Below are 57671 nucleotides of genomic sequence, written 5' to 3'. Positions count from 1 at the left end.
GACTTTCCCGCAGGTGCGGTTACTCGTCGTGCTCGACAGTCTCGGCCGGGTGCCGTGCTCACGGCTGGCCGAGGCGATGGGCGTGAACGCGTCTTCGGTCACCCGCCTGGCGGACAAGCTTGAGGCGCACGGCTACGTGACGCGGCAGGTGGATGCGCACCGCCGCACCGTGGTCACCCTCGAAACCACCGAGGCGGGCCGGTCCGTGGTGACCGGTGTGCTCGACCGCCGTCACCGTGCACTGGACGACTTGCTGGCCGAACTGCCGCATCCCGGCGGCATTCGGTGACGCGCGCCGTACGCGACCTGGTGGCCGCCGCGGAGGCCGCGCCCGCTCTCCCCGCGACCGGGCCGGGACGATTGTGAACACGCCGCCGGACGATTGGCTGACTCCCGAACCCGCCCCTCACCTGGACTGCGGCGGTGCCTCGGACGGAGGTGCGCCCGCTCTGCCGGATTCGCCGGATTCCCCACATGCCGCACAACTCCGCCGATCTCCGCGTATGCGCTTTCCGTGCTACTGCTCAAACGTTTCAGTACTCACCGAAAAGATCGCCCGGGGCCGAAGTGCCTGGACGAGTCGCCGTTTACGCCGACGACACGCTTCGAGAGGTGGCGAACGAACTTGCGCTGGGGCACACCACCTGCGAGCGCGTGGCCGACCGGCACGATCCCGGTCGCGTCCTCGGCACGGTCACCCTTGCCCAGTTGTTGTTGCACGCGCGGCGCCGGGATCTGCATGATGAACACCACCGCGAACGGCTCTTGCCGGGCCGCGCGGGGTGAGATCATGCGATGTTCCGCGGATGCCCCAGCCAGAAAGGGGAGCGCAGCAGAGCCTTGTCCACTTTGCCCACCGCGGTGAGCGGGAGACTGTCCGCAAAGTCCACAGTGGCCGGTACGAAGTGCTCGCCGCCCAGCGTTTCCCGGACGTGTGTGCGTAGATCGTCCACTGTGGCCGGACCGTTGGCGACGACTGCCGCATGTAGCAGCTCGCCTTCGCCGCCCGGGCCGGGTATCGCGAACACGGCTGCGTTGCGAACCCGTGGATGGCTGAGCAGCGCATTCTCCACAGTGGTCGAAGCGACCTTGGTTCCGTGCTCTCCGGTGACGATCACGTCGCCGGATCGACCGTGCAGGAAGAGGTAGCCGTCCTCGTCGAAGTGGCCGAGGTCGCCGGTCGGCAGCCAGCCGTCGGCGATCGGCGGCTTCCCGTGGTAACCCTCCATCATGGACAGTCCGCGCACGATCACCTCACCCTCGGCGGTGCGTGCCTCCATGCCCGGCACGATCCGGCCGACCGAGCCCAGCAGTTCCGGCCGTTCGAGCACTTCGTCGGCGGAGATGCCGGCGATCATCGGCGCCTCGGTGAGCCCGTATCCCTGGCCGACGACCGGGCCGAATACGGAGAGCGCTTCGTCGAGGCGGCGTGGCGAAAGCGGCGCTGCGCCGAGCGAAAGCTGCCGCACGCTGGACAGATCGGTGTGCGGTAAAGAAGGGCTGTCCAGGATCGCTGCCAATCGCGCAGGAGTAAGGGAAAGTGACGTGACCCGGAGGCGTTCGATATCCGCGAGCACTGCCGAGGCATCGAATTTTCGATGCAGCACAACGGTGTCTCCGCAGAGCAGCGCGCCGAGCACTGCGGCGTTGCCGGTCATGTGCGTGAGCGGCGCGGTGACCAGGACCGTTCGCGTGCCGTCCGGACGGAAGATGTGCGCCATCCCGTCGTAGATCCCGCGGTGGCGGATCAGTTTGGGCGTGCCGGTGGTGCCGCCACTGGGGAAGATTGTCGTGACCCCGCTGGGCAAGGTGTCCGGAGTGGACAGTGGCGAGGCGGCGAGCGTGGTCAGCTCCGCGTCGGTGAGCAGCGTGGCGCCGGTCGTTTCCACCGCGGCCGCGCGGGCCGGGCGGCCGGCCGAAGCGGCGATCAACAGCACTTCCGCGCCGCGCAGCTGTGCGGCAAGCTGGGTGAGCACGACCTCCGGTCGGTTGCCTGCGTCGATCGCCACCGTCCCCCGGGTGCCGGAAAGTCCGTGGTACAGGCGGGACAGCAGTTCTGCCGCCTGACGATGCGTCATGGTGGTGTCATCGTGGTGGAACAGCACGGTGTCGCCGCCGTGGTCCAGCGCGGCCATGATCCGGGACAGGAAGAGACTCACTGTCTCACCGTAGCCGGGCGTGGCCAAGATCCGCGTTCGCCGCTACGTTGTCGGCATGTCCACTGTTCCCGCCCTTGGCATGCCGTCGAAGAGCTTCCGCCGCGCGCTGGCCGACCTCGGCGCCGGACTGCGGGCGCGGGAACTGTGGGCGTTGCTGGCCTGGCAGGACATCAAGCAGCGCTACCGTCGTTCCTCGCTCGGTCCCTTGTGGATCACCGTGGGCATGGCGGTGACCGCGCTCGCCCTGGGCGTGGTGAACTCGGCGTTGTTCGGCACGTCGATTTCCACGCTGCTGCCCAGTATCACGACCGGTCTGATCCTGTGGAATTTCATGAACGGCTGCATCGTCGAGGGTTCGCAGACGTTCATCGACAACGAGGGCATGATCAAGCAGCTGCCCGCCCCGGTTTCGGTGTATGCGCTGCGCACGGTGTGGCGGCAGGCGCTGTACCTGGTGCACAACCTCGTGGTGTACTTGCTCATTCTGGTGGTCTTTTTCGGCAACCTTTCCCATCCCTACCGGCTGGTGGAGAAGGCGGGCGCGCCGCTGCATCCCGGGCTGAGCTGGGAGGTCGTGCTGGCCTTGCCGGGGTTGGCGTTGCTGCTGTTCAACGGTGCGTGGGTGGTGCTGCTGCTCGGCGTGGTGTCCACTCGTTTCCGGGACGTGCCGCCGGTGATCCAGAGCTTCATCACGATGCTTTTCTATGCCACCCCGATCATGTGGTCGATGGACCAGGTCCGGGTGATGAACCAGGGCAGCGAAGACGGATTCGGGTCGCTCGCGGTGCAGGTGCTGCAGCTCAACCCGGTCTACCATTTCGTGGAGATCGTTCGTGCCCCGCTGGTCGGGCAGCAGCAGTCCTGGACGCACTGGGCGGTGGCCGGGGCGGTCACGGTGGTGGGCTGGGCGCTTGCGCTGGCCGTGCTGCGCAACTACCGGGCGCGGGTGCCGTACTGGGTCTGAAGTCCATTGAGGACGGTCATTCCGGACATCGGCACGCCCTTCGGCCGGAAAGTTTCCGTCGGTCGCCGGGGCGCGTTACCGTAGAGGCTCGCCGGAGGGAGCCCCATGACCGAAATGACGCGCCGAAGGACGTTGCAGGCACTCGCCGGGGTGGTGCTGGCCGGCGCGGCCACCACGATCGCCGCCACCCCCGCGCCGGACGGGATGACCCTGCGGCAGCTGGCCGGGCAGCGGGTGATCTACTCCTATGCGGGGCTGACCCCGCCGGATGCGCTGCTGCGGCGGATCCGGGCCGGGGAGGCGGCCGGGGTGATCTTCTTCGGGGAGAACGTTTCCAGCACGCAGCAGATCGCCGGGGTCGTGCGAGAGCTGCGGGACGCGAACGCCCAGAGCCCGGTGCGGCGGCCGTTGCTGCTGATGACCGACCAGGAAGGCGGCAAGGTCCGGCGGTTGCCCGGCGAGCCCGCGTTGTCGGAGAAGCAGGTGGGCCAGGCGGCCGACCCGGAAGCCGCGGCCCGAGCCGCGGGCAAGGGCGCCGGGACCACGCTGTCCGGCGTCGGCATGAACCTGAACCTCGCGCCGGTGCTCGACGTATTCGGTCAGCCGGAGAATTTCATCGACCAGTACGGCCGGTCGTTCAGCGATGATCCGCACACCGCCGGCGTGCTGGGCCGGGACTTCGTCACAGCCCAGCAGGCGACCGGCGTCGCCGCCACCGCGAAGCACTTCCCCGGCCTCGGCGCCGCGCCGGCGGGGAGCAACACCGACCTCGGCCCGGTGACGCTGAACGTGCCGCTCTCGGAGCTGCGGGCCAAGGACGAAGCCCCGTACGGCCCGGCGATCGCGGCCGGGGTCAAACTCGTGATGCTGTCCTGGGCGGTCTACCCCGCGCTCGACGCCACGCGCCCGGCCGGCCTGTCCCCGGCCGTCGTGCAGGAATTGCGTCAGCACCAGAGGTTCCAGGGGGTGACCATCACCGACGCGCTGGAGGCGAAGGCCCTGCAGGCTTACGGGACGACCGGCGAACGCGCGACGCTCGCGGCGGAGGCGGGAATGGACCTGATCCTTGCCTCCGCCCGCGATGTGGCCCAAGGGGAGGAGGCGGTTTCCGCCCTGGCGGCCGGGCTGTCGGGTGGGTCGCTGCCGAGCGCGGGGTTCCGGGCGGCGGTGGGCCGGATCTCGGCTTTGCGGGACGGGCTGCGGTGAGGGGCGGGGTTTGCTTGGGGCGATTGGGGTTGGGGTGTTGGGCGGGGCGGGGTGAGGGGGTACGTCCTGCATGTGGGTGAGGTTGGGTGGTGGGGCCTGGATGTGGGTGAGGCTGGCTGGGTGGGGGCTGCATGTGGGTGAGTGGTGGGTGGTGGGGCCTGCAAGTGGGTGTGGCGGGGCATGCATGCGGGTGTGGCTGGGCAGGCGGGCCTGCAAGTGCGTGAGTGATTGTGGGTTGCTGCGCACCACACGAGCCTGTCGAGCGACCGTGCTGCGTACGTGAGCGACGCTGAGCGACCGCAACACGCTCGTGGGCGATGTCGGGCGATCGCGCTGCCTATCCGAGCGACGTGGAGCGACTGGGTTGGAGCAGCGGGCGATGTTGGTCGATCGTGTTGCGTACGCGGGCGATGTTGAACAGTGCGCCGCGAACGCGAATCGCCCGAGCGACCGCGTTGCAGCCGCCGGTGATGCTGGGACCTACGCCGCGTGAGCGACGCTGATCGACTGCGCTGCGTACGTAAGCGATGTTGGTCGATTGCGTTACACCTGACGGGCGGTACTGAGCGACCGCGTTACCCCGGGACCGATGCCGAGCACTGCGCCACGAGCGACACATGGTGTTCGCGGTGCCTACGCGAGCGATGCTGAGCGCTGCCCCACGTACGTGAGCCACCCGAGCGACCGCTGCGCCCGTGACCGATGTTGAGCGTTTGGTGACTACGCGAGCGATGCTGAGCGTTGCCCCACGTACGTGAGCCACCCGAGCGACCGCTGCCCCGCGATGTTGAGCAATCGTGCCGCGTACGTGAGCGGTGTTGAGCAGCCCCACGTACGTGAGCCATTCGAGTAACCGCCGCACACCCGTGAGCGCCGAGCAACGCCACCCACACGAGCCCCACCAACGCCCCCACCTGAATCGCACTGGACGCAAGGCTTCCGGTGGTGAATCACCCGACCCCGATCCGGGGTCACTCGGGTGGGTAGACATCCGTCCTGACGCGGGTGGAGCGGGCACGCTTGCCTGCGACCACCCACGACGGGAGGACGCATGCACGCCTGGTGGCCACTGGCGGCGGGGGCCGCGTTGTTCGCGTTACTGGCGGTGTTGTTCCTGCGCCGTTCGGCTCGGTCACGGCCGGGTGTTCCGCGCCCTCGGGCGGGGCGGCGGCGGGGCGGCGGCTGACCTCGCCGGTCGATGACTCGGCACGGCGGGCGAGGCATCGGCTGGATGTGACGCATCCGTTCGCGCGCTATCCGGTGGCGCGGCAGCGGCCGGTGCCGCATCCACCGGGGGAAGGTCCGGACACGGAGCCGATTCAGCGATTTTAGTGCTGAATCGGATCGGAAAACGGTGTTGGACGTGCTGGTCGAGGGTACCGAATACTGCCAGTATGACCGAGCTGAATCTGGACCTGCCGACCGATCCGGTCCGTTTGCTGCGGCAGTTCGGCGTCCGGGCGTTCGCGCTCGCCTTCGTCGCGGGGATCGCCGGGCTGAGCACGGTCGCGCTCGCGCTGGCGTTGGCCGGGTTCGCGCTGGTGCTCGCGCCGGTCAGGCCAGCAGGTGGGTCAGCAGTGCCCGGGCCGCCGGATTCGTGATCTCGGCGGTACGGCCGACCAGGTGAATCGTGCGGCTGAGCGCCGGTTCGACGATGCGCGCGAACGGTAGCCCGGACTGCTCGGCCACGGCTTCCGGCAGCACTGTGCTGCCCAGCCCGGCCGCCACCAGCGCGACGAGCAGCGGTACGTGACTGGCCTCGCAGACCTGCTCCCGCCGGATGCCCGCACCCGTGAACGCGCGGTCGACCAGATCCTCCAACGCGCTCCCGGCGAAGTCCACGAACGGTTCGCCGGCCAGCTCCGCGAGCCGGATCCGGCGCCGCGCGGCCAGCCGGTGCCCGGGGTGGGTCAGCAGCACCAGTCGCTGATCCCAGCGGGCGAACGCGACGAGGTTGTCCGGCAACGGATCGGCACTGACCACATAGGACAAATCGAGTTCGCCGGCGAGCACCGCCGCGGTCAGTATCGGGTTGGTGCCCTCGCGCACGTGGATGCGGATCGCCGGGTACCGGCCGCGGAACTGCCCCAGCAGCGCCGGAAGATCGACCGTGGTGAGGGTTTGGATGGTGCCGATCGAGACCTGTCCGCGCGCGAGGCCGGCCACCGCGGCGATCTCCCCGCGCGCTGCCTCCGCGTCGGCGATCATCCGCCGGGCGGGCGGGAGCAGCGCCTCCCCGGCCGGGGTCAACGTGACCCGCCGGGTGGTGCGGTCGAACAGCTCCGCGCCGAGATCGGCTTCCAGCTTCCGGATCGAGGCGCTCAACGCCGATTGCACCACATGCACCTCCCGCGCCGCCCGGGTGAAGTTCCGGTGCCGCACAACGGCGAGGAAGTGCTCGACCTGCCTCAGCTCCATACCCCCGAATCTACCCGTTTCCACCACATCCCACGAAAGTCCACACTAGACACCCGGTGCGATGGCGGCGCCGTGAAGGGTCCCTTCACAGACCCGAAACCGGTCCGGCGCACGCCACGAGGTGGTCGCACACACCTCCGCATCGCCCACTGCCGGGTCCCCGACCAACTTTGCCGACACCCTGGCCGCTGAGGCGGTGAAGGGACCCTTCACTACCTTCGGGGGAGGTATGCCGACCGGGGGCAGGTTCTCGGTGGGTCGCGAGTGGCGTCTGGTTCGTGATCACCACGGCGGAACTGGTGGTGTACAAGAAGATCGCCGCGGCGGGGACGGTGGGCCGGTGACCTCGCCGCGGCGGGCGCGGGGTTATCCGCTAGACCGGCTCCGCCGAAACGACCGCGGGTAGCCGGCGCAGTCGTTCGAGCAGGGTGTCGACCTCGTCGGCGGCCACCAGGACCGCGCAGGCCATGCTGCTTTCGGTGACGCCTTCGCGGACGTTGACGGACAGATCGTGCACGTGGCGCCCGGTTTCGGCGAGGGCGCGGACGAGGGCTGGGATTTCTTCGACGCCACCGGTGAAGTAGGTGGCTATCCGGCGGCGCAACAGGAGCGGGGAACGGGTCGGTGCGGCGGACATGGCGGCTTCCTCCGGAAAGGGAACTGGCGGGAACCGGGCCAGGTCTCCGGGGAAGCGGCGGCGGCGCGCCGAAATCGCGCGCCGGCCTCCTGGTTCAGCCGGCGCGCCCGGCTACGAACCGCCCGAGGCACGACATGGCGTCAGGCTAACACGGCTTCCGGCCCCGGCAAAGGCCGCCGAAAGCCGGGCACGACGCTCGCGGTGTCCGTGGTACGGGCGGCGCGAACATCGTGCCCGGGCTGCCGGCCCCGGAAATGTCCTTTTCGGACACTTCCGGTCACCCCCAGGTGACCGGCAGGCTCACCGGACCGTAGATGGACGCCTGATCGGGCAGGACGATCTCCGCCGCGGGTACGGCGAGGCGCAGGTCCGGGAAACGCGTGAACAGCCGGGCCAGCGCGATCCGCATCTCCACTCGCGCCAGCTGCTGGCCGAGGCACTGGTGCACCCCGTGCCCGAAACCGACGTGACCGATCGCTTTGCGGTCGAGATCGAGTACGTCCGGGTCGGGGTAGCGCCTCGGATCGCGGTTGGCCATCGGGACCGAGACGGTGATGCCGTCGCCCGTCTTGATCGCCTGCCCGGCGAACTCGAAGTCCTCCAGCGCGGTGCGCACCGGTCCGATGTGGATCACGCTGAGGTAGCGCATCAGCTCCTCGACCGCGCTCGCCGCGAGGCCGGGATCGGCCTTGAACTTGGCCAGCTGCGCCGGGTTCTCCAGCAGCGCGTAGGTGCCGAGGGCGAGCATGTTCCGGGTGGTCTCGAACCCGGCGACGAGCAGCATCATGCCGATGTTGGCCAGCTCCTCGTCGGTCAGCGAACCCTCCTGGGCGAGATCGGAGAGCAGATCGTCGGTGGGCTCGCCGCGCTTGTCCCTGACCTGCCCGGCGATGAACTCGACCACTCCGGCGCTCGCGGCGTACCGCTGCTCCATGCTGACTTCCGTGCCCGGGGCGAACATCGTCGCCGCGTAGCCCTGGAACTCGGCGCGCCGCTCGTAGGAAGTGCCAAGCAGCTCGCAGATCACCAGCGAGGGCACCGGCCGCGCGAACGCCTCGACCAGATCGACCGGCGCACCCGCCGCGGCCATCGCGTCGAGGTGCTCCTCGACGATCTCGGCCACCCGGTCCTCCAGCAGCCGCATGCGCCGCACGGTGAACGCCCCGGTCAGCAGCTTGCGGTACCGGTGGTGCTGCGGGTCGTCCATCCCGGTGAACACTCCGGGATCGGCCGGCTTGCGCGGCGGCATCGGCCCGAGGTCGAACGGCACCTTGGCCAGTTCGGTCCGCGCCGAGACGCGCTTGTCCGCGAGGATCGCCCGCGCCTCGTCGAACCCGGTGACCAGCCAGCCGGAGCTGCCGTCGGGATAGATGAGCGGTTCGACCGCCTGCCGCCCCCGCAACGCGGGAGCCGGATCGAACGGACAGGCGCCACGCTCCAGCGGAAGTCCTGGGTGAAGGCTCATTCCTGCTCCTTCTTCGCTACGTAAACCTGCGCGTCCTTCAGAAGGTACACATAATTCATAAAGTTGTGAACCGCGTAGGGGTGGTGGAGGGGGAGAAGTTGACGGGGTATCGCCGGTTTGGGGGAATGATTGAGGGCTGCGGGCCGCGAGCGGCGGGCAGTGGGGGAGTGCAGCAGGCGATGGATGGCGTGCGGCGGGAGATGGGCCGCGGGAGCCGGGCGGAGTGCGGAGTGCGGCGGGAGACGGGCGGCGGGAGATTAGGTGGCGGGTGGCAGGCGATGGCCCGGCCCGAGTGCGGCGGCCCAAGTGCGGCGGGCAGAGGGCAGTGGGTGGCGGGGAGTGCAGCGGGCGATGGGCCGCGGGTCGCTGGTGATAGGCGATGGGTGGCGGGCGGCGGGCAAGCGATGGATGGCAGGTGATGGGCCGCGGGCGATGTGCGGCGGGTAGTGGGTGGGGTTCGGTACGGGCGGGTGGAACATGTGGGGCAGGTGCGGGTCCCGAGGCAGGTGTGTCCGGGCAGGGTGCGTCGGCTCGACGTGGCGGCGGTGGGAGGGCGGCGTCGTGGGCTGTGAAGGGAAGTCTTCACGGACTCTGGGGCTGTGGGCCCCGGCAAAGTTGGTCGGGGGCCCGGCAGCGGGCGATGCGGAGGTGTGTGTGCGACCACCTCGTGGCGTGCGCCGGACGGTTTCGGGTCCGTGAAGGGGTCCTTCACGGACTCTGAGTCTGTGAAGGGACCCTTCACGGACCTCCACACCGACTTTGCCGACACCCTGGACTCTGGGGCTGTGAAGGTTCCCTTCACAGCCGCCCATCGCCTCGATCGAGGGGCAGTACGCCCCAGTTCTCGAACAGGCTCAACGACAACGGCTGCAGCACGTCACCCCGGTTGAGCTCCGGAAAGTCCGCGGTACGTTCGAGCAGCACCGACCACACCCCGAGCGTCACGTGCGCGTGCGCGGTGCTGGCGCCGCCGACCGCACCACCGACGATCACGACGTCGGCCTCCCATAGCGTTCTCCTCAGGGTGCCGATCCTGCCGGGTGATCAAGGTGCTCGTACCGTGGCCTGTTTCCGGCGCGGACGCGATCCTGTTGTGACAGAACTGTCACACAGTCATCGAAGTCCGCAGCACTTGGCGCACCATGGTGTGGCTTATGCGAAAACGATCTTTCTTTCTTGCGGTGCTCTGCGCGCCGGTGCTCGCGGTGGGCGCGGCCGTGCCGGCCCAGGCCATCATGGGCGGACACGATTCGACCGAGGCCTATCCGTTCATGGGCTCCTTCCAGCCCGAATACCCGGCGCCGCCGCGGGCGGACGGGCACGGGTGCGGGGTGGAAGTCCTTGCGCCGCAATGGGTGATGACCGCCAGTCACTGTGCGGGCAAGAATCCGACCAACGCGCGCAACGGGGTTCCGCGCGGCTGGAAGGTCCGGGTCGGCTCGGCCGACACCACCTCCGGTGGTGAGGTCGCCGAGATCGACCACTACTACCGCCTGGCCACCAACAACGACGACCACGGCTTCTGGGGCAAGGACATCGGACTGTTCCACCTGCGCACGCCGGTGCGCGCGAAGCCGGTACGGATCGCTTCGTCCACGCCCCGGGAGAACACGCCGACCCGGATCATCGGTTGGGGTATGACCTGCAACGAGGTCGAGCAGCAGTGCTATCCGAAGCGGTTGCAGGAGGCGGATACCGCGATCCGGCCGGCTTCGGCGTGCTCGGCCATCAGCGAGGGCGAACTGTGCATCGGCAGCCGGGACGGCAAGGTGGGCGCGGCGAACATGGACTCCGGCGGGCCGGCGCTGGTCCGGGAAGGGGCCGGCTGGGCGGTGGCCGGGGTGGTCAGCGGGCAGAACGGCGGCGGACCGCAGCCGACGCTGTACACCGACGTGACACGGCACGCGGACTGGATCAACGGCGTGATCAGCGGCAAGATCGTCCCGCCCGACGACGTGATCCCGGATGTCGAGGGAGTGGCGGACCTCATGAACTGCATAGGCTCGGTGGTCCGCACGCCCGCTTCCCGGCCGCAGGATCCGGCGCTGCTGCTGACCAACGGGCACTGCGTCGAGGGTGACCGTCCGGCCCCGGATGCCGCGCTTGTGGACCAGCCTGCGGACCGGTCGGTCCCGATCGGCGATCGGCAGGGTTACCCGAAGGCGATGGCCAAGGCGAACCGGCTGGTCTACGCGACGATGACCGGTACCGACGTCGCGCTCTACCGGCTGGACCGCACCTACGGGCAGCTTGCCGCCGCGGGCGCCAAAGTGTTTCAGCTGGGTACCACCCCGATCAAGGCGGGCGACCGGTTCACCATGAAAGACGGCCTTCGGCCGTACTCCTGCTCGGCCGAAGCCGTGGTGGGGCACCTGCGCGAAGGCGGGTATCAGCTGGACAATTCGATCCGGTACGTGACCAGCCCGAACTGCTCTGGCGGGCACGGCACCTCCGGCTCGGCGCTGGTCGGTCCGGATGGGACGACCGTGGTCAGCATTCACAACACGCACAACGACGATGGTGAGAAGTGTACGGACAACAACCCGTGTGAGGTCGATGCGGACGGGAAGGAGACCTCGGTCAAGGGCCGCACCTACGGCCAGCAGGTCGCCGGGCTCGCCGCCTGCCTCACCGAAGGGTCCACGCTGGACCTCACCCGGCCCGGTTGCGCACTGACCGGGGCAAAACCGAAGCACTGAACCAAACCAGTGATCGTCACCTGATCGGGTGGTCATCGTGGTGTGGCCACAGTGGACGGTCCTCGGTGGCAGGCCGGTCCGCGTCATCCTTGAGGCGGACCGGCTTTGGTCTAACACCGCCCGTGACATGGATCAGATCCGTGCGGTGCTCGGCGAGGAGAAGCTCTCCTACACCGGTTACTCCTACGGCACCGACCTCGGTGCGGTGTACACCACGATGTTCCCGCAGCGCAGCGACCGGATCTTGCTGGACAGCAACCTCGGCCCGGGCGGACTGGACTCCGACGGCGGCCGGTTGTTCGGCCTCGGCATGGAGGAGCGGTTCCCGGACTTCGCCAAGTTCGCCCCGGCGAACCCGAAGTACGGACTGGGCAGCACGCCGGAAGAGGTGACCTCGAACTACCACGCACTGGCCGCGCGCCTGGACGCGAGCCCGGAGGGCGGGATCGACGGGGCGATGTTCCGGAACGGGGTCTTCGGCCGGATCTACGCGGACGCGAACTTCCCCGCGCTGGCCGAGCTCTGGCACGCGCTGGACAAGGGGCAGAAACTGCCGGACGGCCCGCCGGATCCCCCGGGGACCGAGAATTCGCTGGCCAGCCACCTCTACGTGATCTGCGGTGACACCAGCTGGCCGAAGTCGACCGCCACCTGTCAGCGGGACGTCGCGGCCGACCACGAGCGATTCCCGTTGTACGGCGCGTCCACGGCCAACATCCGGCCGTGTGCCGACTGGCCGAAGCAGGCCCGGGAGTTCCACCAGGCGCTGCGTGCGCAAGGGGTGGAATCGCAGCTGGTGACCTACCCGGAGGAGGGGCACGGCGTGCGGGCATTCCCGGCGCTGACCGACTTCCTCACCCGGAGCCTGCAATGGTTCGACCGTCACCTGCGCGGTCTCTGAGCCACCTGAAAACGGAAGCGGTGCGGGGGAGAATCTCCCGCACCGCTTCCGTTTCATCGGACCTTTCAGATCCCGCCCGCGACGCCCTCGCGGCGAGGGCCGGTGCAGGTGCTCAGGCTGCCGTCCTCGGTACGCCAAGCCATCTGGTAGGTGCCCATGTGGTAGTCGTACTCGGGCAGCGGATTGGTGAGCACGCCCAGTTTCGCCAGCCCCACCGGGACTTCCGGGGCGACCCGGGATTCGACGGAGATGGTGTGGTCCTCCTCGTAGGGCAGGCAGCGGGGGGCGTCGTCGGCCGCGTACGGGTCCATGCCGAAGTCGAGGATGTTGGACAGCACCTGGGGCACCGTGCAGTGCACGTTGCCCGGCGAACCCAGCGACAGCCACGGTTTCCTGTCGCGCAGCACCATCGTGTTGGACAGCACGGAGCGCATCTGCCCGCCTTCGGCGATCCAGCCCTCCATCGGGGAGTACAGGGCGTTCAGCCAGTGGCTGCCGACCATCGGGATCCCGCCGACCACCTCGCCCGGGATACCGCCGCTCTGCAGGGTGTTCATCATCTGCACCCAGTTGCCCTGTTCGTCCACAATGGCCAGCTCACAGCTGCCCGCGGGCTGCTTCGCCGCGCCGGAGGCGGCCATCGCCGGCCCGCCCCTGGTCAGCTTCACGTGCTCGGTGAGATCGGCCTTGGCGCGGGCGTTGCGCAGAATGTCCGCGAAGCCCTTGATCAGCGCGGGCGAGGTGAGCGGGCCGGTGGTGTCGCCGAACAGCTCCGGGTCGTTGAGCAGCCCGGTCTCCTGCCCGGCCCGGCGCAGCGCGTGCGCCAGGTAGTACAGCGATTCCGGGTTCTCCGACCAGTGCCCGACCGAGGTGATGTCGAGTTCCTTGAGAATGCCCAGCACGATCTGGCAGAAGACGCCCTGCCGCTCCGGCGCGGACTGCTGCACCACGATGTCGCCGTTGTGCTCCCAGCGGTGCCCGGCCTTCCAGCGCGGCGGGTTGTCGGTCAGGTGCTCCAGGCGCACCGCCCAGCCGAGGTCGTTGCCGCGGGTCACGAAGTCCTGCGCCCACTTGCCGGTGATGAAGTAGTCGGGTCCCTCCGCGGAGAGGTTCCGCATGGTCTCGGCCAGTTCCTGCGAGGCCCAGCGGTCCCCGGCCTGCGGCAGGTGCCCGCCGGGGGCGAAGTGCTTGCGGCCGGATTCGGTGTAGAGGAAGAAATCCACCGTCTGCGCGATCACCAGGTGCTCGAACGAGGTGACCACGTGGCCCTCGGTGGCCCAGTGCACCGCCGATTCGCACAGCCGCGCCCAGGGCAGCGTGGCGAACCGTTCGTAGAGCGCCTTCATTCCCGGCATGAAGCCGGGCGTGACCGCGCGCGGGGTGCCGGGAACCGCCGAATACAGGCCCTTGCCCGACGGGATCGGCGCGAACGGGGGCAGCCCCGCCACAATCCGGCCCATGCTGTCGAGTTCGACGACCTCGCCGGTCTTCGCGTCGTGCACCAGCGCGGTGACGGTGCCGGTGTGGTTGGTCATGTCCTGCTGGACCACGGCCTGCACGAGATTGCCGGCGATGGCCGCGTCGATCGCGTTGCCGCCGGAGCCCAGGACGTCCAGCATGGTGTCGGTGACGATCTGGCTCTGGCTCGAGGCGACTGCCCGGTTGCCGGCCACCGCCCGCTTCGGTCCGACTCGGCCCGGGCCGGACGTCGCTGTCGTGGTCATGCTCCTCCTCGGTGCGTACCGCTGCGAATGCTGCCCAGCATTCCCCGCTGCCGGGACGGGGTCTGTGGCCGACTGTCGTGTAATCGTGGCGGCAGGAACGACGATCGTCGAATGCGATGAGGGGAATGGAGCACAATGGAGGAGTTACCGCGCGGCACGCGCCATCGCGTCACCGGTGGGGAAATGGTGCTGCACCAGGCCGGAAAGGGCGGCCCGGCGGTGGTGTTCCTGCCCGGCGGCGGCGCCGTCGGCCTGCACTACTGGAACCTGCACCGGCTGGTCGCCGGGTTCACCACCAGCGTGCTGCACGACCGGCTCGGCACCGGCTGGAGCGATCCGGCCGAGCTGCCGCGTTCGGGTACCCAGGTCACCGACGACCTGCGTGAACTGCTTGCCGCCGCGGGCGTGCCCGGCCCGTTCGTCCTGGTCGGACACTCGCTGGGCGGCCTGTACGCCCGGCTGTACGCCAAGCGTTTCCCCGGCGAGGTGACCGGTCTGGTGCTGCTCGATCCGACGCATGAAGCCCTGCTGGATCACCTGCCCGCGGAGGAGGCCCGGCAGCTGGCGGAGCCGAACCCGATCCTGGATTACCCGGCGGACCAGCTGGACGGGCTTCGCGCGACTTACCGGATGGTCTTCGGACGCGCGCTCGCCGATTGGCCGCCCGTGCTGCGTGACGGGCTGCTCGACCGGAGCCTGAGCCCGGACGGCTTCCGGGCGATGCTGCTGGAGGCGTCGAGTCTGGTGCCGCTGTGCGACGAAGTGCGCGCGGCCGGGCCGGATCCGGACCTGCCGGTGGTCCTGCTGACCGCGATGGGCGAGGACAGCTTCGCCCTGGAACTGACTCCGCCGGGCGCGGCCGAGCGCGACGAACGCAAGTACCGGATACACGAGGACGCGATCGCCGCGTTCCCACGTGGGAAGCACCGCCGCATCGACGACGCCGGACACGCGGGTCTCGCCTGGCTACGCCCGGACGCCGTCGCCGACGCAGTACACGAAGTCCTCGGCCGCTGACCACGTCTCCCCGTCCTGAAAACCTGCCCGTGCGGGCCATGGACATTCGTCGAACCGGATCGCGGGTCCGCGCGGCACGTGTTGATCGGGGGGGCGCGTGGCTACACATGTCGTGTCGGCCGGGCTCCGGACTTGACGCTTGGTGGCTGTCGCACCCCTGCCCGGCACCCACACTGAATGGGCACGTGAACGGGCAGGGAGGACAACGACATGAGCTCGGAAGTCAGCGCGGACGCAGTGGTCGTGGGTGCGGGGGTGATCGGTTCGGCCATCGCGCTCGAGCTGGCCAAGACGGACCGCCGGGTCGTCGTCGTGGACCGCGCGAGCGGGGCGGGTCAGGGGTCGACCAGCGCCTCCAGCGCCGTGGTCCGGTACAACTTCTCCACCTTGGCCGGGGTGTCCGCCGCCTGGGAAGCGCACTTCAGCTGGGTGGCCTGGGCCGAGCACCTCGGGCACCCGGTGGGCGATCTGGCCCGGTTCCAGCGCAGTGGTCTGGTCATGCTGGACGTGGCCGCTGCGCCGCGCTCGGGCTGGCTGCCGCTGTTCGACGAGGTCGGTGTGCCCTACGAGGAGTGGGACGCGGCCACGCTGGCGGCCCGGGTGCCGGGGATCGACCCCGGGAAGTACTGGCCGCCCAAGCGCATCGACGACGACGGCTTCTGGGAGGACTCCGACGCCACGCTCGGCGGGGTCTACACCCCGGACGCCGGGTACATCACCGATCCCCAGCTGGCCGCGCAGAACCTCGCCGCGGCGGCGGCCGCCGAGGGCGCCGAGTTCCGCTACCGCTCGACGGTGACCGCGATCGAGACCGGGGACGGCCGGGTCCGCTCGATCGTGCTGGCCGACGGCACCCGGATCTCCGCGCCGATCGTGGTCAACGCCGCCGGCCCGTGGTCGGGCAAGCTGAACGGGCTGGCCGGGGTCGGCTCGGACTTCACCGTCGGGCTGCGGCCGATGCGCCAGGAGGTCGCGCACGTGCTCGCGCCGGAGGGCTACCACCCGCCCGGTGGGGTCGGGCCGGCGATCGCGGACGTCGACCTCGGCACCTACTTCCGCGGCGAGGTCGGCGGCGGGCTGCTGGTCGGCGGCACCGAACCGGAATGCGATCCCTTCCAGTGGCTCGACGATCCCGACGAGGCGAACCTCAACCCGACCATGGCCGTGTTCGAGGCCCAGGTCACCCGCGCGGCGCGACGGCTGCCCGGACTGCGGGTGCCCAACCGTGCCAGCGGCGTGGTCGGCGTGTACGACGTAGCCGAGGACTGGACGCCGATCTACGACCGCACCGAGCTGGGCGGCTTCTACGTGGCGATCGGCACGAGCGGTAACCAGTTCAAGAACGCCCCGGTGGCCGGGCGGATGCTGGCCACCCTGATCGAGCAGGTCGAGGCCGGTGCCGACCACGACCGGGAACCTGTTCAGTACAAGGGCGTGCACACCGGGCTGGCGATCGACCTCGGCGCGTTCTCGCGCAAGCGCAGCCGCAACAGCGGCAGTTCCGGCACCGTGATGGGCTGAGCCTCTCGTACGAGTGAGCGCCCACGCGGGCTTTTCCGCGCCGCGCGGTCTACCTTGGACGGCGGGTGGTGACGGGCACCACTGGCCGACCGGAAGGGACCCGATGTCCGACGGCGACCTCCAGTCCATTGTGGACGAACTCGCCGAGCGGCTGCGGCGCTCGGTCGCGATCGACGATCCCTCGATCCGGCTGCTCGCGGCGAGCCGGCACTTCGGCGACGAGGACGCGCTGCGGGTCTCCTCGGTGCTCAATCGAGCGGTCGACGCGAGCACCGCGGACCGGATCTTCGCCCTCGGCATCGCCCGCTGGACCGCACCGGGCGTGGTGCCGGTGGACGGAGCCTGGACCCGGCTGTGCGCGCCGGTGCGCTGCAACGGGATGCTGCTGGGCTACCTGTGGCTGATCGACGAGAAGGGCGAGTTCACCGAGCGGGAGAAGGCCGCCGCGACGGAGGCGGCGGCCACCGCGGGCACCATGCTCTACCGGAGGCTGCTGCTGCACGAGCGGTCGAAGGCGCGCCAGGAGGGCATCCTGCGGGAGCTGGTGTCCCCGGATGGCGCGGTCCGCAACCAGGCGGCCGGGGACCTGCGGGCCGAGCAGATCTTCGGCGACGACTGCACGAGTTTCACCGTGCTGGCGGTGCAATGCCGGATCACCCGGACCACTTCGGCGCCGCAGCAGGTCGCCTTCGAGGCGGCGATCGAGGACGGGGTCCGCTGCGTCGGCGACGACGTCGCACTGATGGTGGCCAACCGGTCCCGGGCGTGGCTGCTGCTCGGCCAGCACCAGCCGCCGACGCGGGCGCTGGTGGATTCGGTAGCCGACCGGATCACCGGCCGCTTCCGCGGGCTCACCGACGATCAGGTGCAGCTGGTCTTCGGCCTCGGCGGCACGGTCGGCAGGCTCGACGCGGTGGTCACCTCCTATCAGCAGGCGCAGCTGGCCGCGCGGGCCGCGCTGCTGCTGCCCAGCATCGGCGAGCTGGCCCGCTGGGGTGAGCTTGGCCCGTACGAGCTGCTGCTGAAGCTCCCGCTGGACGAACTGCTCGACACCTCCCCGGTACCCGCGCTGGTGGCGCTGGAGCAGGAGGACAACCACCACGTCCTGCTCGACACGCTCGACGACTTCTTCAACCACGGCGGCAACATCCAGCGCACCGCGGACTCGCTGCGCATCCACCGGGCCACGCTGTATCAGCGGCTCAAGCGCATCGAGCAGATCACCGGCTGCAACTTCGACAACGGCGACGACCGGCTGATGCTGCACCTCGGCCTCAAGCTGCGGGCCATCACCACCGCCTATCGGGACCACTTCGGCGGTTGACGGGGAGAGCACGGAGGTCCACAGCGGACCGCGGATGACACATGTCGCGGCCCCGGTCCGGGGCACGCGACATCTTGCGATGGATCGATCGGTGGCTCGTGCGCACACTCGTACGATCCATCCTCTCGCGGAGGTGTCATGAACCAGTCCGCACCATCCCCCACGGTCGTCCCTGCCAGTACCCGCAGTTCCCGCCGGATCGTGCTGTTCGCCTCGGCAATCGGGAACTTCGTCGAATGGTTCGACTTCACTCTCTACGGTTACTCCGCGGCGGCGATCGCCGCCACCTTCTTCTCCTCCGGTGACCGCGTCGCCGGGCTGCTCGGCGTGTTCGCGGTGTACGGCGTCGCGTTCGTGGCCCGGCCGCTGGGGGCGTACGTGTTCGGGCGGATCGGCGATCGGCGCGGGCGGCGCACTTCGCTGGGCATCTCGATCATCGTGATGGGTGCCGCGACCGCGGCCATCGGGCTGATCCCCGGCTGGGCGCAGATCGGGGTCGCGGCGCCGATCCTGTTGCTGCTGTGCCGATTGCTGCAAGGCTTCTCCGCGGGCGGCGAGTACACCGGCGCGATGGCCTTCAGCGTCGAGCACGCCCCGGACGACAAGCGCGCCTGGTACTTCGCGCTGGTCGGCTCGTCCACCTGGCTGGGCACCATCGGCGCGACCGGCGCCGTGCTGCTGTTCCAGGCGTTGACCGGGGACGGGTTCATCACCGGCGGCGGCTGGCGGTGGCCGTTCCTGATCGGCGGCCTGATCGCGGTCGTCGGCCTGCTGCTGCGGCTGCGGGCGGACGAGACGCCGGTGTTCACCGCGATGCGCGAGGCCCAGCCGGCCGAGAAGGTCACCCGGCCGCTTCGTGAGCTGGTGCGCGGGCACTGGCGGACGCTGCTGATCCTGTTCGCCTTCTTCTCGGTGCTCGGGCTGTTCGTGCACAGCTTCCTCGGGTACATGCCGACCTATCTCGCGGTGGCGGGCGGGTTCTCGCCGTCCACGGTGCTGGTGGTGGTGACCGTGGCCAACATGCTGACCGTTCCGGCCGGCCTGATACTGGCGAGGATCGCCGACCGGCGCGGCCGCCGGCTGCTGATCCGGATCGGCGCGATCGCCGCGGTGGTGCTGGTCATTCCGGCGTACATGGTCGTCGGCACCGGGAACGTCGCCTTGGTGCTGCTCGCGTTGCTGGTGCTGCTGGTGGCGGTGAGCCTGCTGACCGTCGGCACGATCTCGGTGCTGGAGCTGTACCCGACGAACGTCCGGTTCAGCGGGATGGCGTTGCCCTACAACGTGGCTTACGCGATCTTCGGCGGGACCGCCCCGCTGGTCAGCCAGCTGCTGGTGGACGGGACCGGGAGCCTGCTCGCCCCTGCCGTGTACGCCAGTGTGGTCGCGTTGCTCGCCGTTCCGTTGCTGATGCGGATTCCGGAGACCCGCGGGCGCAGCCTGCTGCACTGAGCACCCCGCGACGTTCGTCGACCGGTCCACCGGCAGGGGGCGACGTTTGTCGGGCGCCCCCTGCCGGTGTGCTGCGGCACCATCGGAATCACCGTTCTACCAAAGGAAAAGGGCGATCCGATGCAGACTGGCCACGCCGGATTCGATCGATTCTTCAGCGGACCCGGTGCGTTCGTGACCGGCGGGACCATCCTCGCCGCCTGGTCACCGGACGGCGGCGCCCTGGCGTTCCTGGAAGGAGCCGCGGAGCAGCGGACCGGCCGCCTGGTCGACCTGGCGACCGGCGAGCAGCGGCCGCTGCTCGCCGACGTCGGGGCGCTGCGCGAGGCCATCCGTGAGGCGACGGGGCAAACGCCGCCGGGCCGCGGGTTGCCGTTCGAGCACCTCGCTTTCGTGGGCCCGCGCACAGTGGCCACGGCGGTCGGCGCGGTGCAGGTACTCATTGATGTGGCCAGCGGCGCGGTGACCAAAGCACCCGCGGAAAATCCGATCGACGTTTACCAGGGGTACGCCGACAGCGTGCGCCGTACCCCGCAGGAGTTCCGGCGCAGCCTGGTGCTGAGCGACCCGGTGAAGTCGCGGGAACTCCTGTCACCGGACGGCAACCGGTTCCTTTCCACCGAGGGCGGGAACCTCGTGCTGCGTTCGGCCGTGGACAACCGGCGGGTCCAGCTGACCACGGACGGGACGCCCGAGCACGAGTATCGCTTCGATCTGGTGGAGCCGTTCCTGGCCATGATCGGCATGGCGTTCCCGGTGTGCAACTGGTCGCCCGATGGCGCGTCGTCGGACTGGTCGTCGCCGAGTTCGCCGATCCAGTGCGCCCAGTAGTTGAGGTTCGCCGGCTCGGCCCGTGTGTCGGTGGTGCGCGCGACGAAGTCGTGCAGGTGAGTGCCGTCGCCGGTCGAGGCCAGGGCGACCGACGCGGAGCGAGCTTCAAACAGACTGGTCACGTCGTTGTCGGTGATCTTGCGTCGCCCCGCGTTTTTCCACTCGCTGCCCAGCCAACCAGCAATCTGACTGCGTTGGTCGAATCCGAGCAAGTAGACCGCTTGTCGGCGTCGTAATGGTTCGTCAGGGTGCACGCTCGCGGCGAGCGGGTGACCTTCGGGGTCAACCCCATGCGCTACCAGCGGTGATCCCGGTCGAGAGCACTAGATCCGCTTCGACGGCTGCCCGCAGGTGCCAACCGATGGACGGTGGTGCGCCGAGCCGGGGCAGCCGGGCGGAGAGCCGGACGAAGCGCCAGTGGCCGGAGCGATCTGGTCGGCTGGGGGAACAGCCGACCTGGGAGGCGGGATCCTCCGACCAGCCGCCTGGGCAACTCGACCGGCAGCCGGAGCAATCCGGCCGGTGGGTAGGGCAAACCGACCGGCAGCCGGGGCGACCTGGGCGGCGAGTGCGGTCGTCCGATCGTCGGGTGTTGAACCGGGACGAGCTGCTGCAGGCCGCGATCGCCGTCGCCGATGGTGAGGGGCTGGGGGGGCGGTGTCCATGCGTCGCGTCGCGGCCGAACTCGGTACCGGACCGATGTCGCTTTACCGGTACGTCACTAACAAGGACGAGCTGGTGGCGGAAATGGCGGACCAGATCTTCGGCGAATGCGCGCTACCGGTTCCCGGGCCCGCGGGCTGGCGGGCCAAGCTCGAACTGATCGCCCGCGCGCAGTGGGCGTTGTGCCGACGGCACCACTGGTTGCCTGGCGCGGTGTCGTTCACCCGGCCGTCGCTGACCCCCCGCATGATGGCGCACACCGAGTGGACCCTGCGCGCCCTCGACGGGCTCGGCCTTTCCCTGCCGACGAAAATGCACGAGGCCCTCGCCCTGCACTCGCTGGTCCTCTCGGTCGCACTGTCCGCGGCCGACGTGGAAGCGGAGCAGGAGACCGGGGTGACCCCAGGGCCCCGGCAAAGTTGGCCGGGGACCCGGCAGTGGGCGATGCGGAGGTGTGTGCGACCACCTCGTGGCGTGCGCCGGACCGGTTTCGGGTCTGTGAAGGGACCCTTCACAGACTCAGAGTCCGTGAAGGGTCCCTTCACAGACCCGAAACCGGTCCGGCGCACGCCACGAGGTGGTCGCACACACCTCCGCATCGCCCACTGCCGGGTCCCCGACCAACTTTGCCGACACCCTGGCCTTTGAGTCTGTGAAGGGTCCCTTCACAGCCTCTCTTGCAGTACTCAATAAAGCTTGCGCAGTACGAGTTTCAGCGAGAACTCGACGTGCTCGCGGGCGACGTCGGCCGCGTCGCCGGGGCGGCGGTGCACGACGGCCTCGATCAGCTGGCCGTGCTGCTGCGAGGACCGGCGCAGGTCGTCGGCCGTGTAGACCGACGCGACGCGGCTGTTGAAGTGGAAAAGCCGCTGCTCGCGCAGGGTGTGCAGGAGCCGCCCGTTGCCGGACGCGCTGCTGATCAGGTCGTGGAACTCGTCGTTGGCCTTGGCCCGCTCGCCGAGCACCGCGACATCCTCCACGGTCATCTGCGCGCGGCGGGCCTCGATCGCCGCGCGCTGCTCGTCGGTGGCGTTCAGCGCGGCGAGCCGCGCGGCGTGGGATTCCAGCGCGGCCCGGACGCCGTAGATCTCCACGACCTCCTCCGCGCTGTAGGACCGGACCACCCACCGGCGGCGGCGGGACTCGGCGAGCCCGTCGGCCGCCAGCCGCTGGATGCTCTCGCGCACGGGGGTGCGGGACACGCCGAGCCGCTCGGCGATCTCGTCCTCCACCAAGGGTGAGCCGGCCGGGATGATCCCGTCCACGATGTCGCCTCGCAGCCTGCGGTACACCTCCTCGGACAACCGGGCGCGGCTGCCGGGCTTCGGCATGTCTCCCATCGGCATCATCCGCTCAGTAGACCGGTCGCTCACCGTGACCGGCAAGCCCCGCGTCCCAGGCGGGCACGGGCGGGGCGAATTCGATCATGTGCGGGACCTCGACGTCGAGATAACACGGGCGCGGGTCGGCGGCGAACGACTCGATCCTCTTGGTCAGCTCCGGAAAGGACCGGACCGTGGCACCTTCGACGCCGTTGGCCCCGGCCACCGCCACCGCGTCGGTCGGTCCGGGGTCGACGCCGAAGTAGCGCCCGCCGGTGTAGAGGTGCTGGAGCATCTTGATCCAGCCCATGCTGTGGTTGGTCAGCTGCACGAACAGCACCGGCAGCCGGAACCGTGCGGCGGTTTCCAGTTCCCCGCACGACATGGCGAAGCTGCCGTCGGCGGTCAGCGACACGACCGGCGTGCCGGGACGGCTCTTCGCGACCCCGATCGCGGCCGGGATGGCGTAGCCCATCGGGCCGTGCCCGCGCGGGATCACCACCTGCCGCCCGGCGGACTCCTGGCTCCAGAACACCGCGGCGTTCGGGGTCGGGGTGCCGGGGTCGGCGACCAGGATCGTGTCCTGGCCGAGCCGTTCCCGGATCGCCTCGACGACGGCGCGCGGGTACAGCACGCCGGGCGCGTGCTCGGGCGAGTCGGTGTCGGGAGTCGCGTCGGCGCGCGCCGACGCGACCGCCTGCACGCGGTCCGCACGGATGCCGTCCGGGATCTCGCCGGCCGCCTCGATCAGCTGCGTCAGTACCGTCCGGGCGTCGCCGACCAGCGGCAGCGAACCGGGGAAGTTCCGGCCGGCACGGGACTTTTCGATGTCGATCTGCATGACCGCCGGCCCGTACTTCGCCGGCGCCGTCCAGCTGTTGGTGTCGGTGGCGTTGGCGCGGGTGCCGACCAGGAGCACGACGTCCGCATCGGCGACGTACGAGTTCACACCGGGCTGGCCGGAGTTGTTGCCGATGACGCCGAGCCGCCACGGGTCGTCGGTGGCGACCGTTCCCACGCCGTGGATGGTGGTCGCGACCCCGGCGCCGATCTTTTCCGCCAGCGCGTGCAGTTCTTCATACGCCGAGGACAAGTGCACGCCGCCGCCGACCACGATCGCCGGGCACCGGGCCTCACCGAGCATCTTCGCCGCGAGGGCGGCCGCGGCCGGGTCGGCGGTTTCGCGCTTCGCGGGCACGGTGATCGGGACCGGGCGGGGCGGCACTGTCGCGTGCTCGTCGAGAACGTTCTCCGGGACAATCATCGCGACCGGTGCGGGTCGTCCGGAAGTCGCGGTGCGGAGCGCGTTCTCGACGGCCGCGGGGACGTCGGCCGCGCGCTCGACCACGATCTGGGCCTTGGTGACGGCGGAGAACAGGGCGCGCTGGTCGATCTCGGTGAGCGCGCCGCTGCCGCGACTGCCGGCGTGGATGTCGGAGCTGATGACCAGGACCGGGATCCCCGAGGCGAAGGCGTCGCCGAGTCCGCCGACCACGTAGGTCGAACCGCCACCACTGGAGACCTCGACGACGCCGACCTTCCCAGTGACGCGCGCGCACGCGTCGGCCATGTACGCGGCATGGCGCTCGTCGCGGGCCAGGACGTGCTCGATGTCCTTGGTGCGGTGGAAGAACGCGTCGTAGAGAATGACGCCGGTGTCCCCGGGAACCCCGAACACGGTCGTGATCCCGCTGCGCACGAGCGCGTCGACAAGGTGATCGGCGCCTCGGGTGAGGGACTGGACGGGTGCCGGCTCGGCGGGAACCGGGTCGGTGAGGGTGGCGGACATCAGCTGGACCTTCCTGTGGGGAGGTTCGACACGCGTGCCGGGACAGACCCGGCCGCGGGAGGGGGAAGCAGGTGGTGACGCGCGAGCCCGGCCAGCAACGCTGCCGCGTCGGGCAGGATCGAGTCGTCGAACCAGGCGCGGGGAGAGTGGTTGCCGGCAGTGGCCGGGCGGTCGGCGGGGCCGGCGCCCAGGTAGCCGTAGGCGCCGGGGATCTCGCGCAGGACTTCGGAGAAGTCCTCGGAGCCCGTACGCGGATGGACCAGGTCCGCATAGCGGCCGGGGCCGAACAGCCCGGTGGCAGTGGCAGCGAAAACGGCGGCTGCGTCCGGATCGTTGACCGTCGGCGCCATCACCGGGCGGACGGCGGCTTCGGCGGTGAGCCCGTGTGCGGCGGCGACGGACGCGACGACCGAAGGGAGTTCTTCGGCGATCCGCGCGGTGGCGGCTTCGGAGAACGTGCGGATGCCAGCACGCAATGTCCCGCTGCCGGGGACGACGTTCGGCGCGGTTCCGGCGTGCAGCTCACCCACGGACAGAACCACCGGGTCGAAGGCGTCGAAGCGACGGGCGACGTAGGCGTAGAGCGCGGTGACCGTTTCCGCCAGCGCGGGCACGGGGTCGAGTGTCTCATGTGGACGGCCGCCGTGTCCGCCGCGGCCGATCAGGGTGGCGTCGAGGATGGAGTACGCCGCCATGATCGGGCCTGGACGGCAGTAGGCCATCCCGCGCGGGCGGTCCGCCAGCACGTGCAGCGTGTACGCGGCGGACGGCCGTTCGCCTGCGGCGTCGAGCAATCCCTCATCGAGCATGAGGCGGGCGCCGCCGTGGCCCTCCTCGCCGGGCTGGAACATGAACACGACCGAACCGGACAGCTCGGACTGCTGTGCGGCCAACGTGTGCGCGGCACCGACGAGCGCCGTGGCGTGCAGGTCGTGCCCGCAGGCGTGCATCGCCGCACCGGTCGCCGCGAACTCGACGTCGGTCTCCTCACGGATCGGCAGCGCGTCCATGTCGCCGCGCAGCAGCACAACCGGGCCGGGCCGCGCGCCGCGCAGCACGGCAGTCACCGAGGAGCACTTCTGCCCGAGCGTCAGTTCCAGCGGCAGGCCGGAAAGCGCGTCCAGAATCGACGCCTGGGTACGCGGCAGCTGCAGGCCGACTTCGGGGTCGGCATGCAGCTTCCGGCGCAGCGCCACCAGATCCGGCACCGTCACGGCCGTTCTCCCTTCTGCAGCAGCGGGAGCACGGACTCGACGACCTCGCCGAACACGTCCGGGTCGTGCTTTCCCTGCAGGGGGAAGGGGAACATGAACTCGGTGATGCCGATCTCGGCGTAGCGGCCGACGGTCTCGCGGAACCGCGCGACCGACACCCACGGCGTGTCCTGGGTGAACGCGAGCATGAACGAGCGGCGGATCAGCGCGGGATCACGGCCGATGCGCTCGCATTCGGCGTCGAGCTGCCGCGAGCGACGCGCCGTCACGGCGAGGCTTTCGTCCGGCGTGAGCGAGATGCCGCGTGCGAGCTGGCTGAACAGCGTGCCGTAGGTGCTCCACACGTCGGCATATCGTGCGGCGACGGCGATCGTGGCCGGCCGATGCGCGGCGATGAGCAACGGAATCCGCTCCCCCGCCGGGCCGGGCGCGGAGGTCATCTTCGACCGGTGGTACTCGCCGTTGACGTCGACCTCGCCGCCGTCGAGCACCGCGCGCAGCACGGCGCAGTACTGTCCGAGCCGCTCACCGCGCTCCGCGACGGGCCACGGGTCCAGACCCGCGGCGGCCAGGTCCTTGGGGTTGCCACCGGCGCCGATCCCGACGACCGCGCGGCCACCGGACAGATGATCAAGCGTCACGGCCTGTTTCGCGAGCACGGCGGGATTCCGCATCCCGGCCGCGCTCACCAGCGTCCCGACGGCCGGAGTCGTTGTGGCAGCGGCGATCCCACCCGCGAGCAGCCACGCGTCGAAGCGCGGCTTGGCCCCATCCGGACCGCTCCACAGGTGATCACCAGCCCACAGTGCGTCCCAGCCCGTGGCCTCGAACCCTTGCCAGCGCGTGGAAAGCTCGCTCCACGACGCTGCCTCGTGGGTCATCAGCCCGAACCGAAGCCCGCTCATTCAGCCACCCCCAGCCTCGCCGCGGCGAGGACGTCGTCGATCAGTTCCCGGCTCACGGTGCCTTCACCGGCCTGGGCCTCCGCTTCGAGGTACAACGCGCGATAGGTCGCCGCCTGGCGGGCTTCCGGCACACCGTCGAGCACGGCGTCGATCAGCGCCCGCTGGCTCGCGGCGGGCCAGCGCTCATCGTGGGCGTCGCGCGCCGCGCCGAAGCGGAAGAGGGGACCGTCTCCGGGTTCGCCGAGGCCACCGCCACCGGGGGTCTCGATACGCAGAACATCGTTTCGGGCCAACGTAACCGTGCCCACCCGGCCGAGATCGCGCTCGCCCGGCGTACCCGGATTGAGCGTGGCTTTCCCGGACTGTCCGGGCTCGCCGCCGTGCACACCCCACGGCTGGTTCACCAGCCGCTCCAGGCCGCGCACGGCGAAGGTCACGTCGTCGTCCAGGCTGCGCAGCTCGACGACCAGACCGTCGCCACCGGTGAACTCCCCGGCTCCGCCCGAACCCCGGCGGTAGTGGTACTGCTCGACCAGCACCGGCACCTCGGATTCGAGGACCTCGTTCGGCACGTTGCGCAGCCAGCCACCCATGTAGCTCGTGCCGCGCAGCCCCGGAAGCCCCGGCCGGCCACCGGACCCGCCGGTCAGCGGCTGCCCCACCGACACCCGGCGCCGCCCGGTCGCGGCGTCGCGATAGGAGATGGCCGCGATCGCGACCTGTCCCGCGCCCGCGGACATCGCCTCGGCCGGCCCGGCCTGCGCGAGGCAGCCGAGCACACAGTCCATGATGCGGAAGAACACCGCCGCCCGGACCCCGCAGGTCGCGCCCGGATGCGGATTGACGACCGAGCCCTCCGGCAGCGTCGCCGTCAGCGGACGGACGAGACCGGAGTTGTAGGGCACCGTCTTGTCCTGCGAGTAGAACCAGTTCACCAGCGCGAAGGCGAGCATGTAATGCCCCGGCTCGCCGCCGGTGTGCAGATTGATCGCCTCGACCACCTGCGGCGAGGTGCCCTCGAACGACAGGTGCGCAGTGCGCCCGGACACCGTCAGCTCCAGGCGCAGCCGCGTCGGCGGCACGTGGACGACGCCGTCGCGGGTCTGGCCTTCGAGATAGTCGACGAACTCGTAGCTGCCGTCGGCGAGCGAGTCCAGCATGTCCCCGGCGCGGCGCTCGGACACCTCCAGCAGGTCCGCGATCGCGTCCTTGACCGCCTGCGCGCCGAAGGTCTCGTCGATCTCGGCCAGCCGCCGCTGCGCGGTCCGCAGCCCCGCGACCTGCGCTTCGATGTCGCCCACGTTCTCCCTGGGCACCCGGGAGTTGCGGGCGATCATCGCGAACACGGCGTCGTTGCGGCGGCCGTCCTCGATCAGCCGCAGCGGCGGGATGAGCAGGCCTTCCTGATGCTGGTCGGTCAGACCCCAGTCGATCGAGGACGGCACCGCGCCGCCGATGTCGGACGAGTGCACGAAGCTCAGCGCGAAGGCGACGATCTCGCCACCGGCGTAGAGCGGACACCAGGTCCAGATGTCGGGCAGGTGCGTGACGAGGCCGCCTGTCGCGTCGGGGTCGTTGCTGACGCCGACATCGCCGGGCCGGTACTCCCCCAGCGCCTCGATCGCGACGCGCGCGGGCGCGCCGATCATCGTGTTGCCGGAGATCCGCTGGGGCGCGGCGAACACCTCGCCCCCGGGCGTCACCAGGCAGGTGCCGAAGTCGGCGGTCTGCTTGACGAACGTGGAGAAGCTCGTGCGGCGGATGTTCTCCGCCATCTCCTCCACGACCGCCGAGAACCGGTGGTGCAGGACTTCGAGCCGGACGGGCGAGCTACGCACGGGCGCTCCCTTCGGTGCGGATCCGCAGATTGCCGAAACGGTCGACGCGCGCGGCGAACCCGGACGGGACGTAGACGGTGGTATCCGGGGCGGACACGACGGCCGGGCCGATCAGTTCGGCGCCCGCGGCCAGCCCTGGACGCCGGTGCACCTGTCCCTTGACCAGCTGCCCGTTCTCCACCAGCAGATGCGGAACGGCTTCGGCCTCGGCGCCCGCCCGCCATTCGGCCTGCGGCAGCGTCGGCGAGGCGGCGAGGGTGACGCGCAGGCTGCGCACGTCGATCCCGGCGTCGCCCAGGTCCACGGCGTACGCGCGGCGGTACTCGGCGGCGAACGCCTCGGTCAGTGCGTCCACAGTGGACGGTGTGTCGGCGTCGAGGGTGACAGGGAGCGTGAAGGACTGCCCGTCGAGCTGGACGTCGGCCCAGCGTGTGATCTCGACGTCCGGGTGCAGCGAGTGGTCCTGCGCCTCGTACCAGGCGCGCGCTTTCGCGGTCAGCTCCGCCCAGGTCTGCGTCAGCACCGCGTCGGTGACCGCGCCAGTTGCCGGGGCGACCAGATCGACGCGCATGTCCGTGGCCAGCGCCCCGTAGGCGCACAACGTGCCCGGCGACGCCGGGACGAGCACCTCGGGCATGTTCAGCGCGCGGGCGAGCAACGCGGCCTGCACCGGTCCGGCACCGCCGTAGGCGACCATCACCAGCTCCGACGGGTCGATGCCGTGCTGCGCGCACAACGGGACCAACTGGGCGTGCATCATCGCCGTGGCAACGGAAACCGCCGCCTCTGCGGCCTCTTCCACGGTCATGGCGAGCGCTTCGGCGATGGGCCGCATCGCGGTACGGGCAGCGTCGGCGTCCAGGTTCACGGTGCCCGCCGCGAAGTCGGCCGGGTCGAGGTAGCCGCACACCAGGTAGGCGTCGGTCAGCGTCGGCTCCGAGCCGCCACGGCCGTAACACACCGGACCCGGGTGCGCGCCCGCGCTGCGCGGGCCGACCTTGAGCACGCCGGAACGGTCGACGCGGACGATCGAGCCGCCGCCCGCGCCGATGGACGAGACTTCGACGGACGGCAGGATCAGCGGGAACTGCCCGATGAGGCTCTCGGTCGAGTACGGCACGGCACCGTCCACAATGGCGCAATCGACGCTCGTACCGCCCATGTCCATGGTGATCAGCCGCGACACACCGGCCGCCGTCGCGAGCCGCACCGTGCCGGCCACCCCGGACGCCGGTCCCGACAGCAGCGTCTCGACGGCGGCGAGCAGCATCTCCTCCGGCGCCCGGTCGATCGAGCAGACCCCGCCGTTGGACTTCGTGATGTGCAGCAGGCAGCGCAGACCCAGCTCCCGCAACGACTCCGCGAGCACCCCGAGGTACCCGCCCAGCGCGCGGCCGACGTGCGCGGCGAGCACCGCGACCGTCGTGCGCTCGTACTCCTTCTCCTCCGGCCACATCGCCGCCGAGCACGCGACCGGCAGCTGGGGGAACTCCTCGGCGATCACCCTCGCGGCGAGCTGCTCGTGCGCCGGGAACCGGTGGGAGTGCAGGAAACAGACCGCGAGCGCCTCGACCCCGCCGGCCACCAGCGCACGCACCGCGCGCCGGATCTCCTCCGGATCCGGCTCCCGCACGACACGCCCACCGGCCGTGACGCGCTCGCCGATCTCGCGCACGTCCGTCTCGGCGACCAGCGGACGGCGCTCGGTGGTGAACAGGTCGATCGGGTCGTCCAGCCGCAGCCTGCCGATGCTCAGCAGATCCGGGAACCCGGCGGTGACGAGCAGGCCGACGCGGGCGCCGGAGGACTGGAGCACGGTGTTGAGCGCGAAGGTCTGGCCGTGGGAGAAGTACTCGACCTGCTCCGGTGAGACCTGCGCGTGCTCCAGGACCCCGCGCACCCCGGCCAGCACGGCTCGGGCGGGCTGCTCGGCGTCGGAGGGGACCTTGTCGGCGACGAGCTCTCCGGTCGCGGCATCCACCAGGACGATGTCGGTGAACGTACCCCCGACGTCGACCCCGAGGCGGTAGCGGGAACTCGTCATGCGGGCTGCTCCTCCTTGCTCTCCGCTTGGTTCGCCGCCGTGCTGCCCGGTGCCGCGAAGAGCCCGGCCTTGCGGCCCGCGAGGGCCACGAGCCCGGTCAGCAGCAGCGAGCCGACGATCATCAGGCTGGACACCGCCGAGGTGGTCGGGTCCTGGTTCTGCTGCAACCGCAGGAAAATCGCGACCGGCAGCGTGGTGGTGTCGGCCGGCATCAGGAACACCGACAGGTCCACCTCGTCGAACGAGGTCAGGAACGCGAATACCGTGGCGATCAGCAGCGAGGCGCGGATCTGCGGCAGCGTCACCTTCCGGAAGGCGGTGAACGCGGACGCGCCCAGGTCGCGAGCCGCCTCCTCCAAGGAGGGTTCGAGCGTCGCGAGCCCCGCGCCGACAAGCGACACCACGAACGGCAGCAAGATCAGCACGTGCGCGAACGCGACCCCGCCGACCGTCCCGTACGCCGCCGGGACGAGCGACGCGAACAGCACGAAGAAGCAGAACCCCGAGACTACGCGCGGCATCGACAGCGGCGCGATGAACAACATGCGCAGCAGCCGCGTGCCCGGCACCTCAAGCCGGTAAAGGGCATACGCCGCCGCCGTGCCGAGCACAACCGAGCAGGCCGTCGCTATCGCCGCGACCTGCACCGAATACTGGAAGCCCACCTGGAACTGCGGGTAGCTCAGCGCCTCGGCCAGCCAGTGCATCGTCAACCCGGACGGCAGCCCGCTCAGCACCTCGTCCTTGCTGACCGACGCGACCAGCACCACGACCAGCGGCGCGAGGATGAACACCGCGACGACGAACAGGAAGATCCTGCGCAACCACACGCTCATGTCGCGCTCCTCGTCCCCACCCGGCCCGCCACCAGCCTGCCCAGCAGCCCGAACGCGGCGAGCACCAGCAGCGTCAGCGCCAGCAGCACGACCGCCTGCACCGCCGCGCGCGGCCAGAGCAGCTGCTGGATGTCGGTGTAGATGCTCTCCGCCAGCACGCTGACCCGGCCGCCGCCGAGCAGCGCCGGGGTGGCGAACGCGCTGATCGTCAGCGTGAAGGTCAGCTGGGCGCCGGCCAGCAGGCCCGGCACCGTCGGTGGCAGCAGGACCTCGCGGAACCGTTGTGCCGCACCGGCTCCGAGATCGGCGGCGGCCTCACCGAGTTCGGCGGGCACCGCGCGGACGGCGGCCAGGATCGGGAAGAACGCGAACGGCAGCTCGACGTGCACGAGCGCGAGGATCACGCCCGGCTCGTGATAGAGCCAGCTGTCCAGCACGCCGCCGAGTGGCCCGCCGGTGCGCAGCAGCATCGCCCAGCCGTAACTGCGGACCACCACGCTCACCAGGATCGGCGAGAAGATCACGAACATCATCGCGGCCACCCGCCAGCCGCGGCCCATCGCGCGCAACGACCACGCCAGCGGATAGGCGATCACCACGCACAGCACGCAGACGATCAGCCCGACCCGCAGCGTCGTGCCCACTGTGGACCACAGATAGCTGTCGGACAAAGCGCTCGACCACGTACCGGCGTCGAAGGTGCTGAACAACGTGGCGGTCTGCGTGGTGCGGAGACTGTAGGAAACCAGCAACGCGACGATGGACACGAACGCCAGCAGCAGATACGCGGAACCGGGAGCGATGAGCAGCAACCCGAGCCTGCGGCGCCGCGTGTTCACGCCGCCACCGCCGCATTCGCCGCGCCGATACGCTGCAGGTCTTCGTACCCGAAGGCCACACCCACCTTGTCTCCCGCGCCGTACTCGGGCAGCGCGGGCACTTCCGCGAGCAGCTCACGCCCGGTCGAGGTGGTCACCCCGACCCGCTGTGCCTTGCCGGTGAACGAGGCCGTGCGCACGACGGCGGTCCCGCGGGCGTCGGCGTCGTCCGGCGCGACGAGCCGCACCGACTCCGGCCGGATCGCCACCGCCCTCAGCCCGCCACCGCTCACGTCCCGCAGCGAGATCCCGTCGACCTCCGTGAAATCCGGGCCGTCGAAGACGTTGTTCTCGCCGATGAAGCTCGCCACGAACCGGCTCGCGGGCCGCTCGTACAGCTCGCGGCCGGTGCCGATCTGCTCGATCCCGCCGTGGTTCATCACCGCGATCCGGTCCGCGAGTTCCATCGCCTCGGCCTGATTGTGGGTGACACACAGGAAAGTCGTGCCGGTCTCCTGCTGCCACGCGCGCAGCTCGCGCCGCATCCGCAGCTGCAGGCTCAAGTCCAATGCGGACAGTGGCTCGTCGAGCAGCAGCACGTCCGGCTTGCGCACCAGCGACCGGGCGATCGCGACACGTTGCCGCTGCCCACCCGACAACGTGGCCGGCGCACGATCGGCGTAGCCCTCCATCGCGACCAGCTCCAGCATCTCCCCCACCCGGCGGCGCACCTCCGCCTTGGCGAGGCGCTTTCCCTGGGTGCGCAAGCCAAACGCGATGTTGCCGGCCACGCTCATGTGCGGGAACAACGCCCCGCTCTGGAAGACGAGATTGGTGGGGCGGCGATGCGCGGGCGTGGTGGTGTGGTCGGTGCCGCCGACGCTGAGCGTGCCCGCGTCCGGCCGGTCCAGCCCGGCGATGATGCGCAGCAGCGTCGTCTTGCCGCAGCCCGACGGGCCGAGCAGGCAGAAGAAACTGCTGGCCGGGATCGTGACGTCCACGCCGTCGAGCACGGTGGCCGGGCCGAACCGGCGGACCAGCCCGCGCACCTCGACCGAGCTGGCCCCGAACCCGGTGTCCGTCCCGGACATCAGATATTCGCCTTGACCTGGTCGTTCCAGGCCTGGGTGGCGGCGGTGATGCTCGTGACCAGCGCGGCCCAGTCCACCTGGATGGCCTGCTCGACGGTGCTGAGCTGGAAACTCGGGCGGTTCGCGTAGCGGGCGTCCATGGTGGCGCCCCGCACCAGCGGCAGCGTGCCCGTCGCATTGCAGTAGGCCGCGACGTTGGCCGGTGTGAACAACTCGTTCATCAGCTCGGCCGACGCGGTGACCTGCGCGTCGTTGGAACCCTTGACGATCTGGAAGCCCTCGGGGAAGGCCATCGCGCCCTCCTTGGGCACGGCGAAGCCGATCGGGTCGCCCGCCTGGATCCACGGCTCGGCCACCCCCTGGAACCCGGGCGCGATCACGACCTCACCGGAGTTGAGCTGCTGCCGCAACTGGTCGACCGAGGAGATGAACCCGCGGAACTGCTTGGCCTTCGCGGCTTTGGCGAAGACGTCGATGCCCGGCTGCAGGTTGGTCTCACTGCCACCGTTGAGTTTCGCGATGACCGGCACCGCGTTGACACTGAATGCCGGGGCGTCCCAAGTGGTCACCTTGCCCTTGTTGGCCGCGGCGAACAGGTCCATCCACGACGTCGGCGGGGTCGGGAACGCCTTCTTGTTGTAGACCAGTCCCATCGCGTCCATGACGAGATAGGCACCCTTGCGGCCGGGGATCTGGTATTTCGGGAGCACTCCGGACAACGCGGACACCGAGTCCGGCACCGGCAGCCAGAGATCCTTGGAATTGCCCTGCGCGAAGCTCTGCGCGTTGAAGAACCCGAGGTTCAGCAACGGGTTCGACCGGTTGATCTGCACCGAGGACACCAGCTTGGGGAAGACGTCGGCGTTGGTGCCCTCGATATACTTGACCGTGACGCCCTTGGCCTTCGCATAGGCGTCGCCGACCTGCACGGGCACCGTGCCCTGCGCGCCGGCCCAGTGGAACATCGTGATCGTGGCGCCCCCCGCACCGCCCGCGCCGCTCGACCCCGGCGTCCCGCAGGCGGCCAGCGCAGCCGCGGCGCCGGCGGAGATCCCCGCGACGCGGAGGAACCCGCGGCGGTTCATGGAGTATGTGGTCATCTGCGCACTCCTCGGCAAGCGGACCCGGACCCTGAGTGGTCGTGTCGGTAATCCTGACCTGCGGCAACCTTCGCATGCGAAGTCGCATACGACAAGAGTGTCCACCATGTGGATTCTGCCCGGCCCCCTTCCGGCCAGGCGATGGCCGGAAGGGGGCACGCGGAATTTTCGCGGTGGAAACACGGGGAGGGACGCTCGGCGGGGCTTTGTCGCCGCGTCGTCCCAGCGGCGTGGTTAGGGGGCTCTGCGCAAGGGCATCCGCCGCATGGCGCGGTCCGCCGGGTTTCCGAGGGCAGGGAAGCGGCCGACTCGACGGCGTCTTCCCCGGCCAGGATCCGCGTGACCATGATCCGAGAGCGGCGGTCGACAGCTATCCCTGCTGTACCAACGCCTTCGAACCCGGCCGCCGACCTCCGGCACGGCTGCCAACGTCTCCGGACCCCGGATAACCTGGCCCCATGACCGCGTCTGCCCGGCCGAGCACCGTGACCGTCGAACTACACCCCGAGTTCAATCACTTCGGCTTGGTCGACGCCGACGCGGAGAATCCCGGTCCCGCCGTCCATGCCGCCGACCACGTTCCGTTCGCCGCCCGCGGGCCTGCCGGAGCGCTGTTCTTCACCCAGCGCGACGCCATCGTCTCGGTCCGACTGGAGGTCTGGGACCTCGAACCACCCAAGACAGCGGAAGAATTCGCGCACCGGTTCAGCGGCACTTTCACCACCGGCACCGGCTGCGTTGCCCTCGGCTCGGTCACCGCCTCACCGGCCGACCGCACCATCGACCTCTCCCCCAAGACCACCCACCACCTTCGCGCCTACCGTTCGGCCACCTTCGACGCCCCGCCGGATCCCGACGTTTCCGACACCGGCGCCATCAAGCTGCAGCGATGGCTCATTCAGGTCTGATAACCGCGGCGGCTCATGGAGTAACCGATCATCTGCGCACTCCTCGGCAAGCGGATCCGAGCCCTGAGTGGTCATGTCGGTTATCCTCCTGCGGCAACATTCGCATGCGAAGTCGCACACGACAAAGTGCCCACCATGTGGATTCTGCTCGGCCCCCTCTCGGCCAGGCGATGACCATATTCGGGCGGAAACACCGGGAGGCACACCCTGCGGTGCCTTGTCGAGCATTGTCCCAGCGGCGCGGACGCGGCGGCGCGGAGCTCTGCGCAAGGGCGCCCGCACCGGCAGCACGACGAGGTCCGCCAGGCCTCCCGAGGCCGGTCGTCCCGTGCGGTGACTGCACCCTCGGACGACGCGAGCCTCCCGAGATCACGGCCGACGGACGAGGGCAGCACGGGCCGGGACCTTGAACACGGGAGAGCGTCGGCGCCAGAGCGGCGGTCGCGTCTTCCTGGCGCGACAGGCTGACGCAAGCCGGCCAGGCGAACACTTGAGCTCGTCCTATATCAGCCGCATACAGTTTGGCCGGCGTCGAGAGACGCCGAAATAGATTCGACTGGCGAATGGAACACGTTCTTTGGTTCTCGTAAGCCAGATCTCACTATGTCAGGAGTCGGCCATCAAAACCGTTATCAAGCAAGCGTTCGTAGGCCGCGACCACCTTGGCAGGTACCACTTGCTCAATGGCAAAGCCTAGCCTCGGGTACTCCATCACCCGCTGCATGTCTCCGACGAGCATGTCGATGACCAACTTCCCGTCCCCGATTGACTGCACGTACTCGTCGAACTTCAACGGTTCGGAGGCACAGGCCACAGTAGCGTCCGGCCATGCCTTGCGGCAGGTAGCAAACGCCCGGCGCTCCATGTACGGCTTCGAGATAAGCAATAGAGACTTCGGGCAATGGCCGTGCTCAGCCAAGAGCGCACGGGAGTAGGCGATATTGTGGCCGGTGTTGGTAGCCTGGGGCTCCACGAGAATCGCCTCGTCAGGTACACCCAACTCGATCGCCCGTTCGCGGTAATGCACTGCTTCACCTCGTGGGAAGCGTGCCACTGTCGTGCGGCTGGTCGCCCCTGTGAACACCAGCAGCGGAAACAGGCCGGCGTGGTAGAGCTCTGCCGAGAAGCTGGCAACGCCGAGGTCATGACTTCCGAGCCCAATGGCCACCTCACACGGTGCCAGCTCGTGCCCCATCCGGTGGTAGTCCCAGACTGCCTCCGCGTCCTGCCAGTCTTGCTCCGTAATGAGATGGTCTGCACCGGTCACCGCGCGTTTACTCCTCTATCAGTTCACTTTAGTGGGTTTTCTCGAAAGCGTGTCGGATGCCCTCGATGCTCCGGAGCTGGTGGGAAAGTCCGTACTTATTCGACAGCCGGGCGACTTGCGTTAGGATCGCCAGGCCATTGTCCGCTGTCTGCTGGTCGGACAGCAAGATATGCGCGTGCGCGGTATCCAGGCGGACACGCTGCATGGGCGAATCAGACGATCGGCTCGACAGTGCGACGCCGATATACCGTAAGGCGTTTGTGATATCGCCAGCGCCTCGGTAAGCCAGTGCCAGCTTTTGCTGTGCCACCGACCAGTCTTCCGGCTCTTCGAGTTCTTCAAACCTTCGAGCAGCTTCGGCCATTACGTGGACTGCGTGTTCGTTATTTCCCTCCTTGCTCAGCGCGGTACCAATCCACAGATAGGCACGGGTACGGTCACGCTGACTCAGGCGACAATCGGCGGACAATACTTGATAGCGCTCGGCGGCAGGTTCAAGACAGCCGGACATTTCATCAACGACGGCGAGGGATAGTTCAACCTGGGCTGCCCGCCGCGGGACGTCCAACGTACGAAATAGGTGGTGTGCTCTTCGGTACGTCTGCCGCGCTGAACGCACGCCGGCAATCTCGCCCTGGTCACGCCGCAAATCGCCGAGCAACACCAATGACCGGGCGTGCAGGTACAGCCCGTGGCTGTCGAGGCCATGCGGGTCGAACCGCCGCAGCCACCGGCCAGCGAGACTGGCCGCAACCTTGAACTCCTGCCGGGCGAGGCAGGCAGCCGCCCGGCCGAGGTCGTCTGTCCAAGTTTCGTAGTCCCACTCGCGTGGGCCACTGCGGTAGTGGTGCGCCAGGGGTTCGGTCGTTCCTGCGCTGAGCAGCAGCTCGAACCGGAGCTTGGCGTCTGCGCCCGCCTGGCTCAGCGCCGTATCCAAGATGGCCTGCGTATCCGGCCGGGGTGACGTGTCAGCCCCCAGTGCTTCCCACTTGGCCACGGTGCGGGCCGCAACCCCCAGGTGGTCAGCGAACGCCCGCACACTCAGCCTCAAGCCACGGCGGAGCGCCCTGGCCTCACGGCCAGTCCAGAGGCGCACTGGCACCATGTGATCGACCCCCTTCCCGGACGTCCATACAACCACGTCAGCGGGCAGCGGTGCACCGGAAGTGCAGCGGAAGTGCTACAGCCGGTCATTCCCACACGAACCGACGGTGACCAGACTCGAATGGCAGGCACCGGGTTCCGGGAGAACGAGAAGAAACTCCTGAGACTTCACTGCTGAAACTCGGCGCTCGGTGTCACTCACAACTGACGGCGAGTGGGTAGTGACGTGGACGGGCATCAGTTGAACCAATGACAGGCAGAGACACAAGCACTCCACGGAGCGCTCTCCGGCGCGCCGCCTGGCAACGTCGAAGGCATCGAACCAAGTACCGGAACGCGGGAAGTCCGCAAATATTTCAGACCAGAACCGTTTATCTTGACGGAATTCGCCGATCGGATAACCGTGCCGAATTCCTCCAGGTAATCCAAAAATCGAACCGCGGAGCTTGCATTGGCCATAGCAAATACCATTCCGACACACATAGGAATCGACCGAACGTTACGAATTAAGATAATCGACGCCTGCGGTCTGACGTGCACTTTCTGTCACAACGAGGGCACGCCCGTTGCAGCAGACAACGTCGGCAAGTCCGTCGAGACATTCCAGTCGGCCGGCCGTACGGGCCGGGTGTCGATTTACGCCCGCGCCAACGGCGCAGCGTTCCTGCCCGCACCCGTCGCGCCAGACGACGGCTACGTGTCTGCGCTGGTTGCCCTGCGCCAAGCGCTCGGTGCGACCGAACTGCACCTGACCGGCGGCGAACCGACCCTGCACGCGGGCTTGCCGAAGCTACTGGCGCTGGCGCGCACGGCGGGCTTCCGGGTATGCATGACGTCCAACGGCGAACGCGGCGCCGAGCAGATGGCCGCCTGTGCCGAAGCCGGGCTTGACCGGGTGAACTTCTCGGTGTTCGGCACCACGCCGGCCGAGCTGGCCGCCGTACAGCACACTCGCTACCGCAACCCGGTACGCGCCGCCCGCAAGCTCGACGCTTTGCGCGCCGCAATCGCAGCGGCTGTCGAGCACGGCATCACAGCCAGCGCCAACGTGGTGGTGCCGGACGCCAGCCACATTGACCGGGTGCACCGACTGCTCGACGAGTACGCGCCGCAGCTCAGCGTGCGGCTGCTCAACTCGCTTGACGAGGGGCAAACCTCGATTGATGCCATTGAACAAGTCTTGGCCGCGCGGGGCGCGGTCGCTGAGGCCCGCTACGTCACCGCTGGAGTCTCTGGCTGCCGGACGGCCTATCGCCTGCCGGAGGGGCGCCGGGTGTACTTCAAGCAGATACGCCCAGTACGGCTTCCGGAAACCTGCGCTGGGTGCCGGTTCAACAATGGCACCGACTGTCAGGAGGGTTTCTATGGCGTGCGGCTGTACCGCGACCAGCAAGGGCGATATCAGGTGGGCATCTGTATCCAGCGGATGGATCTCTGCCGCCCGCTCGATGCCTTCCTGGCGTCCTCTTTGCCGGCGGAGATCCGCCGCTTCCGTGCACTTGACCATGCCCGGCTCACCGCTGAACTGAGCCAGTATCCTGCTACCGACAGCCAGGACAAGGAGTGATTTCCGTGCCCATCGAGCACGAAGCCAAAGTGCTGGACATCGACCCGGAAGCCACGGCCGCGCTCATCCTGGCCAAGGGCGGCGGGCAGGTGGGCGAGCCGAAGCTCATGCGCCGCTACGTCTACGACATCGTGCCGGGCGACAGGTCGAAGTGGATTCGGCTGCGCGACACCGGCAACGAGACGACGCTGTGCGTCAAGGAGATCACGAGCGACGCGATTGACGGCACACATGAGATTGAGACGGCGGTCGGTGACCTCGCGGCCACCAACGATCTGCTGGGGCTGATGGGGTTCACGCCGAAGTCATACCAGGAGAACCGGCGCACCAGTTTCACGCTGGACGGCGCGCGGCTGGAAATCGACGAATGGCCGCAGATTCCGCCGTACCTGGAGATCGAGGCCGATACGCAGGATGACGTAGTGCGGGTGGCTGGACTGCTCGGCTACGCCGAGCACCAGTTGACCGGCGAAAACACGGTCAAGGTGTACACCCGCTACGGGATTGAGTTGAGTGCGATTCGCGAACTGCGGTTCTGACTCCTGACCGGCTGGCGGCCGCGCGGCGGTACGGACTCGACAACGCCCCCGGTACGTCATCTGTCGGCTTACCGGGCGTTGTTGATCTTAGCGATCAAAAGAGTCCCAAGCGGGCTACCTTCGACGCCCCACCGGATCCTGATGTTTCCGACACCGGCGCCATCAAGCTGCAGCGATGGCTCATTCAGGTCTGGTGACCACGGCGATCCGCCTCGTCGTCCGGAAAGCACAGAGGCGGTGAAGGAGCGGAAAACCCCGCTCCCCTCACCGCCTCCGGTCCAGACGACACCCGGCTTCCAGCGCCACCGCGACCCACCGCCGCGGCACAACTCACCGAGTTCGGCGCCACTCAGGATCCGGCGGCCGCTCCCACGCTCGGCGTACGAGACGGCAACTGGCCGACCAGTTCGTCGACACGCTCCTTCGCGTCGCCGAACAACATCGCCGAGTTCTCCCGGAAGAACAACGGGTTCTGCACCCCCGCGTACCCCGACGACATCGAGCGCTTGAACACGACCACGTTCTTGGCGTCCCACACCGTAAGCACCGGCATGCCCGCGATCGGCGAGCCAGGGTCCTCCGCCGCGGCGGGGTTGACCGTGTCGTTCGCGCCGATGACGAGCACGACGTCGGTTTCGGTGAAGTCGTCGTTGATCTCGTCCATCTCCAGGACGATGTCGTAGGGCACCCTGGCCTCGGCGAGCAACACGTTCATGTGCCCGGGCAGCCGCCCGGCGACCGGGTGGATGCCGAAGCGCACCTCGACGCCACGCTCGCGCAGCCGGCGGGTCAGCTCGGCGACGCCGTGCTGCGCCTGCGCGACCGCCATGCCGTAACCCGGCGTGATGATCACGCTGCTCGCGTCCGCGAGCAGCTCGGCGACGCCGTCGACGGTCACCTCGCGGTGCTCTCCGTAGTCGACATCGCCGGCTGGACCGGCCTCGATGCCGAAACCACCCGCGATGACCGAGATGAACGAGCGATTCATGGCCCTGCACATGATGTAGGACAGGTACGCACCCGAGGACCCGACGAGCGCGCCGGTGACGATGAGCAGGTTGTTCTCCAGCAGGAACCCGCTCGCCGCGGCCGCCCAGCCCGAGTAGCTGTTGAGCATCGAGACGACGACCGGCATGTCACCGCCACCGATCGAGGCCACCAGATGCCAGCCGAGCACCAGCGCGAGCGCGGTCACCGCGATCAGCAGCCACAGCTGCGGGGCGGCGACGAACCACACCGTCAGCGCCACGAACAGCACCAGCGCGCCGAGGTTGAGGAAGTTCTTGCCGGGCAGCATCAGCGGCGAGGACTTGATCCGGGCGGACAGCTTGAGGAACGCCACGATCGAGCCGGTGAACGTCACCGCGCCGATGAACACGCCGATGAAGACTTCCGCCGAGTGGATTCCGCCGAGCCCGGCCGCCGCCAGCGATCGCGCTTCGGCACCACCGAGATCGGCTTCCACCTGCTGATAACCATTCCAGCCGACCAGCACGGCGGCCAGGCCCACGAACGAGTGCAGCAGCGCGATCAGTTCGGGCATGCCGGTCATCTGCACCGCGCGGGCGCGCTGCAGGCCGACGACGGCGCCCAGCACCAGAGCGACCACCATGAGCACGACGCCGAGCGCGGAGATTTCCCGGTCCACGGCGAGCGCGATGGTCGCGGCGAGCGCGACGACCATCCCGGCGATGCCGAAACCGTTGCCGGACTTGGCTGTCTCGTGGCGCGACAGGCGGGCCAGCGCCAGGATGAACAACAGGGCGGCCACGAGGTAGGCCGCCTGGGTGATCGATTCAAGAGTCATGATCAGTCTCGAACTTCCTGTTCAGGCGGATTCAGCTGGGGGAGAACATGGCCAGCATTCGCCGCGTGACAGCGAATCCGCCGAAGACGTTGATCGCCGCGAGCAGGATCGCCGCGGCCGACAGCCAGGTCACCACCGGGTTGCCGTGGCCCACCTGCACCAGGGCACCGACCACGATGATTCCCGAAATCGCGTTCGTCACCGACATCAACGGTGTGTGCAGCGCGTGGTGCACGTGCCCGATCACGTAGAACCCGATCACCACGGCCAGCGCGAACACCGTTAGGTGCCCCTGCAACGCCGCGGGTGAAGCGGCGACCAGCAGGAACAGCAGCACTCCCGCCACCCCGATCAGCCCGATCCGGGCCGCGGCCGGCACCGTCTTCTTCGGCTCCGGCTCGGCTGCCGCCGCCGGCTCGGCCGCCTTCGGCGCCGCCGAAACCTGCGCCGGCGGTGGCGGCCACAGCAGTTCCCCGTCGCGCACGACCGTCATCGACCGGATGACGACGTCTTCGAGATCGAACACCGGGGCGCCGTTCTTCTCCGGTGTCACCAGCTTCATGAGATTCACCAGGTTCGTGCCATAGAGCTGGGACGCCTGGGCCGGCAGCCGTCCGGCGAGGTCGGTGTAGCCGATGATCGTCACGCCGTTGCCGGTCGTGACCACCTGCCCGGCCACCGAACCCTCGACGTTTCCGCCGTTCGCCGCGGCCATGTCGACGATCACGCTGCCCGCCCGCATCGAGGCGACCATCTCGGCGGTGATGATCCGCGGCGCCGGGCGGCCGGGGATCAGCGCGGTCGTGATGATGATGTCGGTCTCGCGGCTTTGGTCGACGTAGAGCTGGGCCTCGCGCGCCTTGTAGTCGTCGCTCATCTCCTTGGCGTAGCCGGTCGAGGACACCGCGACGTCCGCCGCCTCGATCGACAGGTACTCCCCGCCCAGGGACTTGATCTGGTCGGCCACCTCCGGACGGGGATCGGTCGCGCGCACCACCGCACCCAGCGAGCCGGCCGCGCCGATCGCCGCGAGCCCGGCTACGCCCGCGCCCACGACCAGCACCTTCGCCGGCGGCACCTTCCCGGCGGCGGTCACCTGCCCGGTGAAGAACCGGCCGAAGGCGTGCGCGGCCTCGACGACCGCCCGGTACCCGGCGATGTTGGCCATCGAGGAGAGCACGTCCAGCGACTGCGCCCGCGAGATCCGCGGCACCGCGTCCATCGCCAGCGCGGTGATCGGCCGGCGCGCCAGGTCCGCGACCAGATCCTTGTTCAGCGCCGGGCTCAGCAGGCTGATCACGGTCGCGCCCGGCGCCATCGCGTCCAGCTGCGCAGCCGTCGGCGCGTTGACCCCGAACACGAGATCCGCCCCGGTCGCCTCCCCGATCGACGCGCCCGCTTCGGCGTACGCCTCGTCGGAAAAACTCGCCGCCACACCGGCGCCGGGTTCGACCACCACCCGGTAACCCAGCTTGAGCAGCTGGACCACCGTCGCAGGTGTCGCGGCTACCCGGGTCTCCCCCGGGACGGCCTCCTTCAGCACCCCGATGGCGCGTTCTTCGTCAGCCACGAAAACCTCCTCGTCGCCCGGCGCGACGGCCGGGTCCCTGCCTGTCTCCATCCTGGTGAACACGGGGGCGAACGCCACTGTGAACTCAGCCATCTCGATCGGTTACTCAATCGGTTCAGTTCCGCTGACCACGGGAATGTTCCCGCCGATCGGCGATACTGATCGTTCTCGGCTTCCGTTCAGCCCGGTTCGGTTCGAGGCCACTCTCGCACAGCCGCACGGCACGATCAGCCGATCATTCGTCCTTTGTGGATGGTAACGCGGGCGGCTCGGCAACCTGCCACAACAGGCCCGGCCGGGCTGTGAAGGGTCCCTTGACGGTCTCTGAGGCTGTGAAGGGACCCTTCACAGCCTTCATCGCTCCTGAAAAGCGCGTATCACGGTGTCCACTCCGGACACTTGCGCGGCACCCGGCCGAGCCGGCCGGCACGTTCGGGCGCCACGCAGGCCCGGCCCGCAAGGCTGTGAAGGGACCCTTCACAGCCATGCAGTCCGTGAAGGTGCCCTTCACGGACTCGTGCGGCAGGGCACAAAAGGGCGGTCGTCCCGGCTTCCGGGATTCCTTGGGTCTGCCCCGGACCCGACCTATAGTCCGGTTCGTGAGCAGGTCCTCTTCGATCCGGATGCGGCGGCAGGCGCCGCGCGGGATCTGCGCGTTCTGTCGCCGCTGAGCGAACCCCTTTCCCCCCGGATCCGTGCCCGCGCAGGCGAGGTGCGGGCCGCTGCTTCGACGTGCCCGTTGCCCGCCCGTGGCATCGGGGACGCCGCCGATCCCGAACGCGAGAGCAGACATGTCCGATCTTCGCAGTGTTGTCGAGAATTCCGTGCCCCCGCGGAGAAAATGGCCCTGGGTGGCCGCCGGCCTGGTGGCCGTCCTGATCGCCGCCGTCGTGGTCGCGCTGGTGCGCGGTGGGGGTGCCGATGCCGAGGCCGGCGCGAGCACCCCCGTGCGCGGTGGCACCCTCCGATTCGCGCTCATCGACTACCAGCGCAGCCCCGATCCGCAGTGGGGCACGAACTACGCCGAATCCCTCATCGGCAACAACATCACCGACAAGCTCACCTGGCAGGACCCCGCGACCGGGGCGATCACCCCGTGGCTCGCCCAGTCGTGGGAGTACACCAAGGATCTCACCGAGTTCACCTTCCATCTGCGTCCCGACGTGACCTTCAGCGACGGCACGCCGTTCAACGCCCAGGCCGTGAAGGCCAACTTCGACCAGTACGTGCACGGCGATCCGGCGCTCGGCATCCTGCCCAACGGGGCGCCGCTGCTGGCCGGGTATCAGGAGACGAAGGTCGTCGACGAGCACACCGTGACGGTGCGCTTTGCCAAGCCCAGCGCCAGTTTCCTGCAGGCATCGTCGTTCACGGCGAACGCGCAGCCGGGGTTTCTCTCCCTGTCGACGCTGAAGCTGAGCGCGCAGCAGCGGACCGACCCGAAGAAGATCATCGGCACCGGGCCGTTCGTGTACGAGTCCTGGGAGCCGCAGGTGAAGACCGTGCTGGCCCGGCGCCAGGGCTATCACTGGGCGCCGCCCGCGCTGCACCACGACGGTGAAGCCTATCTCGACAAGGTCGAGTTCAACACCGTCCCCGAGGCGAGCGTCCGCACCGGCTCGCTGGTCTCGGGCGCCATCGACGCCACCCTCGACGTCAGCACGACCGACGAGAAGCCGTTGGCGGATCAGGGTTTCCAGATCATCCACCGGGGCGTTTCGGGTACCGCGATCCACTTCGCCCTCAACGCCTCGCTCTTCCCCACCGACGATCTCGCGGTGCGCAAGGCGATCCAGCTCGGCTGGAACCGGCAGACGATCGAGAAGACCGTCCTCACCCCGTCGTACTCGATCGCCAAGTCGATCCTCGAACCGTCGGTGCCCGGCTACGCCGACTACAGCGGATCGGCGCTGAAGTACGACCCGGACCAGGCGAAGCGGCTGCTCGACCAGGCAGGCTGGGCGCCAGGTCCCGACGGCATCCGCGTCCGGGACGGCCGGAAGCTGACGGTGAAGCTGCTCGGCATCAACAACCTCGTGGCGAACAAGCCCGCCTACGAATCCGTCCAGCAGGATCTGCGCGCGATCGGCATCGACCTGCAGCTGACCGTGGTCCCCATTCCCGACTACGCGGCCCAGCAGGCCAAGGCGAAGGACAGCTGGAACGTCACCGCCGCCAACCGCTCGCGCAACGACCCCGCCGTGCTCAAACTTCAGTTCAGCCCCGCGAGCGGCAACACCTCGTACCTGTCGCAGGCGTCCCCCGGCGTGGACCTGAACGAGGTCACCAGCACGCTCGGCAAGCTGGAGACCACACTCGACCCGGCGCAGCGGGCGCAGTACACCAAGGCCGCGCAGGACCTGGTCGTGGACAAGTACGCGCTGGTCAACCCGGTCTACAACCCGTCACAGGTGATCGCGCAGGCGCAGTACGTGCACGGCATCCTCTTCGACGCCCAGTCGCGCAACCACTTCGTGGACGCGTGGAAGAGCGACGGGAAGTAAAGCCGGTGCTGCGCTACGTCCTGCTCAAGCTCGGGCGCGCGGTGTTCGTCGTGTGGGCGGCGTTCACCCTCACCTTCATCCTGTTGTTCGTGCTGCCCGCCAACCCGGTGGACCTGCTCTTCGACCCGGCCGAGCTCAACTCGGTACCGCCCGAGGTCCGCGCACAGGTGGCTGAGGGCTACGGGTTCGGCGAGCCCGTGGTGGTGCAGTATCTCGACCGGCTCGGGCACGCGCTGCGCGGCGACTTCGGCACGTCCGTCCAATCCGGACGATCGGTGAGCGGGTCGATCGCCGACGTGCTGCCGTACACGCTGCTGCTCGCCGCCGGGGCGCTCGTCCTCGCCGTGCTGATCGCGTTCGGCGTCGCCGTGGTGGCGACGTCGGCGCGGCGGCGGTGGCTGCGCACCCTGGTGGAGTCGCTGCCGACCGCGGCGGTGTCGATCCCGGTGTTCCTGTCGGGAATCCTGCTGCTGCAGGTGTTCTCCTTCCGGCTCGGCTGGCTCCCGCCGTTCGGCGACGCCGGGTGGCAGAGCCTGGTGCTGCCGCTGGTCACGCTCGCCGTCCCGGTCGCCGGGCCGATCGCGCAACTGCTGGTGCGGTCGTTCGCGACCGAGTTCCGGGCGGGGTATGTCACCACGGGCCGGGCCAAGGGCGCCACGCGCGGGCGCATCCTCACCGGGGAGGTGTTCCGCAACGCGAGCCTGCCCGCGCTCACCATCGCCGGGGTCACGTTCGGCAACCTCGTCGCCGGTTCGGTGATCACGGAGACGGTGTTCGCGCGCAAGGGGCTGGGCCGGATGACGCAGAACGCGATCAGCACCCTGGATCTGCCGCTGGTGCAAGGGATCGTCGTGTTCGTCGCCGCGTCGTTCGCCGTGCTCAACCTCGTCGTCGACCTCGCCTACCCGCTGCTGGATCCACGGCTGCGGGCCGCGCTCACCACCGGCCGGACCACGGCCGTGGCGGCGGAGAGGAGCATCGCATGACCGTCGCGGCCCTGCCCGGGGCGCGCCGCCCGGCCGTCCTCGCCCGCCTCGCGGGCCTCGCCCGCACGCCGAGCCTGGTGCTGGCGTGGGTGATCGTGCTGATCGCGATCGGCTGGGCGCTGTTCCCGGCGCTGTTCACCGCCTACAGCCCGATCGTCGGCAACCCCGATGCGGGGTTCGCCGCGCCGGGCGCCGCGCACTGGTTCGGCACGGACCGGCTCGGCCGGGACCTGTTCGCCCGCAGCGTCTACGGCGCGGGCACCACGCTCACCGCCACGCTGTTCGCCGTCCTGACCGGGTTCGGGTTCGGCTCGCTGATCGGGCTGGCCGCCGGATTCACCGGGGGCTGGGCGGACACCGTCATCATGCGCGTGGCCGACGTGTTCCTCGCGATCCCGAACCTGCTGCTGGCCATGGTCCTGGTGTCGGTGCTCGGCTACTCGACGAACAACATCGCGCTCGCGGTCGGGATCTCGTCGATCGCCTCGTTCGCGCGGGTGATGCGTGCGGAGGTGCTCGCGGTGTCCGCCCGCGACTACGTCCGCGCGGCATACGGGCTCGGCGTGCGGCGGTGGGGTGTGGTCCTGCGCCACATCGTGCCGAACGCGGTCAGCCCGGTGCTGGCACTCGCCGCGCTGGAGATCGGCAGCGCGATCCTCGCCGTGGCCGGGCTCGGTTTCCTCGGCTACGGCGCGCCGCCGCCGACGCCCGAGTGGGGTCTGCTCGTGGCGGAGGGCCGGGACTACGTGGCCGTGCATCCGTGGATCTCGCTGCTGCCGGGCGCCGCGCTCGCGGCGGTCGTGCTCGCCGCGCACCGCATCAGCACCTCGTTCAGGAAGGACCACGGCCGATGACTCTCACCTCAGCCGAAGCGGCCGCGACCGCCGCGGCGGAACCCGACGAGCCGCTGCTGCGGATCAGTGGCCTCACCGTGGACTACCCGGCCGCGCGCCGTGTCCGGATCACGGCGGTGGACGATGTCACGCTGCACGTCGAGCCCGGCGAATTCGTCGCGCTGGTCGGCGAGTCCGGATCCGGCAAGACGACCGTCGTGCAGAGCGCGCTCGGCTTGCTGCCGGACAGCGCGCGGGTGCGGGCCGGGTCGATCGCCTACACCGGCGTCGACGTGACCGGGTGGGACGACCGCCGGATGGCGCTGGTGCGCGGGAACTACGTCGGGTTCGTGCCGCAGGACCCGAACACCTCGCTCAACCCGGCGAAGAAGATCGGCAGGCAGGTCGTGGAGGCGGTGCGGTTCAACGCACCGGGCAGGCAGTCCGCCGCGCGGCACCGCGAAGCGGCGCTGGAGAGCCTGCGCCACGCCGGGCTCGACGACGCCGAGCGCGTGGCCGGGCAGTACCCGCACGAGCTGTCCGGCGGGATGAAGCAGCGGGCGCTGATCGCGATCGCGCTGGCCGGGAAGCCACAGCTGATCGTCGCGGACGAGCCGACGTCGGCCCTTGACGTGACGGTGCAGAAGGTCATCCTGGATCACCTCGCCCGGCTGCGTACGGAGCTGGGCATCGGCATCCTGCTGGTCACGCACGACCTGGGAGTCGCACTCGACCGGGCGGACCGGATCGTGGTCATGCAGGGCGGGCGGATCGTCGAGGACGGCCCCGTCGACCGGCTGCTGGAGCACCCGGCGCACAAGTACACGCGGCAGCTGCTCGACGCCGCACCGGCCCGGCACGGCGAGCGGCTGGAGCCCTCGTCCGGGCCGCGTCCTGATCCCGGAGCGGCACCGGCCGCGATGCGCGCCGAAGGGCTGGCCAAGACCTACCGGCTCCGCGGCGCACAGCGGGAGCTGCGGGCGCTCGACGGCGTGGACCTGGTGGTACGGGAGGGCACCACACACGCGATCGTCGGCGAGTCCGGTGCGGGCAAGTCGACGCTCGCGGGCATTCTCGCCGCGTTCACCACGGCGGACCGGGGCACCGCCCACCTCGGTGACCGGGTGCTGACCGGGCTGCGCCGCCGCGAGCTGCGCGAGGCGCGGCGGGAGCTGCAGTTCGTGTTCCAGAACCCGTTCACCTCGCTCGACCCGCGCTTCACCGTGCGGCGGCTGATCGCCGAACCGTTGCGCGCCTTCGGCTTGGCCGGCGACGAGCGGAAGCGGGTCGTGGAGCTGCTGCACGCGGTCGCGCTCGACGAGAGCCACCTCGACCGGCTGCCGGGACAGCTCTCCGGCGGGCAGCGGCAGCGGGTCGCGATCGCCCGTGCCCTCGCGCCGGACCCGCGGGTGCTGGTGCTCGACGAGGCCGTGAGTGCGCTGGACGTGGTGGCGCAGGGCCAGATCCTGCAGCTGCTCGTCGATCTGCAGGCCGAATTCGGGCTGAGCTACGTGTTCGTCACCCACGACCTCGGCGTGGTCCGGCTGATCGCCCACGACGTCACGGTGATGAAGGACGGCGCCGTGGTCGAGACCGGTCCCGCCGGGCGGATCCTGAGTTCCCCCGGGCACGACTACACCCGCAGCCTCCTGGCCGCTGTTCCCGGGGCGGTCCTCGCCCCCGCACCCTGAGGAGAACCGGATGTCCCGTCAGCTGCACCTCAACGTCAACATCCTCAACGCCGGCGTGTTCGGCGGGTCGTGGCGCTTCCCCGGCACGGACCCGACCGCCGCGTACCGGATCGAGCACTACACCGACATCGCGAAGAAGGCCGAGCAAGCCCGGCTCGACGCCGTGTTCCTCGCCGACGGCCCCTCGCTGGACCCCAACGCCGAACACCGCACCGGCAACAACTTCGAGCCCACCACCGTCCTGGCGCGGATCGCCGCGCAGACCGAGCGGATCGGCCTCATCGGCACGCTGTCCTCGACCTACAACGACGCGGACGAGCTGGCCCGGCGGCTCGGCGATCTCGACCACATCTCCGGCGGGCGGTTCGGCTGGAACGTCGTGACCACCGCCGGGTCCGCGGCGGCGCGCAACTTCGGCCGCGCCGGGGAACCCGAGCACAGCACCCGGTACCGGCGGGCGGCGGCGTTCACCGGGCAGGTGGTGCAGGCGTGGGCGGCGCGCACGCGCCACGCCTCGCCGCAGGGGCGGCCCGTGATCGTGCAGGCGGGTGGCTCAAGCGACGGGCGTGAGCTGGCCTCGAAGGTGGCCGAGGTGGTCTTCTCCGCCGACCAGGACATGGAGCAGGCGCGGGCGTTCCGCATCGCGATCCGCGCCGGAGCCCTCCGCCACGGCCGGGAACCCGACGCGGTCGTGATCCTCCCCGGACTGTCCACTGTGGTCGGAGGCACCGAGGCGGAGGCCAAGGCACGCCGGGAACTTCTCGACGACCTCCTGCCCGACGCCTACGGCCGCGGCCGGCTCGCCGGGCAGCTGGGGATCTCCCTCGACGGCCTGCGCGACGACGAGCCGATCCCGCGCGAACTGCTGGTGCCACCGGACGAAGCCGGCGGGTCACAAACGTTCTACCGCTTGGTCAAGCACATCATCGACAGCGAGAACCCGACGCTCGGCGCGTTGCTCAAGCGCCTTTCCGGCGGGGGCGGGCACCGGATCGTGACCGGCACGCCGGAGCAGATCGCCGACGACATCGAGACCTGGTTCCGCGCGGGCGCGGCCGACGGGTTCAACGTGATGCCCGATGTCCTGCCGTCCGGGTTCGACGACTTCGCCGGCCAGGTGGTGCCGGAGCTGCAGCGGCGCGGCCTGTTCCGCACCGACTACACGGGCACCACGCTGCGCGAGCACCTCGGCCTGGCCGTCCCCTCCCCCGAGCCCGCGCGGATCCCCCAGGCCCGCGCGGCGGTGGTGGCCCGATGAGTACGCACGTCCAGCTCTCACTGCGGGTCGGCACCGCGGACGGAGTTTCCCTGGCCGAGGCGGTCGCGCTGACGGATCTGGCGGTGGAGTCCGGCGTCACCGCGATCCGGCTGGCCGACACCGGTGCGCTCGACCCGACCGTCGTCGCGTCCTACCTCGCCGGACGACACCCCGGGATCGGGTATCTCGCGGAAGTCCCGACGACCGGCAACGCGCCGTACAACGTCGCGCGCCGGATCCTGTCGCTCGACCGCGCCACCGGCGGCCGGGCAGGGATCGTGCTGCTCGCTGGGAACGGTGACGAGGTCAGCGAAGCCACTGTGCCCGATCCCACCGCTGCCGACCCAGTACAGCGGTGGATCGAATACGCAGAAGTGCTGACCCGGCTGTGGGAGTCGTTCCCGCGCGAAGCGCTGATCGGCGACCGCGAAGCCGCGCTGGTGGTGGATACCGCGCTGGTCGAGCCGATCGGCCACGAGGGCGCGTTCTACCGGGTCGGCGGGCCGCTCGACGGGCCTTCGTCGGTGCAGGGACGGCCGCTGGTGGCAGCGGATCTCGGCGCGCTGACACCGGAAGCGGTCGCAGCATCGGCAGACGTGCTGGTGACCGACGAGGCCGAGGGCGCGGACGCCAGGGTGACCGAGGCGCTGCACCGTGTGGGCCGCACTCGCGCGGAAGTCGCGCTGCTGGGCCGGATCACGCCCGGGACCGATCCCCGCGCCTGGATCGCCGAGCACCGGCTGGACGGCGTGGAACTGGTCCCGGAAGGCGGTGCGGACGCCGCCGCGGCCCTGCTGCGGGACTGGGCCGGGCCGCGGCCGGACGCCGAGACTCTGCGCGCGGGCTTCGGGCTGGTGCCCGCGTGACCGCCGAGCTGATCTCCGCCGGCTACTCCGTGGCCGGGATCCGGGAGGCCATCGCGCCGGTACTCGCCCGGCTCGCCGCCGCTGCGGCGGAGCGGGAGCGGACCCGCACCTACGCCTTCGACGACGTCCGCGACCTGGCCGGGCACCGGATCGGGCTGCTCGGGATCGCGGCCGCCGACGGTGGTGCGGGCGGCTCGCTGCGCGAGGTCGCCGAGCTGATCGTGGCGCTCGCGCGCGCGGATTCCAATGTGGCGCAGGCATTGCGGCCGACGTTCCTGATCGCCGAACGGGCGCGTCGGCCGGACTTCCCGCACCGCGAGCGGGTTCTGCAACGGCTGCGCGAGGGCGACCTGTTCGCGGGCAGCGGCAACGAACGCACCGGCGGCGCCAGCGGCTCGGTGCACGCGACAATCCGCCGCGACGGGGACGAATACGTGGTCAACGGCGAGAAGTTCTACTCGACCGGTGGCCTGTACGCGACGTGGTTCAGCACTTCAGCCACCGGCGAGGACGGGACCGTGGTCGGCTTCACCGTGCCGTTCGACCGCGAAGGCGTGCACCGGCTCGACGACTTCGACGCGGTCGGCCAGCGCCTCACCGCCAGCGGGACCACCCGGCTGGTCGACGTGCGGGTGCGCCCCGACGAGCTGACCCCGCCGGACGCGCAGCCGGCCACCCCGTGGCGCGGGTCGTTCGCGCAGCTGTACCTCGCGGCGGTCCAGGCGGGGATCGCGGCTGCGGCGCTCGACGATGCCGTGCGGTTCGTCCGGGCCAAAGCACGGCCTATCAAGCACAGCACGGCCACGCACAGCGTCGACGACCCGTACGTGCGCGAGACCGTGGGCCGGATCGGGGCGCACGCCCAGGCGGCGCGGTCCGCGGTGCTGGTCGCGGCGGAGGTGCTGGAGTCCGCGGCCGACGGTGACCGGGCCGTGGCCGCGGAAGCCGCGGTGACCGTGGCGCAGACCGGGGTGATCGCGATCGAGGCGGCGTTCCGTGCCGCGGAGCTGCTGTTCGACGTCGGCGGCGGCTCGGCGACCGATCGCGGTCTCGGTTTCGACCGGCACTGGCGCAACGCGCGGACCGTCGCCAACCACAACCCGCGGCAGTGGAAGGCCGCGGTGGCCGGGGCGTTCCACCTGACCGGCGAGGACCCGCCGACCACCGGACTGTTCTGAGATCACGAGGAGCCACGATGACCACCGACTCGGGGCGGGTGCTCGGCCGCACCGGCGTGCCGATCACCCCGCTGACCCTCGGCACGATGAATTTCGGCCGCTGGCAAGAAGAAGACGAGAGCATCCGGATCATCCACGCGGCGCTGGACGCCGGCGTCACGTCGCTCGACACCGCCGACGTCTACGGCCAGGGCCGCAGCGAGGAGATCGTCGGTAGGGCGCTGCGCGGCCGCCGTGACGAAGTGTTCGTCGCGACGAAGTTCCACGGCCGCCTCGGCGACGACCCGCGCCACGCGGGCAGCTCGCGGTACTGGATCCTGCGTGCCGCCGAGGACAGCCTGCGCCGGCTCGGCACCGACCACCTGGACCTCTACCAGGCGCACCGGCCGGATCCGCGCACCGACCTGCTGGAGACCCTGCAGACGTTGAGCGATCTGGTGCGCCAGGGCAAGATCCGCTACTACGGCACGTCGGCCTTCCCCGCGCACCGGCTCGTGGAAGCCCAGTGGCTGGCCGAAAAACACGGCCTCATCGCACCGCACACCGAGCAGCTGCCGTACTCGCCGCTCGTGCGCGGCGCGGAACGCGAGGTGCTGCCCGTGGCGCGGAAGTACGGCATCGGTGTGCTGAGTTACGGGCCGCTGGCCGCCGGATGGCTGTCCGGGAAGTACCGTCTCGGCGGAGGGCAGCCGGAGTCCGCCCGCGCCGATCTCGTGCCCGGGCGGTTCGATGTGGGCCTGGACCGCAACCACCGCAAGCTCGTCGCCGCGGACGCCCTCGCCGGGCTCGCCGAGGCGCACGGTCTGTCCCTTGTGGACCTTTCGGTCGGGTTCGCGCTGAGTCACCCCGCGGTGAGCAGCGTCATCATCGGCCCGCGCACCCAAGAGCACCTCGATGCCTATCTCAAGGCCGCGACCACCGAACTGGGCACCGAAGTTCTCGACCGGATCGACGAGATCGTCGACCCCGGCACCCAGTTCCTCGAACGGGACACCGGGCAGGACACGCCCGCCCTGCAGCCCGCCGCGCGCCGTAACCCTTGACCGGAAAGGAAACCCCCGTGAGCACCCCCCTCCACACGCCCGCCGCGGACCGCTACGAACACCTGCCCTACCGTCGCGCCGGCCGGTCCGGGCTCGACCTGCCCGCGTTCTCCTTCGGGCTGTGGCAGAAGTTCGGCCCGGACCACAGCTACGAGAAGCGCCGCGAGATCGTGCTGCACGCGTTCGACCTCGGCATCACGCACTTCGACAACGCCGACCGCTACGGCCCGCCCCCGCGTGGTGCGCAGAAGTTCTTCGGCCGGGTGCTGGCGCGCGACCTCGCGCCGCACCGGGACGAGCTGATCCTCTCCACCAAGGCGGGCAATCCGATCGGCGCGAGCCCGTACCAGAAGGGCGCGTCGCGGAAGTCGCTGCTGGCGTCACTGGACCACAGCCTGCGCGATCTCGGCACAGACTATGTCGATGTGTTCTACAGCCACAGCCCGGACCTGAGCACACCCCTCGAAGAGACGGTCGGCGCACTGGTGAGCGCGGTACAGCAGGGCAAGGCGCTGTACGCCGGGATCTCGAACTACCTGCCCGACCGGGCGGGTGAGGTCGCGACGCTGCTGCGCGAGGCGGGCGTGCCGCTGCTGCTGCACCAGCCGCGGTACTCGATCTTCGACCGCCGTCCCGAGCGCAACGGCCTGCTGGAGCTGGCCGCCGAGGAGGGTTTCGGCGTGATCGTCTACTCGCCGCTCGCGCAGGGCCTGCTGACCGACAAGTACCTGGCCGACATTCCCGAGGGAGCCCGGGCGCAGGCGAGCGCGTTCCTCTCCCCCGACGTCATCGACGCCACCTACCGTGAGCGTGCGGCCGCGCTGAACAAGCTGGCCGGGGAACGCGGGCAGTCGCTCGCGCAGCTGGCGCTGCAGTGGGTGCTGCGCCGGCCGGAGGTGACGTCCGCGCTCATCGGCGCGAGCAGCACCGGGCAGCTCGACCACAACCTGCGGGCACTGGACTTCGCGCCGCTGACCGGCGAGGAGCTGGCCTTGATCGACGAGCACGGCGTGCACGGCACGGGGCTGAAGCTGTGACCGCGCCGATCGGCGCCGGGCTGGGGGACGGGCGCCCGTTCCGGCTGAACTTCCTGCTGCACCTGGACACCGACGTGCCGCCCGCGCGGGCATACCGGCAGGCGGTGGCGCTGTTCACGGCCGCGGAGGAGCTGGGCTACGACTCCGGCTGGGTGATCCAGCGGCACTTCCGGCAGGGCAAGGAGCACGTGTCGGCTCCCCTGGTGGTGCTCGCCGCGATAGCGCAGCACACGGACCGGATCGGCCTCGGCACCGGCGTGCTCGTGCTGCCGCTGGAGGATCCGCTACGGGTCGCCGAAGACGCGGCCACGCTCGACGCGCTCAGCGCGGGGCGGCTCGAACTGGGCGTCGGGTCGGGACCGTTCCCCGGGGCGTGGGAGGCGTTCGGGCAGGACCTGGGCGATCGGCACACGCTGTTCGACGCGTCCGTAGCGCGTCTGCACGAGGTGCTGGAAGGCAAGGCGCTCAACGACTCCGGCGAGGTGCTGCACCCACCGGGCACGGGCGTGCGGCACCGGTTGTGGCAGGCGACCACGAGCGCCCCGGACCACGCGCACCGTGCTGCAGCCGCCGCCGCACGGGCCGGGGACGGGCTGCAACTGTCCCGCGCGACCGCGTGGAGCGGCTCGACCGTGGCCGAGGCCCAGCGCGCGCAAGCCGAGTGGATCGCCACGTACCGCGAAGCGTGGACCGAGCCGGACCGTGCGCCTCGCGTGCAGGTCTCGCGCGCGGTCTACCCGCACCCGGACCGCGCGGTCGCGCGCGAACTGGTCACCCCGGGCGTGCGGCGGTGGCAGAGCTGGCAGTCGCACCGGCGGGACGCGACGGCGCTCGGCGTCGACGACTACCTCGCCGCCGACCACGCGCTGATCGGGCCGCCGGACGACCTGGCAGCCGAGCTGACCCGTGATCCGGCGCTGCGGCACGCCACGGACCTGCTGGTCAGCTTCGTGCCCGGCGTGCCGGACTTCGACGAGCACCTGCGGCTGCTGACCGACACGGCACGGCAGCTCGCCCCGGCGCTCGGCTGGCGGCCCGCGGCCGAGGCGGTCCCGTCGTGAGCCGGATGCACCTGAACCTGTCGCTGATGACACCTGGCCACTTTCGCCACGCGTGGCGGCTCCCCCACGCGGATCCGCTGGCATACCTGGACATCGACCACTTCCAGCGGCTCGCGCGGATCGCCGAGGCCGCGAAGATCGACGCCGTGTTCCTCGGCGACGGCCCCGCGCTGCGCGGGGAGATCGAGGACGCACCGGGCACCGGGCTGGACCCGTTGGTACTGCTGGGAAATCTCGCTGCGGTCACCACGCACCTAGGGGTGATCGCGACCAGTTCGACAACGTACAACTCCCCGTACAACTTCGCGCGCCGGTTCCAGGCGCTCGATCACGTGACGAAGGGCCGCGCGGCGGTCAACGTCGTCACCACCGGCACCCCCGCCGCGGCGGCGAATTTCGGCCTCGCCGAACACCCGGCCAAGGCGGACCGGTACCGGCGGGCGCACGAATTCCTCGACGTGGTCACCCGGCTGTGGGACGGCTGGGAACCCGGTGCCGTCGTCGCGGACAAGACCACCGGCCGTTACGCCGATCCCGCGCGGATCCACCGGATCGACCACCACGGCGAGTTCTTCTCCGTCGCCGGCCCGCTGCCGGTCGGCGCCGGTCCCCAGGGGCGGCCGGTGATCGTGCAGGCGGGCGGCTCCGAGGACGGCCGGGACCTCGCCGCCCGGTTCGCCGACGTCGTGTTCACCGTCGCGCAGACCCTCGACGGCGCGGTCGCCTTCCGCGAGGACATCCGGCGGCGGGCCGCGCGCGCGGGCCGGGATCCCGGCGACGTCAAGGTTTCCCTCGGGGTCGTCGTCCTCACCGCGGCCACCGAAGGCGAGGCACGGCGCCGGGAGCGGGAGCTGCACGCGACGTTGCCGATCGACCGGCTCTCGGCCGTGCTGCTGGGCAATCTCGGCCTGTCCACGGAGGATTTCGGCCCGGACGACCCGATCACCGCCGCCGACCTGCCGGACGCGGTGCCCGGCGGCGCGTTCTCCACCGGGTTCGCCACCGCCGTCCGCGCGCTGATCGCGCAGCGCCCGCAGACCGCCGGTGAACTGGTCCGCAACAGCGCCGGGGGCGCCGGGCACCGGCTGCTCACCGGGTCCGCCGCCGCGGTCGCGGACGACCTGCGGGCGTGGTTCGAGGCCGGCGCCGCGGACGGGTTCACGGTGATGCCCGCGGACACCGCGGCCGACTTCGCGAACTTCGCCCGGCTCGTCGTGCCGATCCTGCAGGACCGCGGTCTGTTCCAGGCCGAGTACCACGATCCCACCCTGCGCGGCCGTCTCGGTCTCGCACCCGCCCGACCGATCGGAGTCCTGCCGTGAGCGAGCAGTTCCTGTGGTACATCCCGAATCAGGCCGAACCGGGGCACCGCGGTGACGACACCGTCGAGGGCCACAACAGCCTCGCCACGCTGACCGGTCACGCGCTGGCCCTCGAAGACCACGGCTGGGACGGCGCGCTCCTCGGCGCCGGATGGGGCCGTCCGGACACCTTCACCCTCGCCACCGCGCTCGCCGCGCGGACCACGAGATTCCAGCCGCTCATCGCGATCCGCCCGGGCTACTGGCGGCCCGCGAACTTCGCCGCCGCGGCCGCCACCCTCGACCACCTCACCGGCGGGCGGGTCCTGGTGAACATCGTGTCCGGCCCGGACAACCTCGCCGCCTACGGCGACACCGAAGGCGACCAGGCACACCGTTACGGGCGCACCAAGGAGTTCCTGCAGATCGTCCGTCGCTTGTGGACGGAGGAGAACGTCACCTACAGTGGTGAGCACTTCTCCGTCACCGGTTCGACGGTCACGCCCCGCATCGTGGTCCGCGGCGAACGACGCCACCCGCGCCTGTATTTCGGCGGCGCGTCCCCCGCGGCCGAACGCGTCGCCGCGACCGAGGCCGACGTCCAGCTGTTCTGGGGCGAACCCCTCGACGGCATCGCCGAACGCATCGACCGGTTACGCGAGCTGAGCACCCGGCTGGAACGCCGCCACGCGCCACTGGAGTTCGGCCTCCGCATCACGACGGTGGTCCGCGACACGACCGCGCACGCGTGGGCCGACGCGGAGGCGAAGGTCGCGGCGATGGCGAACGGCAAGCTCGCCCGCGACCCCCTCCGCCGCGCCGCCACGGGCCAGCAACGCCTCCTCGATCTGGCCGCCCGTGGCGAAGTCCTGGACGACAATCTGTACACGACCCCGGGCAAATACGGCGGAGGCGGCGCGGCGACGACCTGGCTCGTCGGAACGGCCGGGGAAGTGGCGAAGTCGCTGCGGAAATACCGCGAACTCGGGGTGACGCATTTCGTGCTGTCGGACACGCCGTACCTGCCGGAGATCCGGCGGCAGGGCTCGGAACTGCTGCCGCTGCTGCGGGAACGCCCGGCTTTCGTGCCCGGTGAAGGGCTGTGAAGGGACCCTTCACAGACTCAGAGTCCGTGAAGGGTCCCTTCACGGACCTCTACACCGACTTTGCCGGAACCCTGGACTCCGAGGCCGTGAAGGGAACCTTCACAGCC

Annotated in this window: 48 protein-coding genes (1 of these 48 running past the window's edge); 27 read left to right on the top strand and 21 right to left on the bottom strand. The window is 69.9% G+C overall.

Annotation, left to right across the window (positions count from 1 at the left end; all coding sequences use genetic code 11):
* Positions 1–289, top strand: partial view of a MarR family winged helix-turn-helix transcriptional regulator gene (locus tag D5S19_RS20580; RefSeq protein WP_233574062.1) — the 3' portion only. Its footprint begins 38 nt before the window's first position; 289 of the gene's 327 nt are visible here — the last part of the coding sequence; its start codon lies off the left edge, out of view; it ends in the stop codon at positions 287–289.
* Between the two features lie 251 nt (positions 290–540).
* On the opposite strand, the gene D5S19_RS32060 is transcribed toward D5S19_RS20580, so the two are convergent.
* Together D5S19_RS32060 and D5S19_RS20570 are read right to left on the bottom strand one after the other, a co-directional pair.
* Positions 541–792 carry a hypothetical protein gene (locus tag D5S19_RS32060; RefSeq protein WP_158605578.1) on the bottom strand — a complete coding sequence of 84 codons (252 nt, stop codon included), beginning with the start codon at positions 790–792 and terminating at the stop codon, positions 541–543.
* Positions 789–2159 (bottom strand): class I adenylate-forming enzyme family protein, encoded by a 1371-nt coding sequence (locus tag D5S19_RS20570; RefSeq protein ID WP_120024994.1) that lies wholly within the window; start codon positions 2157–2159, stop codon positions 789–791. The genes D5S19_RS32060 and D5S19_RS20570 overlap by 4 nt, the downstream gene beginning before the upstream one ends.
* 55 nt (positions 2160–2214) lie before the next feature.
* On the opposite strand from D5S19_RS20570, the gene wzm reads away from it, so the two are divergent.
* The 3 genes from wzm to D5S19_RS20550 all read left to right on the top strand — a co-directional run bounded on the left by wzm (position 2215) and on the right by D5S19_RS20550 (position 5930).
* Positions 2215–3123 (top strand): galactan export ABC transporter permease subunit Wzm/RfbD, encoded by a 909-nt coding sequence (gene wzm / locus D5S19_RS20565; RefSeq protein WP_120025091.1) that lies wholly within the window; start codon positions 2215–2217, stop codon positions 3121–3123.
* 105 nt (positions 3124–3228) lie between these two features.
* Positions 3229–4329 (top strand): glycoside hydrolase family 3 N-terminal domain-containing protein, encoded by a 1101-nt coding sequence (locus tag D5S19_RS20560; protein WP_233574061.1) that lies wholly within the window; start codon positions 3229–3231, stop codon positions 4327–4329.
* A 1394-nt stretch (positions 4330–5723) separates the two neighbouring features.
* Positions 5724–5930, top strand: a complete 207-nt coding sequence (locus D5S19_RS20550) for a hypothetical protein (protein ID WP_120024992.1) — start codon at positions 5724–5726, stop codon at positions 5928–5930.
* On the opposite strand, the gene D5S19_RS20545 is transcribed toward D5S19_RS20550, so the two are convergent.
* From D5S19_RS20545 to D5S19_RS20530, 4 genes are all read right to left on the bottom strand, one after another.
* Positions 5884–6747, bottom strand: coding sequence for a LysR family transcriptional regulator (locus D5S19_RS20545; protein WP_120024991.1), 864 nt, complete (start codon positions 6745–6747; stop codon positions 5884–5886). The two genes, D5S19_RS20550 and D5S19_RS20545, sit on opposite strands and share 47 nt — an antisense overlap.
* Positions 6748–7120: 373 nt before the next feature.
* A complete protein-coding gene (locus tag D5S19_RS20540) occupies positions 7121–7384 on the bottom strand; it encodes a hypothetical protein (protein WP_120024990.1) in 264 nt (87 codons plus the stop codon).
* A 277-nt stretch (positions 7385–7661) separates the two neighbouring features.
* Positions 7662–8849 carry a cytochrome P450 gene (locus D5S19_RS20535; protein ID WP_120024989.1) on the bottom strand — a complete coding sequence of 396 codons (1188 nt, stop codon included), beginning with the start codon at positions 8847–8849 and terminating at the stop codon, positions 7662–7664.
* A gap of 798 nt (positions 8850–9647) precedes the next feature.
* On the bottom strand, positions 9648–9842 hold the full coding sequence (locus D5S19_RS20530; RefSeq protein ID WP_158605577.1) for an FAD-dependent monooxygenase: 195 nt from the start codon (positions 9840–9842) through the stop codon (positions 9648–9650).
* A 161-nt stretch (positions 9843–10003) separates the two neighbouring features.
* Between D5S19_RS20530 and D5S19_RS20525 the strand changes: the two genes are divergently transcribed.
* Together D5S19_RS20525 and D5S19_RS20520 are read left to right on the top strand one after the other, a co-directional pair.
* Positions 10004–11548: a S1 family peptidase gene (locus tag D5S19_RS20525; protein WP_120024987.1), complete on the top strand. Its 1545-nt coding sequence runs from the start codon at positions 10004–10006 to the stop codon at positions 11546–11548.
* 127 nt (positions 11549–11675) lie between these two features.
* The gene (locus D5S19_RS20520; RefSeq protein WP_120024986.1) at positions 11676–12449 is read left to right on the top strand and encodes an alpha/beta hydrolase family protein; all 774 of its coding nucleotides are present in this window, start codon (positions 11676–11678) and stop codon (positions 12447–12449) included.
* A 65-nt stretch (positions 12450–12514) separates the two neighbouring features.
* On the opposite strand, the gene D5S19_RS20515 is transcribed toward D5S19_RS20520, so the two are convergent.
* On the bottom strand, positions 12515–14173 hold the full coding sequence (locus D5S19_RS20515) for a gamma-glutamyltransferase (RefSeq protein WP_233574060.1): 1659 nt from the start codon (positions 14171–14173) through the stop codon (positions 12515–12517).
* A 135-nt stretch (positions 14174–14308) separates the two neighbouring features.
* Between D5S19_RS20515 and D5S19_RS20510 the strand changes: the two genes are divergently transcribed.
* The 6 genes from D5S19_RS20510 (at position 14309) to D5S19_RS20485 (ending at position 21629) form a co-directional block, all read left to right on the top strand.
* Positions 14309–15190, top strand: coding sequence for an alpha/beta fold hydrolase (locus D5S19_RS20510; protein ID WP_120024985.1), 882 nt, complete (start codon positions 14309–14311; stop codon positions 15188–15190).
* A 210-nt stretch (positions 15191–15400) separates the two neighbouring features.
* Entirely contained in the window at positions 15401–16711 is a 1311-nt protein-coding gene (locus D5S19_RS20505) for an NAD(P)/FAD-dependent oxidoreductase (RefSeq protein ID WP_120024984.1), read from the top strand.
* 103 nt (positions 16712–16814) lie between these two features.
* Positions 16815–18035: a PucR family transcriptional regulator gene (locus D5S19_RS20500; protein ID WP_120024983.1), complete on the top strand. Its 1221-nt coding sequence runs from the start codon at positions 16815–16817 to the stop codon at positions 18033–18035.
* Between the two features lie 138 nt (positions 18036–18173).
* Complete coding sequence (locus D5S19_RS20495; protein WP_120024982.1) at positions 18174–19487, top strand: MFS transporter; 1314 nt, start codon at positions 18174–18176, stop codon at positions 19485–19487.
* Positions 19488–19607: 120 nt separating this feature from the next.
* Positions 19608–20318: a hypothetical protein gene (locus D5S19_RS20490; protein WP_120024981.1), complete on the top strand. Its 711-nt coding sequence runs from the start codon at positions 19608–19610 to the stop codon at positions 20316–20318.
* A 663-nt stretch (positions 20319–20981) separates the two neighbouring features.
* The gene (locus tag D5S19_RS20485; protein WP_233574068.1) at positions 20982–21629 is read left to right on the top strand and encodes a TetR/AcrR family transcriptional regulator; all 648 of its coding nucleotides are present in this window, start codon (positions 20982–20984) and stop codon (positions 21627–21629) included.
* Between the two features lie 38 nt (positions 21630–21667).
* On the opposite strand, the gene D5S19_RS20480 is transcribed toward D5S19_RS20485, so the two are convergent.
* The 10 genes from D5S19_RS20480 to D5S19_RS20435 are packed head-to-tail and all read right to left on the bottom strand — an operon-like array spanning position 21668 to position 33938.
* Entirely contained in the window at positions 21668–22330 is a 663-nt protein-coding gene (locus tag D5S19_RS20480) for a GntR family transcriptional regulator (protein WP_120024980.1), read from the bottom strand.
* Between the two features lie 4 nt (positions 22331–22334).
* Positions 22335–24092: a thiamine pyrophosphate-binding protein gene (locus D5S19_RS20475; RefSeq protein WP_120024979.1), complete on the bottom strand. Its 1758-nt coding sequence runs from the start codon at positions 24090–24092 to the stop codon at positions 22335–22337.
* Positions 24092–25306: a M20 metallopeptidase family protein gene (locus tag D5S19_RS20470; protein WP_120024978.1), complete on the bottom strand. Its 1215-nt coding sequence runs from the start codon at positions 25304–25306 to the stop codon at positions 24092–24094. The genes D5S19_RS20475 and D5S19_RS20470 overlap by 1 nt, the downstream gene beginning before the upstream one ends.
* Positions 25303–26211 (bottom strand): LLM class flavin-dependent oxidoreductase, encoded by a 909-nt coding sequence (locus tag D5S19_RS20465; protein ID WP_120024977.1) that lies wholly within the window; start codon positions 26209–26211, stop codon positions 25303–25305. The genes D5S19_RS20470 and D5S19_RS20465 overlap by 4 nt, the downstream gene beginning before the upstream one ends.
* Positions 26208–28049, bottom strand: coding sequence for a hydantoinase B/oxoprolinase family protein (locus tag D5S19_RS20460; protein WP_158605576.1), 1842 nt, complete (start codon positions 28047–28049; stop codon positions 26208–26210). The genes D5S19_RS20465 and D5S19_RS20460 overlap by 4 nt, the downstream gene beginning before the upstream one ends.
* The gene (locus D5S19_RS20455) at positions 28042–30093 is read right to left on the bottom strand and encodes a hydantoinase/oxoprolinase family protein (RefSeq protein ID WP_120024975.1); all 2052 of its coding nucleotides are present in this window, start codon (positions 30091–30093) and stop codon (positions 28042–28044) included. The genes D5S19_RS20460 and D5S19_RS20455 overlap by 8 nt, the downstream gene beginning before the upstream one ends.
* A complete protein-coding gene (locus D5S19_RS20450; protein ID WP_120024974.1) occupies positions 30090–30929 on the bottom strand; it encodes an ABC transporter permease in 840 nt (279 codons plus the stop codon). Before D5S19_RS20450 ends, D5S19_RS20455 begins: the two co-directional genes overlap by 4 nt.
* Entirely contained in the window at positions 30926–31768 is an 843-nt protein-coding gene (locus tag D5S19_RS20445) for an ABC transporter permease (protein WP_120024973.1), read from the bottom strand. The genes D5S19_RS20450 and D5S19_RS20445 overlap by 4 nt, the downstream gene beginning before the upstream one ends.
* On the bottom strand, positions 31765–32838 hold the full coding sequence (locus D5S19_RS20440; protein WP_120024972.1) for an ABC transporter ATP-binding protein: 1074 nt from the start codon (positions 32836–32838) through the stop codon (positions 31765–31767). The genes D5S19_RS20445 and D5S19_RS20440 overlap by 4 nt, the downstream gene beginning before the upstream one ends.
* Positions 32838–33938 (bottom strand): ABC transporter substrate-binding protein, encoded by a 1101-nt coding sequence (locus tag D5S19_RS20435; RefSeq protein WP_158605575.1) that lies wholly within the window; start codon positions 33936–33938, stop codon positions 32838–32840. Before D5S19_RS20435 ends, D5S19_RS20440 begins: the two co-directional genes overlap by 1 nt.
* Before the next feature lie 458 nt (positions 33939–34396).
* On the opposite strand from D5S19_RS20435, the gene D5S19_RS20430 reads away from it, so the two are divergent.
* Entirely contained in the window at positions 34397–34846 is a 450-nt protein-coding gene (locus tag D5S19_RS20430) for a hypothetical protein (protein ID WP_120024970.1), read from the top strand.
* Positions 34847–35447: 601 nt separating this feature from the next.
* Here the strand turns inward: D5S19_RS20430 and D5S19_RS20425 are convergent.
* Both D5S19_RS20425 and D5S19_RS20420 read right to left on the bottom strand, forming a co-directional pair.
* A complete protein-coding gene (locus D5S19_RS20425; protein WP_120025088.1) occupies positions 35448–36041 on the bottom strand; it encodes a YdcF family protein in 594 nt (197 codons plus the stop codon).
* Positions 36042–36141: 100 nt separating this feature from the next.
* Entirely contained in the window at positions 36142–37152 is a 1011-nt protein-coding gene (locus D5S19_RS20420) for a hypothetical protein (protein WP_233574059.1), read from the bottom strand.
* Between the two features lie 516 nt (positions 37153–37668).
* Here D5S19_RS20420 and D5S19_RS20415 point away from each other — a divergent pair.
* The gene (locus tag D5S19_RS20415) at positions 37669–38784 is read left to right on the top strand and encodes a radical SAM protein (RefSeq protein WP_233574058.1); all 1116 of its coding nucleotides are present in this window, start codon (positions 37669–37671) and stop codon (positions 38782–38784) included.
* A gap of 5 nt (positions 38785–38789) precedes the next feature.
* Positions 38790–39323, top strand: coding sequence for a class IV adenylate cyclase (locus D5S19_RS20410; protein ID WP_120025086.1), 534 nt, complete (start codon positions 38790–38792; stop codon positions 39321–39323).
* 349 nt (positions 39324–39672) lie between these two features.
* Here the strand turns inward: D5S19_RS20410 and pntB are convergent, their stop codons facing one another.
* Both pntB and D5S19_RS20400 read right to left on the bottom strand, forming a co-directional pair.
* A complete protein-coding gene (pntB, locus tag D5S19_RS20405; RefSeq protein WP_199730603.1) occupies positions 39673–41130 on the bottom strand; it encodes a Re/Si-specific NAD(P)(+) transhydrogenase subunit beta in 1458 nt (485 codons plus the stop codon).
* Positions 41131–41161: 31 nt separating this feature from the next.
* Positions 41162–42793 (bottom strand): Re/Si-specific NAD(P)(+) transhydrogenase subunit alpha, encoded by a 1632-nt coding sequence (locus D5S19_RS20400; RefSeq protein ID WP_233574057.1) that lies wholly within the window; start codon positions 42791–42793, stop codon positions 41162–41164.
* 758 nt (positions 42794–43551) lie between these two features.
* Between D5S19_RS20400 and D5S19_RS20395 the strand changes: the two genes are divergently transcribed.
* The 12 genes from D5S19_RS20395 to D5S19_RS20340 are packed head-to-tail and all read left to right on the top strand — an operon-like array spanning position 43552 to position 57564.
* Positions 43552–45204, top strand: a complete 1653-nt coding sequence (locus D5S19_RS20395) for an ABC transporter substrate-binding protein (RefSeq protein ID WP_233574056.1) — start codon at positions 43552–43554, stop codon at positions 45202–45204.
* A complete protein-coding gene (locus tag D5S19_RS20390) occupies positions 45183–46190 on the top strand; it encodes an ABC transporter permease (RefSeq protein WP_233574055.1) in 1008 nt (335 codons plus the stop codon). Before D5S19_RS20395 ends, D5S19_RS20390 begins: the two co-directional genes overlap by 22 nt.
* Positions 46187–47044, top strand: a complete 858-nt coding sequence (locus D5S19_RS20385; protein ID WP_120024965.1) for an ABC transporter permease — start codon at positions 46187–46189, stop codon at positions 47042–47044. Before D5S19_RS20390 ends, D5S19_RS20385 begins: the two co-directional genes overlap by 4 nt.
* Entirely contained in the window at positions 47041–48714 is a 1674-nt protein-coding gene (locus D5S19_RS20380) for a dipeptide ABC transporter ATP-binding protein (RefSeq protein WP_120024964.1), read from the top strand. Before D5S19_RS20385 ends, D5S19_RS20380 begins: the two co-directional genes overlap by 4 nt.
* Positions 48715–48724: 10 nt before the next feature.
* Complete coding sequence (locus D5S19_RS20375; protein ID WP_120024963.1) at positions 48725–49972, top strand: LLM class flavin-dependent oxidoreductase; 1248 nt, start codon at positions 48725–48727, stop codon at positions 49970–49972.
* Entirely contained in the window at positions 49969–50838 is an 870-nt protein-coding gene (locus D5S19_RS20370; protein ID WP_120024962.1) for an LLM class flavin-dependent oxidoreductase, read from the top strand. Before D5S19_RS20375 ends, D5S19_RS20370 begins: the two co-directional genes overlap by 4 nt.
* The gene (locus tag D5S19_RS20365; RefSeq protein WP_120024961.1) at positions 50835–52016 is read left to right on the top strand and encodes an acyl-CoA dehydrogenase family protein; all 1182 of its coding nucleotides are present in this window, start codon (positions 50835–50837) and stop codon (positions 52014–52016) included. Before D5S19_RS20370 ends, D5S19_RS20365 begins: the two co-directional genes overlap by 4 nt.
* A 17-nt stretch (positions 52017–52033) precedes the next feature.
* Entirely contained in the window at positions 52034–53059 is a 1026-nt protein-coding gene (locus D5S19_RS20360; protein WP_120024960.1) for an aldo/keto reductase, read from the top strand.
* Positions 53060–53076: 17 nt separating this feature from the next.
* A complete protein-coding gene (locus D5S19_RS20355; RefSeq protein WP_120024959.1) occupies positions 53077–54096 on the top strand; it encodes an aldo/keto reductase in 1020 nt (339 codons plus the stop codon).
* Entirely contained in the window at positions 54093–55157 is a 1065-nt protein-coding gene (locus D5S19_RS20350; protein ID WP_120024958.1) for an LLM class flavin-dependent oxidoreductase, read from the top strand. The genes D5S19_RS20355 and D5S19_RS20350 overlap by 4 nt, the downstream gene beginning before the upstream one ends.
* A gap of 5 nt (positions 55158–55162) precedes the next feature.
* The gene (locus D5S19_RS20345) at positions 55163–56479 is read left to right on the top strand and encodes an NtaA/DmoA family FMN-dependent monooxygenase (protein ID WP_199730610.1); all 1317 of its coding nucleotides are present in this window, start codon (positions 55163–55165) and stop codon (positions 56477–56479) included.
* Positions 56476–57564: an LLM class flavin-dependent oxidoreductase gene (locus D5S19_RS20340; RefSeq protein WP_120024956.1), complete on the top strand. Its 1089-nt coding sequence runs from the start codon at positions 56476–56478 to the stop codon at positions 57562–57564. Before D5S19_RS20345 ends, D5S19_RS20340 begins: the two co-directional genes overlap by 4 nt.
* Positions 57565–57671 lie beyond the last annotated feature (107 nt).

It is taken from the genome of Amycolatopsis panacis (assembly GCF_003600245.1).
Lineage (GTDB): Bacteria > Actinomycetota > Actinomycetes > Mycobacteriales > Pseudonocardiaceae > Amycolatopsis > Amycolatopsis sulphurea.
This window is presented reverse-complemented; position numbering and strand designations above follow the sequence as displayed.

Coding starts and splice junctions, on each gene's coding strand:
- D5S19_RS32060 (WP_158605578.1), bottom strand. CDS start 792: ATGATCTCACCCCGCGCGGCCCGGCAAGAGCCGTTCGCGGTGGTGTTC.
- wzm (WP_120025091.1), top strand. CDS start 2,215: ATGTCCACTGTTCCCGCCCTTGGCATGCCGTCGAAGAGCTTCCGCCGC.
- D5S19_RS20560 (WP_233574061.1), top strand. CDS start 3,229: ATGACCGAAATGACGCGCCGAAGGACGTTGCAGGCACTCGCCGGGGTG.
- D5S19_RS20550 (WP_120024992.1), top strand. CDS start 5,724: ATGACCGAGCTGAATCTGGACCTGCCGACCGATCCGGTCCGTTTGCTG.
- D5S19_RS20545 (WP_120024991.1), bottom strand. CDS start 6,747: ATGGAGCTGAGGCAGGTCGAGCACTTCCTCGCCGTTGTGCGGCACCGG.
- D5S19_RS20540 (WP_120024990.1), bottom strand. CDS start 7,384: ATGTCCGCCGCACCGACCCGTTCCCCGCTCCTGTTGCGCCGCCGGATA.
- D5S19_RS20535 (WP_120024989.1), bottom strand. CDS start 8,849: ATGAGCCTTCACCCAGGACTTCCGCTGGAGCGTGGCGCCTGTCCGTTC.
- D5S19_RS20525 (WP_120024987.1), top strand. CDS start 10,004: ATGCGAAAACGATCTTTCTTTCTTGCGGTGCTCTGCGCGCCGGTGCTC.
- D5S19_RS20520 (WP_120024986.1), top strand. CDS start 11,676: ATGGATCAGATCCGTGCGGTGCTCGGCGAGGAGAAGCTCTCCTACACC.
- D5S19_RS20515 (WP_233574060.1), bottom strand. CDS start 14,173: ATGACCACGACAGCGACGTCCGGCCCGGGCCGAGTCGGACCGAAGCGG.
- D5S19_RS20510 (WP_120024985.1), top strand. CDS start 14,309: ATGGAGGAGTTACCGCGCGGCACGCGCCATCGCGTCACCGGTGGGGAA.
- D5S19_RS20505 (WP_120024984.1), top strand. CDS start 15,401: ATGAGCTCGGAAGTCAGCGCGGACGCAGTGGTCGTGGGTGCGGGGGTG.
- D5S19_RS20500 (WP_120024983.1), top strand. CDS start 16,815: ATGTCCGACGGCGACCTCCAGTCCATTGTGGACGAACTCGCCGAGCGG.
- D5S19_RS20495 (WP_120024982.1), top strand. CDS start 18,174: ATGAACCAGTCCGCACCATCCCCCACGGTCGTCCCTGCCAGTACCCGC.
- D5S19_RS20490 (WP_120024981.1), top strand. CDS start 19,608: ATGCAGACTGGCCACGCCGGATTCGATCGATTCTTCAGCGGACCCGGT.
- D5S19_RS20485 (WP_233574068.1), top strand. CDS start 20,982: ATGCGTCGCGTCGCGGCCGAACTCGGTACCGGACCGATGTCGCTTTAC.
- D5S19_RS20480 (WP_120024980.1), bottom strand. CDS start 22,330: ATGATGCCGATGGGAGACATGCCGAAGCCCGGCAGCCGCGCCCGGTTG.
- D5S19_RS20475 (WP_120024979.1), bottom strand. CDS start 24,092: ATGTCCGCCACCCTCACCGACCCGGTTCCCGCCGAGCCGGCACCCGTC.
- D5S19_RS20465 (WP_120024977.1), bottom strand. CDS start 26,211: ATGAGCGGGCTTCGGTTCGGGCTGATGACCCACGAGGCAGCGTCGTGG.
- D5S19_RS20455 (WP_120024975.1), bottom strand. CDS start 30,093: ATGACGAGTTCCCGCTACCGCCTCGGGGTCGACGTCGGGGGTACGTTC.
- D5S19_RS20450 (WP_120024974.1), bottom strand. CDS start 30,929: ATGAGCGTGTGGTTGCGCAGGATCTTCCTGTTCGTCGTCGCGGTGTTC.
- D5S19_RS20440 (WP_120024972.1), bottom strand. CDS start 32,838: ATGTCCGGGACGGACACCGGGTTCGGGGCCAGCTCGGTCGAGGTGCGC.
- D5S19_RS20435 (WP_158605575.1), bottom strand. CDS start 33,938: ATGACCACATACTCCATGAACCGCCGCGGGTTCCTCCGCGTCGCGGGG.
- D5S19_RS20430 (WP_120024970.1), top strand. CDS start 34,397: ATGACCGCGTCTGCCCGGCCGAGCACCGTGACCGTCGAACTACACCCC.
- D5S19_RS20425 (WP_120025088.1), bottom strand. CDS start 36,041: ATGGGGCACGAGCTGGCACCGTGTGAGGTGGCCATTGGGCTCGGAAGT.
- pntB (WP_199730603.1), bottom strand. CDS start 41,130: ATGACTCTTGAATCGATCACCCAGGCGGCCTACCTCGTGGCCGCCCTG.
- D5S19_RS20400 (WP_233574057.1), bottom strand. CDS start 42,793: ATGGCTGAGTTCACAGTGGCGTTCGCCCCCGTGTTCACCAGGATGGAG.
- D5S19_RS20385 (WP_120024965.1), top strand. CDS start 46,187: ATGACCGTCGCGGCCCTGCCCGGGGCGCGCCGCCCGGCCGTCCTCGCC.
- D5S19_RS20380 (WP_120024964.1), top strand. CDS start 47,041: ATGACTCTCACCTCAGCCGAAGCGGCCGCGACCGCCGCGGCGGAACCC.
- D5S19_RS20375 (WP_120024963.1), top strand. CDS start 48,725: ATGTCCCGTCAGCTGCACCTCAACGTCAACATCCTCAACGCCGGCGTG.
- D5S19_RS20370 (WP_120024962.1), top strand. CDS start 49,969: ATGAGTACGCACGTCCAGCTCTCACTGCGGGTCGGCACCGCGGACGGA.
- D5S19_RS20360 (WP_120024960.1), top strand. CDS start 52,034: ATGACCACCGACTCGGGGCGGGTGCTCGGCCGCACCGGCGTGCCGATC.
- D5S19_RS20345 (WP_199730610.1), top strand. CDS start 55,163: ATGCACCTGAACCTGTCGCTGATGACACCTGGCCACTTTCGCCACGCG.